The sequence below is a fragment of the Ktedonobacterales bacterium genome (genome assembly GCA_036557285.1).
Lineage (GTDB): Bacteria > Chloroflexota > Ktedonobacteria > Ktedonobacterales > DATBGS01 > DATBHW01.
Window position 1 is genome coordinate 1 of record DATBHW010000007.1, and the last position, 57,671, is coordinate 57,671.

Consider the following 57,671-nt stretch of genomic DNA (forward strand, 5'->3'; position numbering starts at 1 on the left):
TGTCGCAGATGCGGGCATGAGATGAACGCCGACGTGAACGCCGCTATCAATATTTCCAGGGCCGAAGCCAAGCGGCCTATGGTAGCGTCTGCCGGGGGCAGATAGCTGCAAGCCCGCCCTCTTGAGGGGCGGGTACTTGACAGAGGGCATTTCTTTACTTGTTTGCACTGATTGCAAGCTAATCCTGTCGGCCACCGGACATGACCAAATCGATCTGTTCCAGTTGAGCCTCGTCTTAGACGCTGCCTGGCTTGGGAGGCATCGTCTCTGGTGATTCCAGGTGGCGTGCTGGTTCCGTAGAGCGTTGCTGGGCTGGGCGCAGCCAGAGCGAAGCATGCGCGGGCTGCATCGTTTCTTGCACCACAGCCAGCAACTGCGTCTGCACGTGTTCCAGGTCCACCTCATTGCGCAGCGCCGCGCTGAACGTAGCCAGCGCCTTTTCCGCATCATATTTGCGCCGATAGAACCGGCGATCAATGATCGTCTGGATGCGCCGCCGTACCGGCTGAAAGAGCGCCGCAATTACCAGCGTCGAGATCACCAGGATGATTGGCTCATCAGTCGTCTGGTTGCTGACTGCCCCTGCCAGACCTTGCAGGCCAAGAATCAGCCCGGCATAGATCGCGCCCAGCAGGCCCGTCAAGAAGCCATACACCAGGGTCTTGTTGATGATGGCGTCAATATCCCAGAGCCGATAGCGCAGGATGGCAACACTAAAAGAACCGACCAGAATGCAAACCAGCAGAAAGCTATCAAGATAGGCCAGCAGCAGATAGAGTGAATCTGGCCGGTGCAAGTCTGAGAAAAAGACATAGGGCTGCCAGAACGCTTGATTCACAACGATGAAAAGGATCAGGCCAGACACCACCCATTTGGTCTGCTGGCGCTGCACAGGCGTGGACACGCGCCAATAGCGATACAACTGCGCGCCGCCCAAACACAGCAGCGGGGCCAGTACCAGCAGCGCGCCAAGTTCTTCAGGTCCAGGAATCGGAATCATATCACCAAGCGGGCTACCAAATACCACCACCGCCAGCATGACAATCCACAGCCAGCGCGGCACTAGACGCCCGCTGGGAAAGAGCGCCCCGACAAAGAGTAATGTGATGCTGCCGACGACGCTGAGCAGCGCGGCTGACACCTGCCAGACCCCAGGAGCCGCGCTAAAGGTGTGCAGGACCGGGGTGAAGCCCAGTGGGAGAAAGATGAGCGAGAGGGCCACCAGCAAGGCCATCCAATCGTCGGAGCGCCGCCAGAGCAAGACGAGCGCCACGCCATCCACCAACAGCACCCCCAGGCAAGAAAGCACGACACCCACCACCGCCACGTCAGTGGGCGTGATGCCCAGGCGCGCCAGCGGCGCAACTTGCTCTGGCGCAATGAGGCAGGTATCCATCGGATCCGCGCAGGGGGTGGCAAGACGAGACACGCTGCCGGGCAGCGCCAGCACAAACAGCCCGGTGGTAACGGCCAGCGCCACAAAGACCAGCGCGCGGGCCGCCACGAGCAGCCACCCGTGGAGATGGGTCTCGGTGGCAGGGGGCGTGGCGCGGCTGGCGCGGACGTTTGAGGACGTTGACTGCTGCATCGGTGGCCCTCTCTTCCTGGTACACATCATCTGCTTCTCTGCCTAGCATACCATGCCCCCGTCTCGCCAGCGTTACGAGGGGCGTTACGAAGGTCCAGAGCCGCTTCCCACCGATGGGCCAGCATCCGTGTGGGCGACCAGATGAGATCAGAGCATCCTGGCAGGTCGGGCAGCTAAGGCAACGATGATGATGGCGGTAGAGGTCAAAGCAACTCGCCTTGCCACTGCCCCCTCTTCATCCTTATTGAGGGTCTGGCTCGGATATGTTAGAATGGCGCTGCCTCGTCTCCTGTGACGAGCGCCAGCCGCGTACTGCTACGAGTGTTTGTGGGGTGAGGCAAACCTGCGCTCTTCAACGACGCCCATTTCCCCACACCAGCGCCGGAAGGAATACCACCATGCCCGTTTTTGCCCCGCCAGAGCAAGGGAGCCTGGTTCATGTGCGACAGCGCCGCTTTGTGGTGACGGATGTGCAGCAGCATCCTCTGGCGCTGGACCCGGTGCGTCGGAAGCTGCCACAACCCCAGCATCTGGTGACGCTTGCCTCGATAGAAGATGACGCGCTGGGCGAAGAGGTACAGGTGATCTGGGAACTGGAGCCAGGCGCGCGGGTGGTGGAAAAGGGCGATCTGCCCGCGCCCACCGGCTTTGATGACCCCAGGCGGCTCGATGCCTTTCTGGATGCGGTACGCTGGTACGCGGCTTCCTCGGCGGATGTGCGGGCGTTACAGTCGCCCTTTCGCAGTGGCATCGAGATCGAGGCGTATCAGCTTGACCCGGTGGTGCGGGCCATCCAGATGCCGCGCGCCAATCTGCTGATTGCCGATGATGTGGGCCTGGGCAAGACGATTGAGGCGGGCCTGGTTTGCCAGGAACTGCTGCTGCGGCATCGCGCGCGCAAGATTCTGGTCGTCTGCCCGGCATCGCTCCAGATGCAGTGGCGCGATCAGATGCGCGATAAGTTCGGCCTGGAGTTTCGCATCGTAGACGCGGAGTTGATGAAGACGCTGCGCCGCGAGCGTGGGCTGCATGTGAATCCCTGGACCCATTTTCCCCGGCTGATTACCTCGATTGATTTCCTCAAGCGCGAGCGGCCCCTGCGCCTGATGCGCGAGGCGCTGCCTGCCGAGGGCGAGCGAATCTATCCGCGCCGCTTTGACCTGCTCATTGTGGATGAAGCGCATAATATCGCGCCATCGGGGCGCGGGCGCTACGCGGTTGGCTCGCAGCGAACCGAGGTGATTCGGCTGCTGGCCCCGCATTTCGAGCATAAGCTGTTTCTCTCGGCGACGCCGCATAACGGCTATCAGGAGAGCTTTACCGCGCTGCTGGAACTGCTGGACAGCCAGCGGTTTGCGCGCGGGGTGCCACCCAGGCGCGAGCAACTGGCGACAGTGATGGTGCGCCGCCTGAAATCGGAACTGAAAGGGTGGGATGGCGGGCCGCGCTTCGCAGAGCGCAGGCTCGAAGCGATTGAAGTACCCTACAGCGAAGAGGAGCGCCAGGCGCACGTCCTGCTGCGCCGCTACAGCGAGAGCCGCCTGGCCGCGCTGCCGAATGATACGAATACACCAGAAACCTATGCCACCAGGTTTGTGCTCAAGCTGCTCAAGAAGCGGCTCTTTTCCTCTCCCCAGGCGTTTGCGCTGACTCTGGAACGACACCGCCGCTCGCTCGAAACGGCGCGCCGGGCGATGCCGGTAGCGCGTCAGACACCCATCGGCCTGCTGCGCCAGCAGTTGGAGCGGGCTGAGGAGGAATACGGCGCTGAGGAGGAACAAGAGGAGGCGGTGGATGACGCGCTGGAGGAGGCCGCCCGGCTCTTTCGCGCGCCCTCGCCGGAGGAGGAGCGCCTGCTGGCGGCGATGCAGCGTTGGGCCGAGCAAGCCAGCACGCGACCCGATAGCAAGACGGACCAGTTGATCGCCTGGCTGAAGCGCGAACTGCTGGACAGCGGACAGTGGACCAACCGCCGGGCGATTATCTTCACCGAATATAGAGAGACGCAGAAGTGGCTGGAGAGCATGCTGGCGAGCGCCGGACTGACACAGGGCCAGCGAGTGATGACGCTCTATGGCGGTATGGACGTGCAGGAGCGCGAGCGGATGAAGGCGGCCTTCCAGGCGGACCCGTCGCTGGCCCCGGTGCGCCTGCTGCTGGCGACGGATGCAGCCTCGGAAGGCATCGATCTGCAAAACCATTGCTCGCGGCTGATTCACTTTGAGATTCCCTGGAATCCCAACCGGATGGAGCAGCGCAACGGGCGCGTTGATAGGCATGGGCAGCGAGCGCCAGAGGTGCTGATCTATCATTTTGTGGGCGCGGGCTACCAGCAGCGGCAGCAGCTAGGCGAAGAGGAGGCGCTGGCGGCGCTCTCGCCTGGGGAACTGGAGGCCGATCTGGAGTTTCTGATGCGGGCGGCAAAGAAGGTCAACCAGATTCGAGAGGATTTAGGCAATGTGGGGCCGGTGATTGCCGAGCAGGTGGAAGAGGCGATGCTTGGGAGGCGCGTGCGATTGGATACCAGCAGCGAGGAGAAGAAGTCCGGGCGGGTGCGCGCGGTGCTGCAATTCGAGCAGCGGCTGCGCGAGCAGGTTGACCGGCTGCATAGGCAGTTGCTGGAAAGCAAAAGCGTGCTGCGGCTGGAGCCAGACAACATCGAAGCGGTAGTGAAGATTGCGCTTGACCTGGCCGGTCAGCCGCCGCTGCGCGAAGAGACGCTGACCAACCCGACCGGACGTTACCAGCCCCTCCAGGTCTATTATCTCCCGCGCCTGACGGGAAGCTGGGCGGCCTGCGCGCAGGGGCTGGAACATCCGCTAACCCGCGTGGTGCGGCCTATCGTCTTTGATGAATCCAAAGCACGCGGGCGGGATGACGTGGTGCTGGCGCATCTGAATCACGCGCTGGTACAGCGGGCGCTGCGGCTGCTGCGCGCCGAAGTCTGGTCATCGGCTGGCGGCCAGCGCCTGCATCGCGTAACGGCGCGCCTCGTCCCCAACAGTGCGCTGGATACGCCCGCGCTGATCGCCCACGCGCGGCTGGTGCTGCTGGGCAGCGATTATCAGCGCCTACATGAAGAACTGTTGACGGCAGGCGGCTTCATCCGCGAGGGGCGCTTTGTGCGCATGAACGTGGGCGAGGTGCAGCGCGCGCTGGAGGCCGCCTTACCCCAGGCGGCGCCGGAAGCCGTTCAGCAGCGGCTGGCCGCTACCTGGTCCCGATATGGGCATGAGCAGACGATTCTGGCGGCCCTGGAGGCGCGCAAGCTAGAGCGCGCAGCCAGCCTGCAAAGACTGCTGGAAGACCGGGCGCAGAAGGAGATCAGCGATACGACGGCGATCCTGGAGGAGCTGCGCGCTGGCATCCTGGCGGAACTGCATCAGCCTGACGTGGTGCAGCTTCCGCTTTTTAGCCTGGATGAGCGCCAGCAGTACGATGAGGACCGGCGCTTTCTGGAGCGCCGCCTGGCCGAGATTCCGGGCGAGATCGAGCGCGAAACCGAGGCCATCCGCAAGCGTTTTGCCAATCCTGAGCCGAGCCTGTTTCCGGTGGCGATTACCTATCTGGTGCCGGAGCGGCTTGCTCATGGCTAGTGCCCTGGAAGGAGCGCCTGCATGGAGGTAGCGTGGCTGGCGGCTGAAGGCCGCGCCTGAAGGCTGCGCCACCAAGCCCGCCTGCGCAGGCTCCCCCCACCCGTGTGGGCGCAGCCTCCGTCCTAGCCCGCGCAAGCGGGCTTCGTGTCCCGCAGGGACTCCAGACGCGGGTTTACCCGCCTGCCACCCCAGGAGGAAGATATATGTCTATGGCGCGTCATCATGCCGAATGGCTGTCGTTGGTCGAGGTGTCGGGGCCGTTCCTGAGTGTGCCGGTGCTGTCGGAGGTCTTCCCGGCTGGCCTGGAGAAACCAGCGGACGAGGCCGAGCAGGCGCGGCTGCTGCGGCTGGCCTATGCGGAGTGGCAGGCGAGTCTGGCCGACCCGGCCATTCACCGGGCCTGGGTGCGCTGGGTGCTGGAGCGCACGCTGGAACTGCCGCCCAATCTGCTGGCCGAAGGGCAGGCGCTGCCCCCGGACCTGAAGGCGAAGCTGGCCGATCAGGCCGAGCCGCTGCGCCCCGACCTGGCCTTGCTCAATCCCCCCGGCAGGCGGGAGGCAGGCCAGGCGCGGCTGCTGGTGCAGATCTGTCCTCCGAGGCAGCATCTGGAAAGGCCGATGGGCAGGCAGTTGTCTCCGGCAACCGGCATGATGGAACTGCTGCGCGCCACCAATGTGCGCCTGGGCCTGGTGACGAATGGCGAGCAGTGGATGCTGGTGACGGCGCTGCCCGATGAAACCGGGCATGGCTTCCTGCCCACCGGCCTGGCCTCCTGGTATGCCGAACTCTGGCTGGAGGAGCGCCTGACCCTGCAAGCCTTCCGCAGCCTGCTGGGGGCGCAGCGATTCTTCAACGCGCCGGACGACCAGACGCTGGAGGGGATGCTCAAGCGCAGCGCCCAGAACCAGGCTGCCGTGACCATTCAGCTTGGCGAGCAGGTGCGCCGCGCCGTCGAGGTGCTGATTCAGGCGATGGACCGCGTGGACCGCGAGCGCGGCCACGCGCTGCTAGGGGACGTGAGCGAGCAAGACCTGTATAACGCCGCGCTGACGGTGATGATGCGCCTGGTCTTCCTCTTCTGCGCGGAGGAGCGCGGGCTGCTGCTGCTGGATGAGCCGCTCTATCACGATCAGTACGCCGTCTCGACGCTGCGCGACCAACTGCGCCAGGCGACCCAGGAGGAGCCGGAAGAGGCGCTGGAGCGCCGCACCGATGCCTGGTGTCGGCTGCTGGCAACCTTCCGCGCCGTACATGGCGGCGTGGAGTCCGACCAGATGGCGCTGCCTGCCTATGGCGGCCACCTCTTCGACCCCGACCGCTATCCCTTCCTCGAAGGGCGCGCCCCCGGCACCCACTGGCGCGAGACGCCCGCCAACCCGCTGCCGGTGGATAACCGCACGGTGCTGCATCTGCTGGAGGCGCTGCAACTGCTGCGCGAGCGTCTGCCCGGCGGCGGGCTGAGCGAGGCGCGGCGGCTCTCCTACAAAGCCCTCGACATCGAGCAGATCGGGCATGTCTACGAGGGCCTGCTGGACCACACGGCAAAGCGCGCCGCCGGGCCGGTCCTGGGGCTGATCGGCGGGGCAGAGGTGGCGCTGGAGGAACTGGAGGCGCTGGCGGGTAAACCCGCGTCTGAAGTCCCTGCGGGACACGAAGCCCCCCTGCGCGGGCTGGAACGAACACTGCGCCCATCGGGGCCGGGGGAGCCTGCGCAGGCAGGCTTGGTGGCGCAGCCTTCAGGCGCGTCCTCAGACGCCCGCCCATCGGGGCCGGGGGAGCCTGCGCAGGCAGGCTTGGTGGCGCAGCCTTCAGGCGCGGGTTTACCCGCAGGCGCTTCTTCAGACGCCCGCCTCCTGGCCTTCCTCAGCGAGCGCACCGGCAGCAAAGCGCCCGTCCTGAAGCGCAGGCTGGAGCGCGCCCCGTCAAAGGAGGCGGCCATGCGCCTGCGCACCGCCTGCGAGAATGACGACGACCTCTATCATCGCGTGCTGACCTATATCGCACTGCTGCGCGAGGATACCTTTGGCCGCCCGGTCGTCATCCCGACGGGCAGTTGCTATGTGACGGCGGGCGAGGACCGCCGCTCCAGCGGCACGCACTACACGCCGCGCGAACTGACCGATCCGCTGGCGCGCTATGCCCTGGAGCCGCTGGTCTACGACGGGCCAGCGGAGGGCAAGCCACAGGACGAATGGCGGCTGCGCCCGGCCTGGGCGCTGCTCAGGCTCAAGGTCTGCGATCTGGCGATGGGGTCGGGCGCGTTTCTGGTGCAGGCGGCTCGCTATCTCTCCGAACGGCTGCTGGAAGCCTGGGCCGAGGAAGAGGAGCGGCTGCGCCAGGCGGGCATCCCCAAGCCGGTCCTGACCTACGAGGGCCTGCCCGCGCGCGGCGGCCAGAGCGAAGAGGTGCTGCCCGATGACCCGGAGAATCGCCGGGCCGACGCCCTGCGGCTGATCTGTGACCGCTGCCTCTATGGCGTGGACAAGAACCCGATGGCCGTCGAGATGGCGAAGCTCTCGCTCTGGCTGGTGACGCTGGCAAAGGGCAGGCCGTTCACCTTCCTGGACCACGCCCTGCGCTGGGGCGATTCGCTGCTGGGCGCGGATGAGCGCCAGTTGAAAACGTGGTCGCTGACGCCGGGGGATGAGCAGCAGTTGATGCTGCTGGCGGAGCCGGTGCGCCGGGCGCTGGAGACGGCGCTGAAGCTGCGGCGCGAGATTGCCGAACGGCTGGTGCAGGATGTGAAGGAAGCGGAAGCGAAGGAGCGCAAGCTGGCCGAGGCCGAGGAAGCCGTCGCGCTGCTCAGGCTGGGCTGCGATCTGCTGACGGCGAGCGCGCTGGCTCCCACGCCCAGAGAGCGCGCCCGCCTGCGCGAGGGCTGGCGTGACCGCTATCTGACGGCGCTGGCCTGGCTGGAAGAGGACCGGCTGCGCCCCTACTCAGCGGAGGAACGAGCGAAGGCGAACGAAGAAAGAAGAAAGCTGCGCCAGGAGGCAGACCGGCTGCTGGCGGGACGCCATCCCTTCCACTGGTGGCTGGAGTTCCCCGAAGTCTTTCACGCCGACGCCCGGCCCGCCGACGCCGACGCCCTCGACGCCGCGCTGTCCACGCTTGTACCGCCGCCATCCCCGACGGCAGGGGCGGGACTTGCAGCGCCGCCGTCCCCGACGGCAGGGGCGGGGCTTGTACCGCCGCCATCCCTGGCGGCAGGGGCGGGACTTGTAGCGCCGCCATCCCTGGCGGCAGGGGCGGGGCCGGGTGTGGCCGCCCTCCAGCCCTTTGCCCCTGGCTTCCACGCCATCCTGGGCAACCCCCCATTCATGGGCGGCCAGCGGATTACCGGCACGCTGGGCGACGAATACCGCGAGTATCTGGTGGAGGCGCTGGCAGATGGCAAGCGAGGCAGCGCCGACCTCTGCACTTACTTCTTTCTTCGTGCGGGGATCTGCTGCGCCCAGGCGGCGATATGGGCCTGCTGGCGACGAACACGATTGCCCAGGGCGATACCCGCGAGGTCGGGCTGGACCGGCTCGCCGCGCAAGGCTTCAGCATCTATCGCGCGGTGCCAAGCCGCCCCTGGCCTGGAACGGCTTCGCTGGAAGTGGCCCATCTCTGGCTGCGGCATGGCTCCTGGCAAGAGCAGTGTGTACTGGATGAGAGGGTAGTCTCTAAGATTAGCCCGTTTCTCACAGAGGTACTGACTAGAACACGAACAGTGCCAACGAGCGTGCCTCTTGTTGCCTATGGGCCGCCTTATCGCCTTGCTGCCAACGAAGATAAATCCTTCATCGGCTCCTATGTGCTGGGCATGGGCTTTGTACTGACGCCAGAAGAGGCACAGGCGCTGATTGCCAAAGACCTGCGCAATAAAGATGTTCTCTTTCCCTATCTGAATGGCGAAGACCTGAACTCACGCCCGGACCAGTCACCGAGCCGCTGGGTGATTAACTTCCATAATTGGCCGTTAGAGCGAGCCGAAACCTATCCTGATTGCATGGCTATCGTGCGTGAGAAGGTCAAGCCAGAGCGCGATAAGTTAGCATCAGGAGATGCAACCGCAAAAGATCGTGCCAGGCGTTGGTGGCAGTTTGCGAGGCCAACAATGAACCTCTATGCCACCATTGCAGGGATGCGGCGGGTGCTGGTCCTCTGCATTGTAACTCACCATGTTGGCTTCGCCTTTGTTCCAACTAATCAAGTTTTTGCCCATCGTCTTGTAGTGTTTCCAATAGAAGGTTGGTCACAATTTGCCCTGCTGCAATCTAATTTGCATGAGCCCTGGGCGCGAACTTATTCATCTCAATTAGAAACCCGGTTGAATTATTCCCCCACCGATTGCTTTGAGACATACCCCTTCCCTGAAAGCACAGCGAGCTTAGAGGAGATTGGCGAGTGGTATTACCACGAGCGGCAGGGCATCATGCAGCGGCGGCAGGAAGGGCTGACCAAAACCTATAACCGCTTCCACGACCCCCACGAGCGGGCCGAAGACATCGCCGCGCTGCGCGAACTGCACGCCGAGATGGATCGCGCCGTCGCGCTGGCCTATGGCTGGGGCGATCTGGACCTGGGGCATGGCTTCCACCAGACGAAGCAGGGCACGCGCTACACCATCAGCGAAGCAGCGCGGCAAGAGGCGCTGGCGCGGCTGCTGGCGCTCAATCACCAGCGTTACGCCGAAGAGGAGACGCTGGGTCTGCACGACAAGCGCGGCAAGGGCAAGAAGGGGTCGCGTCGAACAGAGGCCAGCGCCCCAGGCAAAGGGCAGGCAGAGGCCACCGCGCGCGCGCCCGGCCTGTTCGACGAAGAGGCATAAGCCGACCCGCAACGAAGAAAGAAGTAACCGGCCACACCACCGCATCATACTTCTTTCTTCTTGACAAAGTAGAACATATGTTCTACAGTGAAAGTGTGGACGTGCCGGAGCGCGGGGTGGGCCAGCGCGGGGTGAGCGTCGCCAGAAAGGGATGTGTGTACAGGTGGGAATCTTGGACGAAATGAAAGACTTGCTAAGAGCCAATGACCCCGAAGTGAAAGCGTATACCCTGAAGGCTCAACGGGATGTGCAGAGGATGCTGGAAGACCAGCCGCCTCTGGAAGGCGAGGATTACGGCCCCTGGGCCGCCCCGATGCGGCGGCTGCTGCAAACGTTTGAGGTAGTGGGAGCGTGGGGGGCGCAGCAGCAGCTTGCGTTGATGCTGCACGAGCGAGCGCCAGGGGCGTTGGTCATCCTGGGCGATGCTGTCACCTCCGACGGGCAGAGTTGGAGGGAGGTGCTGGCAGAGATATGGGAGGAGATGCAGGCGGAAGCGCGCCAGGCTGAAGCCGAACAACGGATGCGGGAGCGCCTGGCCCGCACGACAGGGGACAGCATGGCCGATGAGATTCTGGCGATGCTGCGCGAGCAAGCCCTCTCGCGGACAGACATCTACCGGCGCTATAGCCGGAACGTCTCGGCGGAGCGCATCAACGACGCGCTGTTCGTGCTGGAACGCCTGGGCTGGGCGCGCTGGGAAATGGTCTCCACAGGCGGGCGGAGGCGCGAAGTGTGGTCTGTCCCCGCCGATGAAGAGGGCTAGCGGCATCCCCGCTTTCTTCTTTCTTCGTTTTTTCTCTTGCAGAGAGTGATGCTGGCGTCTTCTCTCTGCCTCTCTTATAGAGAGAGAAAGGGGGGAAGAGACAGAGGAGAGGAAGCCAGTGGTACAATGAGAAGAAAGAAAGCGAGGTGAGCCAATGGCTGATCAAACGCTGACGCTGCGTGTCCCCGATCACCTCTACCAGCAGATCAAACAGCGTGCAGAGGGTACCCGTCGCCCTATCGAAGCGGAAGCACTCGATCTGCTGGCTGCCAACGCCACAGAGGGGGAAGGGGCTTCGGCAGACCTACAAGACCTCCACGAGACCATGACCCACCTGTCTGATGAGGAGTTATGAGCGGCAGCCCGCAATCCCCTGGCACGGGAGGCCGCAGATGAACTGCGTCATTTGCGTGCCAAACGCAGGCGATCAGGACTCACCCTGGCCGAATGGCAACGGCGAGACGAGTTGATGCGCCAGTATGATCGGGGCATCCTGATCCGCTCGCGCGCCATGCTGCTGCTCAAAGAGCGTGGGCACGACATTTCTGTGCTGCTTGAGCAGCCGTGAGCAAGGCGTACATCTCGAAAGCCTTGCGGCGGCGCGCAGCAGCCCAGGCACGCCATCGCTGCGGCTATTGTTTGACCCCCACCGGGTTGAGGCATCTGACCCGCTGACCGGCGAGATCGTGCCCCTATTCCATCCTCGACAGCAGCAGTGGGGCGAGCATTTTGCCTGGTCTCCAGAAGGGGACCGCATCCTTGGCCTGACACCTACCGGGCGCGCAACAGTCGCGGCGCTGCACTTGAACCGAGACAAGCTGGTGGAAGCGCGCCAGACCTGGGTGGCAGTTGGCTTGCATCCCCCCAAGGATTAACAGGGAAATCCAAGGAGGCAGGCGGGTAAACCCGCGCCTGAAGGAGCCTTTGGCTCCACGAAGCCCGCGTAGGCGGGCTAGGACGGAGGCCGCGCCCACACGGGCAGGGGGGGCCTGCACAGGCGCGGGTTTACCCGCCTGCCTTCAGCCGCCATCTGGCCCATTACACAAGCCTGGATTGACTCGCGTCACGAGCTATTCACAAACGATTGACCTCTGCGGTACAATAGGGCTGTGTATCGCTCTGCTGCCCGGACAAGCGCGTGGTCAGCGGGCAGGAAAGAGCCGCCAGCCAGCGGCAGATGAGCGCCGGATGAAAACCGATACGTTGTACTGTGACAGGGAGGGTCTGCTGCCGATGACGTATGAAGTATCGTTCTCCCGCACCTATACCAACCAGCGCCGGGGCTTTCCCAAAGACCAGCGAGCGTTTCTATCAGAGAAAGCCGATCTGCTCTGCGACGATCCCACGCCCGATGGGCATCTGAAAAGAGTGGTCAAGAAGTATCAGGGCCAGCATATCTATCGCCTGCGCGCCGGTGATTATCGCATCTTCTATACCTACGGCCACGACCAGATGAGCGGCCAGGACTGGGTGAAGCTGCTCAAAGTCGGGCAGCGCGACGATGTGTATGAGGGTGACGAGGCGCTTGACGACTCGCCCCCGTCGCCAGAAGCGTTACAGGACATTGATCTGCCGGAGCCGCCGACCTCGCTTGGGAAGCTGCTGGAGCCGCCCCCAAAGCATGCCGGGACCGCCGCAGCGGTTCCGCTGCTCATCCCGATTGATGCCGACCTGCTCACGCGCCTGGGCATTCCACAGGAGTATTTTGACAGTCTGATCGCCTGCCGCACGCAAGATGAGGTGATCCTCGCGCCAGTCCCGGATCATCTGCTCATACGGGTGCTGGACTGTGTGAGCGCGCCTCCGGTGATTGAGGTGGTGAAGCAGCCGGAGTATGTCGCGCCAAAGGGCGACGACCTGCTGCGCTACAAAGAGGGCAAACTGGTCGAGTTTCTGCTCAAGCTCAGCCCCGAACAGGAACGCTTTGTCACCTGGAGCATCACCGCCAGCGGGCCGACGCTGGTCAAAGGCGGGCCGGGCAGCGGCAAGAGTACCGTCGCGCTCTATCGCGTGCGCGAACTGCTGCGCGTCTTGCGGGCAGAGGGCCAGCCCCAGCCACGCATCCTCTTCACCACCTATACCAACGCCCTCGTCACCTTCTCGCGCCAGTTGCTCAAAAGCCTGCTGGGCGATGATGTCGCCCGCGTCGAAGTGCGCACGGCAGACAGCCTGGCCGGCGAGATCGCCGGAGCCAATAAGCAGACGCATATGGCCCGGCCAGCCGATCTGCGCCAGGTCACGCGGCAGGCCATCCGCGCCGCCAGCTTCGAGGGCAACGCCCTGCAAAAGCAGGCGCAGGTCAAGACGATCAACGCGCTCGATCTCGACTATCTCATCGAAGAGATCAGCGACGTGATCGAGGCGCGCCAGTTGACCAGTCTGGACGCCTATCTCGCCGCGCCGCGCCCTGGGCGCACGCAGCCGCTCAACGACATCCAGCGCCGCGCCGTCTGGAGCGTGCGCGAGGCGTTTCTGGCGGGGCTGCGCCAGGCAGGCATACTCACCTGGCAGCAGCTACGCTCTCGCGCGGAAGAGATCGTGCGCAGTGGGGGAGGACTGAGACGCTTCGATGCCGTCATCATTGACGAAGCGCAAGACCTCGACCCCAGCCTGCTGCGCCTGCTGATCGCGCTTTGCCGCGCCCCCAACCGGCTCTTTGTCACCGCCGACGCCAACCAGTCCATTTACCGCAGCGGCTTTCGCTGGAGCGATGTCCACGAAGATTTGCAATTCAAGGGTCGGACGGGTCTGCTGCGCGTCAACTATCGCTCCACCCGCGAGATTGGCGAGGCCGCGCACAGCTACCTCGGTGATGACCTGCTGGACAGCGAGCAAGCCGAATCGTATCAGCATAACGGCCCCCAGCCAGCGATGCGCGCTGTCGCCAACCAGCTTGAGGAGCTTGACTTGCTGGCCCGCTTCTTTCCCGCCGCCGCCCGCGAGGCGCGGCTGGGCCTGGGAGCCTGCGCCATCCTCTGCCCCACCAAAGACGCCGGGCAATCCATTGCCACCGACCTCTGCAAACGGGGATTGGAGGCCACCTTCATGAACGGGCGAGACCTTGACCTGACGCGGCGCGGCATCAAAGTCCTGACGCTCAAATCCGCCAAGGGCCTGGAGTTTCCGGTCGTCGCACTGGCGGGCTTCGTGGGCGGGCCATATCCTGCCCGGCGCAGTGCCATGACCGAGGATGATTGGGACGATCTGCTCGCCAAAGAGCGCCGGACGGTCTTCGTCTCGATGACCCGCGCCATGCGGGCGCTGCTGATCATCGCGCCAGCCATTCAGCCCTCGCCCCTGCTGCACGGCTTCGACAGTCAGCACTGGAATCTGGAGCGGGCTGGCGGTTAAAACCGCGCCTGAAGGCTGCGCCACCAAGCCTGCCTGCGCAGGCTCCCCCCGCCCGTGTGGGCGCAGCCTCCGTCCTAGCCCGCGGAGGCGGGCTTTGTGGAGCCAAAGGCTCCTTCAGGCGCGGCCTTCAGCCGCCAGCCATAGTTAAAGTAGTAAGTGAGAGGGGGGTTATGGAGACAATCATCTTGCCAGCCGTCGTGCCTGGCGATCTGAACCTGCTGCTGCTGAACCTGCGCCTGCATCGCGGCGAGGCCCGGCTGGATTGGAGCGGCGTGCAGGAAGCCCCCGCCGACGCGCTGAAGGTGCTGTTCACCGGCCTTGATCTTGTGAAAGATGCCGATGCCCTCGGCATTGAAACCGTCCCTGACCATCTGGCCGAAGCGATCAGCGCCTCGCTGGATGGCAATACGCAGCCATCAGGTCGCCCGCACCGCTCAACGACCAGGCGCACGCTCTGGGACGATACCAGCCAGCCTGATCTCTTCGAGGAAGCGGAAGCCGAGGAACCAGCAGAAGAACCACTCACCGAGGAGGAAGAGCGTACCCCGGCAGAGGACGCAGCGGCGTCAACCAGCCCTGAGCCGCCGAAGGCGCTGCTGGCCGCGCCGCCGCCGGTCAAGATGCGCGAAGAATTAGAGCAGCTCGTGCTGAATGACCTGCTTGGACCGGCAGGCGGGCCGGAAGAAGAGGTTGATGAGCGCAACATCACAGATCGCTATCTGATCGGCATGCTCGCGCCCCAGCGCCGCCGCATCGGCCCCGACACCCCGGAGGAGCCGGAGCGCGCGAGCGACCAACGGGAGCGAGAGTGGCCGAACCCGGAGAGGCCAGGCAGCCGTTCCCGAAGGCCGGAGGAGGACGCGCCGCCAGGTCGCCGCCGGGTTGTCGCGCCGGAAGAGCAGGATGATCTGGCCGTCGCGGGCGCCGACAGCGCCGAGGAGGGCAGCACCGAAAGCGAAGCGCAGAGCGCCACCTTTTATCCCTCCTCGTTCGGCCTGAGCTTCTGCGTTGATGGCGAGGCCTCGGCGCTGCGCATGCGTGCCACCTGGGGGCGCTATCGTCGCGTAGCCAGCGCCACCCTCTTCAATCCCAAAAGCGGCAACCCCAAGCTGATCTGGAAACGCGAGCCAATGGGCGGCGTCCTTGAGGATGTCCCCTTACAGGTTGGCCCGCTCGAAGCAATGCTCCCCGATGCCCGCCAGCCAGAAGTCATCGTGCGCGGACTGGTGCGCCGTCTGGGCGAGAACTGGATCGTCACCCTCTTCCTGGTCAACACCCAGCGCGAACCCCGCAAACTGCGCGATCTGGCCTGGATTTTCCAGCCGGAACTTCAGGTGGAAGCGCCCGATGGCGCGCCCATCTTCTGCCGCCAGACGGGGCTGGCGACTAAAGTCGCACCTGAAGTCCCTACGGGACACGAAGCCCGCCTTCGCGGGCTGGGCGCAGGCGCGGGGGAGTGGGGGGAGCCTGCGCAGGCAGGCCTGGTGGCGCAGCCTCAAGGCGCGACTTTAGTCGCCAGCGCCGCCCCGGACGAAGAACAGGCCATGGCGATGCTCTACCGCCAGCGAGTGGAGTTTGCGGTGGGGCATGGTGTCAGCATCCATACCGAGACGGCCCCCGGCCAGCCAGACCGCGCCGTGAGGATACGCACGCGCATTGCTCCAACCTATGAAGTCGCACAGACCACCTCGCCAAGCGCAGACGATCTGCCCGGCCTTGCCGATCTTATCCTGGATATGCGCACCCTGGCCGAGACCGCCGACGCTGACTTTGCCAGCGCGCTGATGCCGCTCGTCACGTCCTATGCTGCCTGGATTGTCGGCCAGAAGGACCGTATTGCAGACCCCTCTGCCCGGCTTGGCGAGTATCGCCAGACGGCTCAGCACGCGCTGGATGCCTGCCGCGTGACCTTGCGGCGTATCCAGGCCGGTATTGATCTGCTGGGCACGAACGCGCAGGCAGCAGCAGCCTTTCGCTTTCTCAACCACGCTATGTGGCAGCAGCGCGTTCACACGCTTGTCTCTGAGGCTGCGCGGCGCGGGCAGCCAGTTGACCTGACGGCGGTTGACGTTCCGGCCAATCGCACCTGGCGTCCCTTCCAGCTTGCCTTTATCCTGCTGAACCTGCTATCGCTGACCGATCTGCGCCACCCGGAGCGCGGCGCGGCGCCCGACGCGGTGGCCGATCTGCTCTGGTTTCCCACCGGCGGCGGCAAGACCGAGGCGTACCTGGGCCTGACTGCCTATACCCTGGCAATCCGGCGCTTGCAGGGAACGGTTGGTGGGCGCTCCGGCGAAGAGGGCGTGGCCGTTCTCATGCGCTATACCCTGCGCCTGCTGACCATCCAGCAGTTCCAGCGCGCCACTGCGCTGATCTGTGCCTGCGAGGTGATTCGCCGCGAAGCACTGGACAGAGGCGATACGCGCTGGGGCACGACGCCGTTTCGCATTGGCCTGTGGGTCGGCCAGCGCACCACCCCGAACTGGACCAGCGACAGCGCCGAAGCCGTCCGGCTCGATCACGGGCAGTTCAGGCGCGGCAGTTCCCTGGGGGGCAGTGGCTCGCCCGCCCAACTGACCAACTGCCCCTGGTGCGGCGCGAAGATCGACCCTGGCCGCCATATCAAAGTAGACCCCTACAATCAGGGCGCGGGCCGGACCTTTATCTATTGTGGTGAACCACTGGGCAACTGCCCTTTCAGCCAGCGGCTCGCGCCAGAGGAAGGGCTGCCGGTGCTGGTTGTGGATGAGGAGATCTACCGACGCCTGCCGTCTCTGCTCATCGCTACCGTTGACAAGTTCGCTCAAATGCCCTGGAATGGCGCGGTGGGCATGCTCTTCGGGCAGGTCAACGGCTATTGCCCCCGTCACGGCTTCCGCTCGCCAGAGATTGAGGACAGCGATCTGCATCCGCGCCGGAACGGCCTGCCAATGGTGCGCACCGAGCCACGCGGCCCGCTGCGCCCGCCTGACCTGATCATTCAGGACGAACTGCATCTCATCAGCGGCCCGCTGGGCACGCTGGTCGGCCTCTATGAATCGGTGATTGACCGGCTGGCCTCGTGGGAGGTAGATGGTCGAACAGTGCGCCCGAAGGTCATCGCTTCCACCGCAACCATCAGACACGCGCCCGCGCAGGTACACGCGCTTTTCTTGCGTCAGGTGCAGGTCTTCCCGCCACAGGGACTGGATGTTGAGGACAATTTCTTCTCCCTCCAGCGTCCTCCTGGCGAGCAGTATCCAGGGAGGCGGTATCTCGGCATCTGCGCGCCCGGCCACAAACTTAAGAACGTGCTAATTCGCGTCTATGTTGCCTTCCTGTCTGCCGGGCAGGTGTTGTATGAACGCTATGGGCGCGCTGCTGACCCCTGGATGACATTGGTAGGCTATTTTAATTCTATCCGTGAACTGGCCGGGGCGCGCCGCCTTATTGATGACGATGTGCGCAGCCGCCTGGGCAAAATGAATGCACGCGGCCTTGCCAAACGCCTGGCCGGGTCTATTGAAGAACTCACCTCGCGCAAGAGTTCCACCGACATCCCTAAGGTGCTGGACCGGCTTGAAGTCGTCTTTGATCCCATTGATGAAGCCGAACGCCAGGCAGCGCGCAAAGCGGGCAAAGGCTCGGAGAAGCGTCGTCCCTATGATGTCCTGCTGGCAACCAATATGGTCTCGGTTGGGGTTGATGTGAAGCGCCTGGGGTTGATGGTTGTGGCCGGTCAGCCCAAGACGACAGCAGAATACATCCAGGCCACCAGCCGCATCGGTCGCAGCCAACCGGGCCTGGTTTGCGCTGTCCTCAACTGGGCGCGCCCGCGTGATCTCTCTCACTATGAGCAGTTTGAGCATTACCACGCCACCTTCTATCAGCACGTGGAGGCGCTCTCGGTCACACCCTTCTCGGCGCGTGCCCTGGATCGCGGCCTATCGGCGCTGCTCGTGGCCTATGTGCGGCTGCTTGGGCTGGAGTTCAATGAGAACGCCCATGCTGGCCGAATTACCGGCGGCCACCCGTATCTCCAGCAGGCGATTGCCGATCTTACCGGGCGCGCCCGGCTGATTACCGGCGATTCGGAAGCTGGTGATTTCGTGCGCCGCGAGCTAGAGGAGCGTATAGACGCCTGGCTGGAGACCGCCCGGCGAGCTACGGGCGGGCGCATCCTGGGCTATCGAGATCGCTCTGACGGTAAGACGCTTGGCCTGCTGCGCGCGCCTGATCTGCGCGCCTGGCAGCCGTTCACCTGCCTGACCTCGCTGCGCGATGTCGAGCCGATGATCCGGCTGATTCTGGATGAGCGCAGCCTGGAGAGCGGGCCAGAGCGCCCGCTGGTACCCGTTGCCAGGCTGGAGCCAGAAGGAGAGCAAGAGGCGTGACCTACGGAGCAGAAGCCAAAAAGCATTATGTGGGCGATTTGCGCCCGCATCAGTTGCTCACCACTTTTGGCGTGGGAGCAGTGGTGGACCTGCCCAACCTCTCTGTTATGGTGATGGGCCTGGAAGACTGGCAGACGCAGCCTATGACCGAGATTGGCGAGGAGCGGCTGCGCCAATGGGTCCGTATCCTGCTAGGCTATCAGGTAGATCGCCTGCTCGCGCTGCCGGTGTCACAGGATAGTGGCCCCTGGAACGAGCGCGCCCTGGGAGAAAACGCGCTGGTAGGTGTGCCGGTGGCCGCGTTTCCACGCTGGATGGTCTGCCCGTTCTGCCGACTCCTGGCCCCGCTGGACTCCGATCTCTTCGAGTTGAAGGCCCATCCCTTCCACCCCGAGAATACACGCTATCTGCACCGCAACTGCCAGCGGGCGGCCCGCCCTCCGGCAGCCATTCCGGCGCGCTTTCTCGTCGCCTGCCAGAACGGCCACCTCGATGATTTTCCCTGGGACTATTTTGTCCACCAGGGACCAACTGATTGCCAGTCACTCCTGCGGCTCCGCGAGTTCGGCGTATCTGGCGAAGCAGCGGACATCCAGGTCTTCTGCGAGGTCTGCCAGCGCGGACGCCCGATGTCGGCAGCCTTTGGCGAGGAGGCCAAAGCGTCCATGCCGCTTTGCCGGGGTCGCCGTCCCCACCTGCGCGACTATGAGGAGGACGGCTGCACCGAGCAGATGAGAACGATTCTACTGGGAGCCTCCAATAGCTGGTTCCCGGTGCTGCTTTCCGCGCTCTCGGTGCCGACGGCGGTTGACCGGCTCGGCCAGTTAGTGGATATGCACTGGCATGTGCTGGAAAGGACTCACAACGTGCAGGAGGTCGCGCTCCTGCGTGATATTGGTTCCCTACCGCAGTTTGGCAGCTACAGCGCCGAAGAAATCTGGGAGGCTGTGGAACGCAAGCGGAGCGGGCAGGACACCGCCGCAGCCAGGCCGACCAACATCAAAGTGCCGGAGTGGACCATCTTTACCCATCCCGAAGAGGCTCCCAGCCTCCCACAGTTTCGGATGAAAGCCGCCCCGGTGCCGTCTCGCTACCAGGGCACCTTCTCGCGCATTGCCCTGATCGAACGGCTGCGCGAAGTGCTGGCATTAGTGGGGTTTACGCGCATCACCTCCCCCAATGATTTTGGCAGCGCAGAGGAGGTGCAGGGCGAACTGAGCTACGCGCCCCTCTCGCGCCAGCCGACGCGCTGGGCGCCCGCCTCGGAGGTGCACGGCGAGGGCATCTTCATCCAGTTTGATGAGCAAACCATTCAACACTGGCTACACGCCATCCCAGCCGTTGAGCGCCGACGGCAGGAGTTTCGGGTGGCACATCACCGCTGGTGCCAGCAGCGCCACCTTGACCCCCAGCAGATTCGCTTCCCAGATGCGCGCTATATCTTGCTGCATACCTTCGCGCACGCGCTGATGCGCCAGCTGTCGCTGGCCTGCGGCTACACAGCGGCAAGCCTACGAGAGCGCATCTACTCGCTGCCACCAGATCACGAGGATGGCCCGATGGCCGGGGTACTCATCTACACGGCTGCGCCCGATAGCGAGGGAACCCTGGGAGGTCTGGTGAGCCTGGGCCAACCTGAGCAGCTAGAAAGGCACATTGATGCCGCGCTGGAACGGATGCGCTGGTGTGCGTCGGATCCTCTCTGCGCCGAGCATTCGCCTCTCACGGAGATGGTCGTCTTGCACGCGGCGGCCTGCCACGCCTGCCTCTTCGTGCCAGAAACCTCCTGCGAGCGCGGCAACAAATATCTGGACCGTTCGCTCCTGGTGCCCACCATTGAGCATCCCGATCTCGCGTTCTTTGATACCAGCGAACCCAAAAAGAGCCGTTAAGACACATCTGCCAGGCACGAGCTGGATGCTCAATTTGCGGAATGGACGAGGAATGCTATGTAGCATTTGACGATTCGTGTCCCCTGGCATCAGAACCGTTGGAACGGCACCGTTTGCGCGGCTCCCTCCGGAAATCCCTACTGCCTGGTCCTTAAGCGTATTCACCAGGAGCGCGATGATGCCAGGGAAGATGGACTTCAGGGGCGCTCCTGGAGTGTGCTTGAATCAGGCGAGCTTCCACTCTGCAAAGCGGAATCGGCTGCCCTTATGAATGACTGGCCCTGGAGACGCACCTTTGAACACGTCTACCATCGCAACCCGAATGCTGCTGCTACGCACGGCCACCTCAAGCCTGCGACGATCATAGTGCTGCCCTATACAACCTTTGCAGTTCCATATTCATACCACTTGCCCTCCTCAGTTGAGCCATACTGATGTTTCTGATTAGGAGACCTATCAATGATTAACTGGCCTCACGATATTGGTATTGTTGCCATTTCTGTTATTCTGTCGGCCTTACTATCCGGGGGTGGATGGCTCTTAGTTCGACTTTACGAGCGGCGGAATGCTCGGCTTTCTGTCATAGCAGAGGTTGCAGTGAACTTTAATGCTCTTACTGAATTCCGGGATACTCTCAAGTCAGCTTCGGTCATCCGCTCGAGGCGGGTCAGCTCATGGTTCCGGCTCTCCATCAATCCACCGTTGCGATCCCTCCTCCCACTTATCAGCGTGCTCAGGCCAAAGCCCAGCCTGCCCTGCACCTGGATGCTCTGACCCTGGTCTCCCGTCTCCATTTGCTGGCCCTCTGTCGGTTCGCGGTACGCCTGGCGCAGCGGCGGTGTCCACCCCCTTTACCAGCTGGTCCCGGAGGGCATCCGAGGGTCTACTCGTGACGCTTCGTTGTTGCTGATCGCCTTGCTCCGAACACTCTGGCGTCTCTCCTACCAGGATATGCGCGATTGGTTGCGTAGTTGGCCGACCTTGGCGCTCGCGTGCGGATTGCCCTCGATGCCCATGGTCAGCGGCGTATCCCCTCTCCTTCCCAACAGTGGAAACGTGAGCGGGCTGCCGGAGCCCCGGTAGGCGAGGCGTTGCTTATCCTGGCAGTGCAAATTGCCATCCGCTGTCGGCTCATCGGCGCTCGTGAGCCTCTTCATCGATAGCGCCCCCATCCTGGCGTGGTGGCGACGTGATCCTGATGCCCAAGTGAGGCACGCTCCGGCGCACCACCCACGTCCGCTGTTACGGGGGTACCGGGTGCATACCCTGCTGTGCCGGGGTTCGGGCTTGCCGCTGCTCTTTCTCTTGTCTCCCGCGAGCGTGCATGATGCGCCCTTTGTCCGACCGCTGCTTGCCTGGGCAGTCTTGCTCTATCGGCTGCGTCCTCGTATCATCCGCCTGGATGCGGGGTATTGGGGTTTGCGTCTGATTGCCTGGATTCATTCGGCGTTAGGCGCGGAGGCGGTGGTCCCGTGGAATCCCAAACGGCAACGCAACCGCTCCTGCTTGCCACCCACCTGGACCGCCGAGGAACGCGGGCCTACGCACGAGCATTGAACGGTTCTTTGGGCGCGGCTTCAGCCTGTTCAGTTACTTCCGCGTGCCTCGCCCGCCCCTGTGTGGCTGGTCGGCAGTAGCAAGGCGGGTGGCTTTGACCTATACTGCCACGATTGTTGTCGCGCTTCTCTGCCTATCAGGCAGGACGGCCTGATCTCATTCGCTCGCCCACACGCGTCGGGCCAGCATCTGTCCCGAATCTGGCGCTGGGCCTTCGTAACGCTTTCCGTAACGCTGCCGTCACGTAGGCATGGTATGCTGCGACAAGAACGAGGTCTGCTCCCGGCGAAGGAGGAATCCAGCGATGACTCAGCCATCTGCTGCGCTTGCCACTCTGCACGACGCTGCCATGCCCCGTGATCCCGCTCCCCGCATACGTAGGCGCTGGTTGCTCGTTGCGCGCAGCGCCTGGCTGCTGATCGCCGCAGGCGTGCTCGCCAATTTTCTCCTCGGCCTCCCGGCCTACGCTGCCCAATTGCAGACGGTCTGCACCTCGGGCCCCTTGCGCTGCTCCGCCCTTTCCCTGCCCACGCCTGCCAACGTCCAGGCGCTGCAGCAGGTGGGCCTCTCGTTGGAGGCGTATGCTGCCGTCAACATCTCGTGGCTCGTGGCCGTCTTGCTGGTCTATCTGGCCGTCGGAGCGCTCATCTTCTGGCGCAAGTCGCAGGAGTGGTATGGCCTGTTTGTCTCGCTCCTGCTCGTCCTCTTTGGCGGCAGCTTCACCAATCCCAGGCACGCCATTGTCTCTGGCCCGGTCCCGCTCCCGTTTCAGCTCCTCCTCGAGCTCTCCTCGCTCGCCGAGTGGCTCGGCCTGCAGGTGTTTCTCTTGACCTTCCCCACCGGGCGGTTTGCGCCCCGCTGGACCTGGGGGGTGGCACTGTTGCAGGTGGCGTGGGTCGGCTTCTTCTTCTTACCAACGCCCTACGACGCCCCCCAGTGGCCTGGGCCCCTCTTCCCCGTCGGCCTCCTGCTGGCCCCGGGCAGCATCGCTGCGGTGCTGGTCTATCGCTACCGGCGGGTGTATACCCCGGTTCAGCGCCAGCAGACGAAGTGGCTGGTCTTTGGCTTTGCGACGGGTGTGGTGGTGGCGGGGCTTTCGAACCTCCTTGGGGTGGTGGTTCCTGGACTGAGCGCGCCTGATGCTCCGTACCAATTGCTGAGTAACTTCTTTCCCGGCCTACTCTACGTGTCGATCCCGCTCTCGGTGGGGGTTGCCATCCTGCGCTACCGGCTGTGGGACATCGATACGATCATCAACAAGGCGCTGGTCTATGGCTCGCTGACCGTGCTGCTGGCTGCCCTCTACGGGGGCCTGATTCTCGGGTTGGAGAGTCTGGCCGGGCAATTCACTGGCCAGGCCACAAGCAATCCGCCGGTGCTGGTCGTCTCCACCCTGGCGATTGCCGCGCTCTTCGTGCCCGTGCGGCGCCGTATCCAGGCCAGCATTGATCGGCGCTTCTATCGCCAAAAGTATGACGCCCAGCAGACGCTGGACGCTTTCTCAGCGACGCTGCGAGAGGCGCTGGATCTGGAGCACTTGCGCGAGCATCTCCTGGCGGTGGTGCAGGAGACGATGCAGCCCGCCCATGTCTCGCTCTGGCTGCGCCCGCCGACACGGCTCCCCACCGAGCAAGCCCAGCGCCTGGATCCCCGTGAGGATGGGCCCAGCAGGCCAAGCTTGGACTGAACGGGTCAGCAACTCGAAGGGCAGGAGGAGGTTCTCTACAGGAGGCGCAAGAATATCTGGCAAGCGGCGCTAACAAGTTTAGAAATGCCCTCAGGGGTTCTTATTAACCCATTTCGCTGCGGTTGTTGCGCTCATTCTTGATCGGCTTGGAGTGCCTGATAATACGCACATTCCAGCCGCAGCGGACAATGTGCGCAGGCCGGGCGCTGTGCGTGGCAGATTCGCCGCCCATGTCGAATCAGATTCACATGCAAGGGATACGCCCACTCGGCGGGCACGATGCGCTCAAAGACCACGTGCTCCTGGTCCGCCGACACCTTCGCCCCAATCAGCCCTAGCCGCTTGCTTACTCGTAGCACGTGCGTATCCACTGGAAAGGCAGCAAGCCCCAGCGAAAACAGCAGGACACAGGCCGCTGTCTTTGGCCCCACACCTGGCAGCGAGCGCAGATACTCACGCGCCTCCGAAAGCTGGTACGTCTTCAGCAGATCAAGCGAGAGCGGCCCGCCATTGAGCCGACTCGTCAGCACACGCAGCACCTCTTGAATGCGCGGCGCCTTCATATTTGCTAGCCCACCGGAGCGAATCGCCTGCGCCACCTGCGCCACAGGCGCGTCGCGCACCTGTTCCCAGGTGGGAAACGTCGTCACCAGCTGCCGATACGCCCGCTCTGAGTTCACATCCGACGTATGCTGCGAGAGGATGGTGCCCACCAGCCCGCCCAGCGCATCGCCGTCGGGGAGCCAGTCTGGCTTGCCATACGCCTGAACGAGCAGGGCATATATCCGTTCCAGCTTAGGCGGCGCGGTGATTTCAACGCTGGTGAGCGGTGTGGCTTCTATAGACATGGCAAAATTATAGCATACCAGGCTGACCACGCATCAAGAGAAGCAAAGCCTTGCAAACCAATCAGCGGCACGCGCGTAGAGCTGAGATTGCAGCGCCTTCAAGCCAGATGCTAGAATGCGGCGGCAAGAACTAAATAAAGCTACACGCAGAAACGGAAGCACGCATGCAGCAAGAGCCTCTAGGTGTCTTTCTCGATCAACTCGCGTCCAGCGCGCCCACGCCGGGCGGCGGCTCGGTGGCGGCGCTGTGCGGCGCGCTCTCCGCCGCGCTGAGCAGCATGGTCGCAAACCTCACGCTGGGACGCGAAAAATATCGTGAGGTAGAACCGGCTATCCGCGCCGCGCTGAAGCAATCCGAGCAACTACGCGCCGAATGCGCCCGGCTGATCGCTGACGACATCGCCGCCTATAGCGCGCTCTCAGCCGCCTATAAACTTCCCAAAGCCACGCCAGATGAGCAAGAGACGCGCTCCGCGCAGATTCAGGAGGCGCTCAAGGGAGCCGCCGAAGCACCCTTGAGCATCGCCGAACGGGCGCGCCAGGCGCTGGACCTCTGCCAAACACTGGCAGAAATTGGCAACCTCAACGTCATCAGCGACGTGGGCGTGGCCGCTGTCACAGCACATGCCGCGCTGGAAAGCGCCGAACTGAACGTACTCATCAACCTGAAAGCCATCAAAGACCGGGCGCTGGCCGAGGCGCTGCTGCAACGCCTGAATGCCGCCAGAGGGGGCGCGGCGCCCATGACCCAGGATATTCTGGCGACGGTGCGCGAAAAGATGGGCGTCTGACACTATCTCGACACGATCACGACACCACCCTGATACGACAAGGAGACACGATGCCTGCGCAGATTCTGGATGGACGGGCGCTGGGGGCCATCATCAAAGATGAACTTAAGGCGAAAGCCAGAAAGCGCGCCGAGGAGTTGGGCTGGCCGCCAGGACTGGCGATTGTGCGCGTCGGCGAGGAGGCCGCCTCTGCCGTCTATATCAAGCAGCTTTTGCGCGTGGCCGCCGAGATCGGCGTTGACGCTCAGCTGATTTCATTGGAAAGCGATAACACCATTGACGAGACGCTGAGCACAGAGCTCAGCCGACTCAACGAAGACGCCCATATTCAGGGCATCATCATTCAGATGCCGCTCCCGCCGCACCTTTCGCAGCAGAGCGCCGCCAACGCCATCGCTTCCACCAAAGATGTTGACGGCATCAGTCCGCGCAGCGCGGGAAATCTATTTCTTGGCTTGCCTTCCTTTGTCCCTTCCACCAGCGCCGCCATCATGGAGGCGCTGGACCGCGCAGGCATCAACCCGGCGGGCAAGCGCGCTGTCGTCGTCGGGCGCAGCAACGTCGTTGGCAAGCCGCTCTCATTTCTCCTGCTCCAGCGCAACGCCACCGTCACCATCTGTGGCCGCCAGACCCGCAGCCTGGGCGCCATAACACGCCTGGCCGACATCCTGGTCGCGGCGGCTGGTCAGGCCAGATTGATTACCGCCGAGATGGTCAAGCCAGGCGCAGCCGTCATAGACGTGGGCATTAACGTCAAGCCGGAGGGCGGCATCACCGGCGACGTAGATTTTGAGGGCGTCAAAGCGGTAGCCGGAGCGATTACGCCCGTCCCCGGCGGCATCGGCCTGCTCACGAATCTCATGGTCATGAAACAGGTCATCGAAGGCGAGCGATAGCATCGAGGCAAGTGCTCTTATGGCTGGCTTGCGGTAGCCAGCCCCTGCTGAAAGCGCGCCCACGCGGCTTCGACCTGGGCGCGAGTCGCCTCCAACGTGCCGCTGTTGTCAATCACCTCATCAACCAGCGCCAGCTTCGGCGCAGTGGGCGGCTGCGAGCGGAGTCTTGCGCGCGCCTCTTCCTCGCTGAAGCCGCTGCGCTCCATCAGCCGCCGCAACTGCTGCTCTTCTTCACAGATCACCAGCCAGCGGCTCTTGCAGAGCGCGCCAGTGCCGCCCTCCAGCAGCTTCACCGCGTCCAGAATCAAGATCGCATCTGGCGGCTCTGCCTGGATTTCGGCGGCGATAGCCGCGCCCACTGCCGGATGCACAATCGCCTCTAGGCGACGCAGCGCCTCAGCATCGTTAAAGACGATATTCCCCAGCCTGCGCCGATCAATCGCGCCCTCCGGCGTCAGAATCTCCGAGCCAAAAGCAGCAACCACACCTGCATAGATGGGCTTGCCCGGCTCGTAGAGTTGATGGACCACCAGATCGGCGTCAATATAGCGCGCCGCCCCAAGCTCCAGCAGCATCTGCCCCACCGTCGTCTTGCCGCTGGCGATATTGCCCGTTATTCCCAGCAGGATAGCCATCTGCTCATCTCCCTTTTATTGACAAGCCCGCAGCGGCCAGCGACGTACCCTGGGGGCGGGGAATCCGCGTCGGCGGATTTGGTGGCCTTGGGCCTTTAGAACCCCTCACACACCCTCCGCACGAGCAGGGACGGGGTTGTAGCGCCGTCCTTCCAGGCGGCAGGGGTGGGGCCAACCGTCGGTTGTGTGAGGCATTCTTAGGTGCGGTTTTAACCGCCAGCTTGCTGCCAGAACGCCTCCAGACGCTGGTTGAACGGCGCGCCCGCCCGATAGATAGTATGATACCAGCCCTTCAGCACAAAACGCTCTGCGCCCAGCCGCGCAGTAATAATATCGGCAACCGCATCCAGCGCGGGGTTCCAATTGCCGCTCACCACCAGCTTAGGGAAGGTGGTTGCCGCCAGGGCATCCAGCGGGATAGAGATGGTCCAGGGCGGCGCTTCGGCCATATGCGCCTCAACGGCTTTGCGCTCGATAGGCGATAGCTCGACACGTTCTGGGATCGGTTGGCCCATCAGCCTTCTGAAGTCTTTCCAGAACTCTTCAGGCGTCTTGCCCAGCGGTGGCGGCTCGAAGTGGCTCAGCCCGTCCACCTGGGCATCCGCCGCCGGATTGCCAAATGCCACGCTCAGCGCGGGCGGCTCGATCACCGTCAATGAACGCACCAGTTCTGGCCTGCGCGCCGCAGCCATCATCGTCACAATCCCTCCATAGGAAAACCCCACCAGATGCGCGCCCGCTCCCAGCAGGCTCAACATATCCTGCACATCCCCCTCCACGTCGGTCTGGGTAACGACAGGCCGATCTCCATAGCCCCGGCGCGTCAGGATCAGCAGCCGATAGCGTTCGGCCAGCGGGCGCTGCCTGGCCCACATCTCGCTAATCGGCGCGGGCGCGCCGCTGCCATGAATCAGCAGCACAGGCTCGCCCTCACCCCACACCTCAACTGGAACAGTATCCATGTTTACCTCGTCACGTTCTGGCCTACACCTGATAAAACGCGAAAAAGTCCTGAAGCTCACCTTGCGTGACCAGTACCTGATAGGGGAAACAATCCGCAATGCCCTCAAGAGCGCGCAGGCGCTGAACCCGCTGCAAGAAATCGGCTGCCATCTCCTCATTCACCTGCCAGGTATGCCGGAGAAACTGGCCCCACAAAGCGCGAAATTGCAAATGAGGGCTGTCAACCCTGGCCGATTGCCCAAAGGTCGGTGGGAAGAGACGCCGATACGCATCCCAATTGTAGAGCCACGATCCCCCAGATACCCATCTTGCCTGGGGATGAGCGTCTCGAATATACTGAAACATCGCGCGCATTTCGGCCACGCGGACAGATCGCCGCTCGTGGCTCAACGCGCCGCAGGACGAGGTATCCTGATTAGAAAAGTGGAGACGAATTGCCAGGCGCTCAGGATAGTAATCATAAGCGAAGCACCCCCAATGAGGAAAATCCGTGAACTTCGGGATGTTTGGATAGCGTGTGAGATAGGTCTGATAGGCCCACGCGGTATCCTGGCGCGTCCCCTGCAATCCCTGGATATACGATTGCCATGCTGGCTGCGCGGCGTCAAACTGGCCTTCTATCCCCAGGATTTTATAGATCGCCGTATTATGCAGAACAGCTTCAGCAAGCGACAGCCGGGCAACTTCAGCCACTTTCCGAGCAAACAGCAGTTGCACCTCAAGATAGCGCTCAGGATAGACTTGAACCTGTGCTTGCATATCTGGTTCCTTTGCTGCCTTGCAGCAGCACGTTGACGGGCTTCTACTCGCTCAAGCCTGCCCACTCCTCATAAAGAGCAGCCAATCTGGCTTTCTCACGCTCGTAATCTTCGGCAAGCGTCGTGATGCGCTCAACGTCGGCTTCCAGGCTGGCCGCCGAGAGCTGCTCCTCCAGCGCAGCGACACGCTGCTCAGTCGCGCTGATCTCCGCTTCGACATCGCCGATCTGGCGCGTGGCCTTGCCCTTACTTGAGACCGTCTGGCCTTTTCTCCCATTTGCCTGCGACGGGGCCGCTGCGGCTTGCGATTCCTGCCGCCGCGCCTGAATCGCCGCGCGCGCCGCCGCAGCGGCCTTGCGCGTCCGATAATCGGTATAATTGCCCGGATGGTTGATGAGCGCCCCGTCCTGCACCATCCAGACGCGCGTCGCCAGCGCATCCACAAAATAGCGGTCATGCGAAACGAAGAGCAGCGTTCCATCATACCCGGCCAGCACTTCTTCGAGGAACTGGCGCGAGGGTAGGTCCAGGTGGTTCGTCGGCTCGTCCAGCACCAGGAAATTCGCACCGAGCAGCGTCAGCTTTGCCAGCGCCAGGCGGCTGCGTTCGCCGCCGCTGAGCGCGCTGATCGGCTTATAGACATCATCTCCGCTGAAGAGAAAGCGCCCCAGAAACGTGCGGGCGCTCTCCTCGCTGAAGGGCGTTGCCTGGCGAATCTCATCCAGCACCGTACTCTGGGGATTCAGGTCGTCATGTGTCTGCGCGTAATAGCCCACCAGCACATTATGCCCCAGCGCCACGCGCCCCTCCAGCGGAGCAAGCTGCCCGATAATCGTTCGCAAAAGGGTCGTCTTGCCGCTGCCGTTCGGGCCGAGCATGCCGATGCGCTCGCCGCGCTGCACTTCCATATCGGGAACCATCAACAGACGCAAGGCGCCATCGGCTGCATTCGTCTCTGGATACCCAACCACCAGCTTCTGCGTCGAAAGCGCCATCTGCCCGCTTTCAATCTGCTTGCCCAGCCGGAAGCGCATTTCCTGAAAATCTTGCGGGCGCTCCAGCCGCTCCATCCGGTTCAACAGCGTCTGGCGGCCACGCGCCTCTTTGCTGCGCTGCCCAGCTTTATAGCGCCGGATAAACTCCTCGGTGCGGGCGATATACTCCTGCTGCTCCTCGTATTCTTTGCGCCGCCGTTCCAGCCGCTCGGCGCGCTGCTGCAAGTAGCGCGTGTAGTTGCCCTTATATTCCTCGACACGCCCAAATGCCAGTTCCAGCACGCGCGACACGACCTTATCAAGAAAATAGCGATCATGGGCCACGACGATGATCGCGCCCTTCCAGCCGCTCAGATACTCTTCCAGCCATTCCAGCGCAGCCAGATCAAGATGGTTTGTCGGCTCGTCCAGCAAGAGCAGGTCCGGCTCCTGCAACAACAGCTTGCCCAGCGCCGCGCGCGTCTGCTGGCCGCCGCTCAGGCTCGTCGCGGGAAGCGCCTGCTGCTCTTTGGTAAAGCCCAGGCCATCCAGCACCTGGTCAACGCGCGCCCCAATCGTATACCCGCCCGCGTGCTCAAACCGCTCTTGCAACTCAGCATAGCGGTCCAGCAGACGCTCGTACTCCTCAGCATTCTCAAACGATTCCGGCGTCTCCATGCGCGCCGCCAGCGTATGCAGCTCCTGCTCCCAGGCATGCGCGTTCGCAAAGACCTGAAGCATCTCTTCGCGCAGTGTGCGCGTTGGCACAAAGCCTGCCGTCTGCGTCAGATAGCCCACGCGCAGCGCGCTCGCGCCGGAAAGCGCGCCGCCATCCGCCTCCTGGCGGCCAGCCAGAATATCCAGCAGGGTTGATTTGCCCGCGCCGTTCGGACCAACCAGCCCAATCCGGTCATTGGCGTCCACGCGAAAGCTGACGTCGGAGAAAACCATCTCCGCGCCAAACGATTTTGTCAGATTTTCAACGGTTAGCAAAGACATAGCGCCTGAATTGTACGCGATACTGCCGGGGTGGCGCAAGCATAGCTTAGATGTCTTTCCACAGCTTCGCCTGGCTGAAGTGAGACAAATGCCCAACGTTCGTTGTGGCGATGATAACCTCATCCTCTGGGCGGCTGATGATGGCCGCCTGAGTGCAGAGAATCATATCCCCATCGAGGGCTTTGTTATCGGCAGTTGGCCGACCATGACGCCGAGCCTCTGCCCACAACTCAGCAGCTTTGAGCATCGTTGAGGTCGTCAGCGGGAGGTAATCCAGATCATTCTTGAGTTCGTTCAGACGCTCAATGCTCTTTACGCTGCCAATACGCAGCAGTTCACGGCGCAACTCATAGTCTGCAATTTCAGGAACAATCACCCTGACCTGCTCTTGTACTAACCGACGCAGCCAGGCAACAATCTCAGGCGCTGGCTTGGGATGAGCAAGCATGCCAAGCGGACCAGCATCCAGCAAAATGATTCTACTCATCTGTAAACAGGCTCCGCGAGGAGAGCCGATCCTCTTCCAGGGCAGCTTTCACTTTGGGCCAGGTTTCCTCATCATAGCCAGATTCGTCTGCCAACCACTCATCCAGATGGCGAAATAGCCGCTCGGTTCGCTCCGCAGGTATAGGTTGTTGGAGCGCGACCTCATGAACGACTGATTCCAGAAGCGCGATACGCTTTTGTAGCTCCTCTATTTTCGCTTCCAACTCCCGCGCTTCTGAAGAATGAAGCGCTGATTGCTTTGTCTCATCATTGGTTTTTGCCATATTTTCCCTCCCAGCGCCGCGTTGAACTGCTGCGGTTTAACTCTTTGTCATCTGTAGCATATCACACGGACAGGGGCAATCCCCGGCTGAACTGGAGCAGCGCGCTCGCTAGTGTTGATAGCCGCGAACAGGCCTGATATGCTGGCAATCGGGATCAGGAGCGAGTAGAATGTAAGTGAGTGATGGCGAGATCGAAAGAAAGCGAGTGCAGCCATGAGCGCGACACAAACCAATGCGGCAGCGATTCAACGCGCCTGGGGAGAATCACCAGGAGAGAACTAAAGGTTATGGATATTTCTCTATCCACCCTCCTGGCAGAACTGGTGGCTGATTTAGAGCGGCGCGCTCCCTACGCGGCGGCGCTCTACACCAGCGCCAGCGGTACGCGAATCGGCATCGATCACCGCGAGCAAAGCGCCAACCCTCAAGACCCCAGCCAGGGCGTCGTCTTCACTCTCTTCACCGGCGACCATTTGGAAGAATGGGCCACCAGCGACCTGGACCCGGACCACCTGGCTCAAGGTCTGCGCGCCTGGGCCAGCAGCATCCCTATCACCAGCCGCGAGCAAGCGCCAGCAGGCATCTTGCCCCTGGAGCAGCGCGGCCAGACTGGCGCCAATAACCTGCAAACCTTCGCCACGCCCTGCCAGATTTCGCCTGCCAGCCTCTCGCTGCCAGAAAAACTGGAACGGCTCCGCCTCCTTCAGAGCCAGGCGCAAGGCTTTCATCAGCGGGTTGTGAACGCCGAAATCACCTATAACGATCACGAAGAGCGCAAGCTGTTTCTTGGCGGCGGACGCCAGATGCAGCAGGAGATCACTCGCACGCGGCTCGACCTGACCGTCGTGGTCTCCGACGGCCAGACCATGCAATATAACTGGCTGACCCACGCCGGAACGGGCGGCCTTGAACTGGCAGACTTCAGCGAAGCCGAACTGAGCGAAGTCTGCGAGACGGCGCTGCGGCTCCTCGAAGCCGACAAAATCGAGCCAGGGCTGTACGATGTGGTCACGGACCCCACCGTCTCCGGCACGATTGCCCATGAATGCTTCGGACACGGCGTCGAGCTAGACCTCTTCCCCAAAGGCCGCGCCAGAAGCGCCACCTACTTCGATCAGCGCGTCGCGGCGCCAGCAGTGGATATGTTCGATGATCCCACCATCCCAGGCGCCTACGCCTCCTATTTCTTCGACGACGAGGGCCAGCCTGCCGCGCCAACTCAGATTTTGCGCGATGGCGTCCTGGTGGCTCCACTCACCGATCTGGTGTCGGCAACGCTCACCGGGCGCAGCCGCAGCGCCAACGGACGCCGCACAAACTACGCGCGCAAGAGCTACGCGCGCATGTCCAATACCTTTTTCGGGCGCGGAACCGTCCCGCCAGCAGACTTGCTCGCCAGCCTGGAGCATGGCATCTATCTGCGCCAGGCGAGCAGCGGTATGGAAGACCCGCTGGGCTGGGGCATTCAAGTCACCGCTCACTATGGTGAGGAGATCATCAACGGCCAGCGCACCGGACGCCTCTTCGCGCCCATCGGCATCACCGGCTACGTCCCCGATCTGCTGCAAAGCATCTCTGCCATTGGCAATGATTTCGCGCTCGATGGTGGTTGGTGCGGCAAGGGGCATAACGATTGGGTACCCGTCTCCTCCGGCGGCCCGCATCTGCGCATGAAAGCGAGGCTGGGATAATGCGCCCGACAGACCCTCTGGAAACAGTAACCCAGGCATTAGAGCATCAGGCTGGCGTGGCTGACTGGCAGGCCCAACAGACCACCCGGCGCAGCGCCCAGCTCTTCCTGATCGGCGCTCAGACCGAAACGCAGCGTCTGGTCAGCACCGAACAGGTAGAGATGCGCGTCTATAACGATCACCCGCCGCGCGACTCCCAGCCAGGCTCATTTACAGATAAGGGCGGCGATTTCAATCGCCGACAGGCGCGAGGCGCAACCAGCCGCATCCTGCTCCCTGAAGAGATTACCGATCAGACCCGGTTGCAGCGCGCTCTGGAAGAGAGCGTCGTGATCGCGGGCCTCACCGACAACCTGCCCTACAGCCTGCCAGGCATGCCCGCTGCTGGCTACCCGGCAGTTGAAACGGCAGATCGCGCGCTGGCCGATTCTGACGACGCGCGGCTGGCCGCCCTGGCGGAACTGCGCGAGCGCCTGCTGGCCGCCGTCGCCGACGAGCCGGGCATCCGGCTCAGCAGCGTCGAACTCTTCGCCACCGCCAGCGCGATCACCCTGCGCAACAGCCAGGGCATCCGGGCAAGCCGCAGCGAAACCGAGGTCTTGTGTGATCTGGTCCTGATCGCCAGCGACGGAACACAGACCGCCGAATATCACGCCATGCCCCAACGGCGGCGGCTGGCCGACCTTACCCTTGAAGAAGTCGTTCATCGTTCGGCGCGCTATGCACGCGACAGCCTGCGCGTCGGCCTGGCGCCCACGCACGAGGGGCCAGTCGTCATCAGCGGCGAGGCGCTGGTGGACCTCTTCTCGCCGCTTATCTTCCACAGTTCCGCGCGGGCGGCTTATCAATCCATGAGCCGCTTCGCCCTGGGCGCATCCATTTCCGGCGACGACAGGATACAAGGAGACCGCCTGACCTTCATAAGCAACGCGCTGCTGCCCTATGGACAGGCCAGCGCCCCCTTCAGCGAAGAGGGTCTTCCGGGTGAGCGAGTGGTCCTGATACAAGACCACTACCTGCGCGCCTGGTGGGCCACCAGGCGCTATGCAGACTATATGCATATTCGCCCAACCGGCAGCTTTGCCAACATCGAGATCCCCCCTGGCTCCCACACGGTACAGTACTTGCTAGAGGGCGAGGGTCCATTGTACCATCTGGTGGCTTTTTCGTGGCTGAACCCGGATGCGCTGACCGGCGATTTTGTCGCCGAGATCAAGCTCGGCTACCGGCTGGAACGCGGACAGGCCACACCGATCAAAGGCGGCTCGTTGAGCGGCAACCTGCTTGAAGCGCTCGCCCGGACATCTGTTTCACGTGAAACACAATTCACTGGCGGTTACACCGGCCCCCTGGCCCTGCGCTTCGAGCGGCTGACCATATCGGGTGGCTAAGATGCTAGCTGAGACGCTCCAAGAACGCCTGCGGCTGGCGGCGAACCATTCCTGCCCCATCTGTTGGCTGCACATTGGAGGTATGTTATAATGCAACGCGCGATACCGCCCTGGCCTTTTTCAACATCTTGGGATGGGAAGGAAGCATGACAAAAGAACAATCGCTTGATAACCTCTGGCTGGCGCAGATGCTCTTCGATCTGGGGGCCGTGAAGTTTGGGGACTTTACTATTAGCGAGGCAACCGTCAGTTCACCCGTCTTCATCAATCCCAAGATGCTCATTGGGAATCCCAGCGCGCTGCGCGTAGCGAGCAAACTGATTCAACAAGAAATCAGCCTGGCGCAATCCATGCGCCGCCCCAAGGTGCATCCCTTTGAACTCGTCGCCGGGGTTCCAGTTGGTGGCCTGCTCTTAGGCTCCGCCTACTCGCTGGAAACCAATATCCCGCTCATCTACCCGCGTCTGCGTCCAGAAGGCACTGGCAAGCGCGGCATCGAAGGCCGCTACTGGCCGGGCGCGCGAGTCCTGATCATTGACGATCTGATTACCAGGGGCGGCAGTATTCTGGATACGGCCCATTTCCTCGAACACCATGATCTGGTCGTCAAAGATGTCATCGTGCTGATTGACCGGGGGCAGGGCGCCGCCGAACGCCTCCACCAGCATGGCTATAACCTGATTAGCATCCTCAAGCTGGATGTTATGCTCACGTATTACGTGAACAAAGGTCTCATCTCAGAACAGGACTTCCGCCGCTGCATGGATTACATCCAGGCCAATCAAGCGGCCAGAAATCATCACATCGAGCGAGAAGCCAGCTCAGACTAACCAGCGCCAGGATGGGGAAAGAACCTGCTCCCCATCCTGGCGCTCGCGTCAGAGCGGCCTGGCGCATGCCTCTTAGCGTTTGGGCGCTGACTCCAGGGAGGCCGATTTGAGGGCATCCAACGGATGCGTCCCGTTGCTGACATGTGTCAAAAAGCCCGCAATATCGGTCAGCACAATCGTCGAGTTTTTCTCGGCGGCAATCTCGGTCAGCGTTTGCAGATAGCGCAGTTGCAGCGCCGCAGGCGCGCTGGAGATTACCTCGGCAGCCTGGGCCAGCGTATTAGCCGCCATCGCCTCGCCCTGGGCATGGATGACCTTCGCCCGCTTCTCGCGCTCGGCCTCGGCCTGTTTCGCCATCGCCCGCTGCATCGAAGTCGGCAGTTCCACATCCTTGATCTCCACCACCGTCACCTTCACACCCCATTTCTCGGTCTGCTCATCAATGATCGCCTGAAGCTTGCGGTTAATCACCTCGCGCTCGGCCAGAATCTCATCCAATTCCGACTGCCCCAGCACATTGCGCAAGGTCGTCTGGGCAATCTGAGCCGTCGCGCGGAAGTAGTCCATCACCTGCACCACTGCCTGGGCCGGGTCCACCACATAGAAATATACCACCGCCGTCACTTTGATAGTCACGTTATCGCGGGTGATGACTTCCTGCGGCGGCACTTCCAGCGTAATGATGCGCAGGTCCACGCGGCGTATCCGGCTGATAAACGGCCAGATCCAGAACAGCCCCGGACCTTTCGCCCCCTGGAGGCGGCCCAGGCGGAAAATGACGCCACGCTCGTACTGCTGCACCACACGCAGTCCTGCCCTGACAAAGATGAGGACAATCAAAACCAGGACACACAAAAGGACAATGAGGGTCACAGTTCCCGAATCCATTGAACGTTTCTCCTTCTCCTAAATAATCGGGGATAGGATACTAGAAAGACTTGCAAACTCCTGGCCTGCTACTGTTCAGGTTCATTGACAGACGCTCAGCCTGGCCCGTCTCTCATACAGGTGGAGCGCCCTCAGCTACCTGCGGAATCTGGGTATGAGTTTCGACAGGGGCAACGTAAAGCGTCAGCCCCTTGATCTCCACCACGCGCACTTTCTGACCAACCTCGATGGGCACATCCGGCGCGGCCAGGTTTTTAGCCGCCCAATCCTCTCCAAGCAGGTTTACCCGACCAGAGGGAGCCAGGGGGACCGTCACCGTAGCAACCTTGCCGATAAACCCCTCTGTGCCGGTAGTCACGGGCAGACGGCGGGAGCGGATGACACCCACCACCACCACCCCGGCAATCGCGGCCACCACCACCATCATCACCGCCAGCACCACCGGACTGAGCGCGGGCGCGCCAATATCGCCGCTGTTATCAAAGAAGAGCAGCGACCCCAGCACCAGCGCAATCAGCGCCCCAACCGTCAGCACTCCATGCGAAGGCAGGCGTACATCCAGAATCAAGAGGATAAAGCCGACCACCACCAGCAGCAAACCAGCAAAATTCACCGAGAGCGAACCGGCGGTGAGCAGGAACAGCACCAGGGCAATAGCCCCCACCGTACCAGGGACAATCGCCCCCGGATGCGAAATCTCCAGATAAATCCCGACGCCCGCCAGAATCAGCAGGATAAAAGCGACGTTGGGGTCCAGCAGGAAGCCCAGCACAGTATCAACAAAGCCAGCCTGGAGAATCTGCTGCTCGACGCCCGCCGTATGCAGCGTCACCGTCTGTCCCGAACCCAGCGTCGTCTGCCAGCCATCTATGCCATTGGGGGCCGTGTTGTTCAGCAGGACGGAAAGCGTATTCGCCTTGAGGTCAACCAGCCCTTGCTCCACAGCTTGCTCAACCGGATAAGAGGCGGCATCGGTAATCGCCTTCTCAGCCAGCGGGCGGCATCCTTCGGGATTCTGGCGGCGGTTGCAGAGATCATCAACCTGCGCCTTCAGATCATTCTTGATCTTACTGTTGAGCGGCTCTGGAATTGGGCCGCCGTTAATATCCACCGGACTGGAAGCGCCAATGCGCGTATTGGGGGCCATTGCCGCGATATTGGCGGCCAGCGTAACAAACAGGCCAGCCGAAGCCGCGCGGGCGCCCTGCGGCGAAACATAGACCACAACAGGCACAGTAGCAGCCAGTTCTTTCTGCACCATCGCCTTCATCGAATCCAGGTCGCCGCCCGGCGTATCAAGCTGAATAATCAGCGCCTCCGCGCCGTCGCGCTGCGCGGTGTCCACAGCGTTATCGAGGAGGCGCAGCGAACCAGGGCTGATCTCATCAGCCAGCGTCAGCACATCCACGTGCGCGCCAGCGGCGGCGGCGCGCCGCGTCTGCACAGCCATCCCGGCCAGCGCAAGCAGAGCAGCACAGCACAAAACAACAAACAATCGCGGCCAGAAACGGCCTGGAACCACTGGCGCCTGACGCATACATCTCCTCCGCTGCTTCGCAGGTTTACGCGGGTTGCGCCTGCTTCTTTTTGCTAGTTGCTATATCTTCTATAACAGTTTGCAATCCAAAAGTCAAGGGGGCCAGGCCCGTTTTTCCACCTTCTTGCTGGCACTGGCCGCTTCATCCCGGTATTGTCCTTGACAGCATCGCACAAACTGGGGAACCTGTCCAACATAGCAGCGTGTTCGACACAGGAAGAGACCTGTCTCTCACGTTACAAACGCCAGTAGACGCCAGCCTTGCGCTGCATCAGCTGGTTGCCAATCAACTCACGGCGCAGCGTCGCCGTATCAGGATGATGGCGCTGAATGATCTCGTTGACCTCTGCCTCTGTATAGGAGCGGTCAGGCGCAAACTGCGCGGCCAACCATCTGAGAATGACAAGGCGTTTCTTCAGGCTGGACGGAATCTCCTTGAGGCGCGCTCCCTCAAAGAAATCGCGCAGCACCTTACGCTCCCAGGCGTCTCCATCCTTCATCTCAACCAGCGTAGCGACTTTCTCAGGCGTCAGCAGTTCCTTGTTTAAGGCGCGCAGGCCCGCAGCGTTCAGCCGGTACATATGTGTGTTTCCCTCGGCCTTCATCTCCACCAGGCTCAGTTCCTTCAGTTTCATCAGGTGATGCGAAACCGTTGGCGCTTTGAGATGCAGCAGTTCAGCCAATTCCTCGACACTGCACACCCGATTCGCCAGAATGCCCAGCATCCTCAACCGGTGCTCATCGGCCAGCGCCTTAAAAAATTGCAGCAGCGTTTGCAGTTGTTCTTCAGGCATAACGCCCACCTCCTTTGACGCATATCTAATTAGATTTATATCTAATTAGATATGCGATGTCAAGTCCAGGGGCTGATACAATAGGCTTGTAAGAGCAGAGGCCAGGGCGATATACTCAAGCGAGCCAATCATCGAACTCTGGCCTGGAGGAGCAAGCCGTTTCTATTGCAAGATCAGCCCTTCAGACTCCATTACATGTAAAAGGATACAAAGCAGTATGGGAACCTATCACATTGCTGTGCTGGGTGGTGACGGCATTGGGCCGGAAGTGACCGCCGAGGCAGTGCGCGTGCTGCGCGCCGTGGGGCAGCGTTTCGGCCACACCTTTGAGCTAACCGAGGCGCTCTGTGGGGCGCGAGCAGTTGAGCAGGAGGGCGCGGCTATCTCTGAGCAGACTATGGCCCTGTGCCAGCGCAGCGACGCCATCCTCTTTGGCGCGGTGGGCGGCACAAAGCCCGGCGACCCCAGTTCGCCCAAACAGCCGGAAAACGCGCTCTTTCGCCTGCGCAAAGAATGCGATCTCTACGCCAATCTGCGCCCCGTCACGATGCGCCCAGGGCTGTTGGACGCCTCGACCATCAAGCCCGACGTGCTGGAAGGCGTAGACCTCATCGTGGTGCGCGAACTCACCGGCGGCCTCTACTTTGGCAAGCCGAGCGAAATCCGCGAAGGCCCAGCGGGCGCCGAAGCCATAGACACGCTCTTCTATACAGAGCAAGAGATCGAGCGCGCCGTTCGCATGGCTTTTCATCTGGCGCGCGACCGGCGCAAAGCGGTTACATCGGTGGATAAAGCCAACGTCCTCAGCGCCTCGCGGCTCTGGCGGCGCGTGGCAGATCGCGTAGCTGCCGACTATCCCGACATCACCCTCAATCACCTGCTGGTGGATGCCTGCGCCATGAACCTTATCAGCCAGCCGAAAAACTTTGATGTCCTCGTCATGGAAAACATGTTTGGCGACATCCTCACCGATGAAGCCTCGATGCTGGTTGGCTCGCTGGGCATGCTCCCATCCGCCAGCCTGGGCACGCGCCAGACAGCCCACGGCGTCTTTGGCCTGTACGAACCCATTCATGGGACCGCGCCGCAGATCACCGGGCAGGGCATTGCCAACCCGCTGGGCGCCATCCTGAGCATGGCGCTGCTGCTGCGCTACTCCTGTGGGCTGCCCCAAGAAGCCAGCGCCGTTGAGGAGGCTGTTGACGCTGCGCTGGGTTCAGGCTATCACACGGCTGACCTGCGCGGCGATCCGGCAAAAACTGTTGGTTCGCGGCGCATGGGCGAACTCATCGCCGAAAAGATCGTCGGATAAAAAAACCGGCTGGCGGTTCTATCCGCCAGCCGCTAACCCATTTTTGCTTTGGGAGATGGCCCCATCGCTTTCAGCCTGGCTCGCAGTTCCGCCAGGCGCTCATTCGCCGCTTCCTCGGCATCTTTTTTCCCTTCTGCGGGCGAGCGGGCTTGCTCCAGTCGGCGCAGTTCCTCCAGCAGCAGCCGACGATGCACATCCCAACGAATGATCGCGCGTTCTCTCCCCATCATTACCGCGTACCCTGCTAGTTTGTTGCTTGCGCGCCGCGCACCAGCGTGCCAAGGGTGTTAATCAATTCCTCATCCTGGTAGGGCTTGACCAGATAGGCATCAGCGCCAAGCTGCATCGCGCGCTGATGATGTTTGCCAGCCGCGCGCGACGTAAGCACAATCAGCGGCAGATGCTTATATTGGTCCTGGCTGCGCAGGGTGGCAATCAGTTCGTAGCCATCCATACGCGGCATCTCAATATCCAGCAGCACCGCAGCAGGTCTGCGCTTCCCAGCGACATCCAATGCCTCGATGCCATCACGCGCCGTCTGCACATCCCAGCCCGCCGTCTTCAGCATATTACTGACGACACGCCGCACGCTGGGGCTGTCATCCACCACCAGCACATACTGATCTTCCATCCGCACCGGTGGAGGCATGGTTTGCCCGCGCCCCACCGTCGGCAGCGATGAAGTCCAGGTAGGAGCCAGCAGCCGTGTTGGCGCCGTGATCGCCGAGATCGAGGTAGCTGTCGAAACCCCAGGAACCGCAGCCAGGGAAGCGCCTGTCGTTTGCGCTCGCTGCTCCAGCAGTTTCAGCACATCCAGAATGAGGACCACCTGCCCATTGCCCAGCACCGTTGCGCCAGCCACACCGCGCACTTCACGCAGATGCAGCCCCAGGTTCTTCGCCACAATCTCTTGCTTGCCCAGCACGCTGTCTACCACCAGGGCGTAGTGCTGGCGGCCAGCCGCCACCAGCAAGACCGAAGAGCGGTCCTCGATCCTCTGTGCTTGCAGCCCCAGCAAAGAAGCCAGCGGCGCCAGCGCATAGGCTTCGCCGCGCACCGTGATGGCCGGAACTCCCAGAACGTTTGTGCGCTCGGCATAATCCAGACGCCCAATTTGTTCCACCAGCGACATAGGAATAGCGTAGGTTTGATCGGCGACACGGGCCAGCACCGCGCGCTGAATCTGGACGCTGATGGGGAACTTCAAGGTAAAGGCGCTGCCATTGCCAGGCGTTGATTCCACCTCCACCGAGCCACGCAGGCGCGCCGCCACATCAGCCACTACGTCCAGCCCGACTCCGCGTCCGCTCTCCTCGGTAATCGAATCAGCGGTGCTAAAGCCAGGCCGGAAGATCAGATTCAGAACCGCCTGCTCGGAGAGCGGCGCGCGCGCGTCCAACAGCCCGCGCGAGATAGCCGTATTGCGCACCTTCTCGGCATCAATACCCGTCCCATCATCACGCACGGTGACGACGATCTGGTTGCCCTCATGGCTGGCGCTCAGGGTAATTTGTCCGGCGCGCGGTTTGCCGCTCGCCTCGCGCGCTTCAGGCAACTCAATCGCATGCGTCACCGCATTGCGCACCACATGCAGCAGCGCCCCGGCCATCTCCTCATAAATCGTGCGATCAACCTCAGTTTCCTCCCCCTCCACCGCCAGATCGATCTCTTTCCCCAAACGCAGCGCAACCGCGCTCGCGGCGCGATGCAGGCGTGGAATCATCGTTGAGATAGGGACCAGCCGCACCTTGAGCAGTTGATCCTGGAAGGACGAACTCAGGCGCGTCTCCTTGAGAAACAGGCTTTCACACTCTCGAATGATCGCCTCCATCTCCATACTCAGCGTTGCCATATCCGAGACGCCCTCGCTCAAGCCACGAGTCAGCCGGTGAAACTCGCTGTAGCGGTCCAGTTCCAGTTCGTCGAAATCAGCCAGATGCGTCGCAACCTTGCCCGCATTCCCACCAAGCGCGCCCGAAGGCAATCCTATTCCACGCCCACGCGAGGAAGCGCCCTGCTCCAGCGGCCCGCTGGCGCTCCCGGCAATACTGGTGCTCTCCAGAATAGCCGACTGGCCGATGCGCCCGCTCGGCAAGGTAACGGCCTCAAAACGGCTCTCAAGATTTGTCCCCACTTCTTGCAGACGAGCACTGCTGAGACCAACATCTGAAACCATGCGCATCATCCGGCTCAGCCGCTCCTCCAAAACACTGCGGTTGACCAGCAGTTCGCCAAACAGATCAACCAACTCATCCAGTTTCTTCAGGCGGATACGCACACTCAGGTCACTTTTATCCGCTGCTTCCCCGTGTGTCGCCAGGGCCACCAACAGGCCAGCCTGGTGTTCGCCCTGGTCCGTGGAGGGCGCCTGCCCAGCGACAGCCTCAGACTCCAGGTCAGCCAGCGTCGTCTCAGTTCCTGCGGGAGCCGAAACAGGACCGACATCCGCCACGCTCTCCTGCCCCAGCAGCGAGTGATAGCGCGGGCGCAGCGACTCAACCACAGCGGCATCGCCCCCCTGTTTGCTCGTTCGCCCCGTCACCAGCAGTTCCAGCGCCTCGGATGTATCCAGAATCAGGCTAAGCGCATCGGTATTGATTTCGATGCTCCCCTCCATCATCCGATCCAGCAAATCCTCAAAGACATGGGCCAGATCAGCGATATGGACAAAGCCCATCATCGCCGCTGCCCCCTTCAGCGTATGTGTCGCCCGCCGGATGCCTTGAAGCGTTTCCCGATCCTCAGGAGACCGTTGCAGCGCCGTGACGCCGGTATCAATATTCTGGAGATGTTCTTCGGCTTCAGCCCGGAAGACTTCCAGCGTCTCCTCCGATTGCTCAGTGGCGCGCACCGTCCTTTTCTGCTCTAGAACCACCGGCTGAGGGATATTCGCCAGCAGCGACGGAGAGAAAACATACGCGGCAGGGCGTTCAGACGGCGGCGCCACCGTATTGCGTTGGATTTCCGCCAGGAACTGCTGGCGCACCTGCACCTCAAGCTCTGCGCGGATGCGGTTAGTCTCCTCCTGGCGCACCTGCTCCACAATCTCCGCGCGCATCCTCGACTCGACCTCCGCGCGCAACTGCGCGCGTAATTCCCCGGTCAGAGAAGCAGAGAGTTCTGGCTTGGCCGACGCTGGCGGAGACCAGCTAAAGCGCGCCACCGTCGCGCTGAAACCGCCTTCCTCGTTTGGCGCGGCCATCGCCAGGATTGATGAAATAAGTGGGCCGCACGCGCGCATAGATTCGGCCAACCGCGCGCTGGCTGCGCCCAGTTCGTTATCGGTGGCGGCCAGGCCGCTGGATGCGTCTTTCAGCAAGCCCAGCACCTTCTTGAGCCGGGTGGTTACTACCCACAGGACCGAGAGCGGCAGATAGCGGCGCACATGGTCCGGGCTTTGGCGCAGGTTCAACCCCATCGCCCTGCCAGCCCAATCCTCCACCCGATCAATCGCGTCCTTCGATCCATCAAGGAACCCGCGCAATTCCGCGCGCTCACCTTCTATCGAAGCCGCCACCGCACGCAGGGCTGCCAATGTCTCTTTAAGGGCGCCAACCTCCTGGCGCACCCGCTCTTCCTGTTCTACCAACTGCTGCCAGGTTGTCTTGCCCGCGCTCGTATCAGCGACTTGCGGGGAAGGGGAAGCCGGGAAGGCTCTCGGAAGCGGGCCAGTTATTGGCTCCTGGCCGGGCGCATCGAGCGGCTGGCTGATCGAAGCCATTCGCTCGCGCCCGATGAGCGCCGCCCAGGTTGATTCGCCGGACGCGGCGGCGTCGGGGAAAGCCGGGAATGAAGCGCCTGCCTCTGTGGCGGCGTGCGGCTGTTCGGGCCACTCGCCGTCGGTTGGCGCTTGAAACGCCGCCAGCATCTCCGCAAGCGAGGGCTGCTGCTCAGCCCCTGGCGTGGCAGGCGCAGGCTCATAACGAAATGAAGCCGATGCCGCCTCTTCAGAAGCAGCACTGGCGGCAGGCTCAGCAGGCATCCCTCGCGCCAAAGGCCGGGTAATATGCTCGCGGAAGTCTACATCCCCGGCGCCCCCGGCGGGCGCTTCAGCAGAGGACAGCGCCGCCGCTCCTCCAGTCGAGGCCGCGCCAGCGGAGTTGCCCAGCAGCGCCAGCCAATCCGCCGGTCCTGACGACTCAGCGGGCTGTTCTGTAGGCTGCTCATCAGGGGACAGCCATGCTTCCGCAGCGCCCCCTCCCTGGCCGTAGTGTCTGGAGCCAGCAGGCTGAGTCGGTGCAGCGGGCGGCTCGAATTCGACATCCTGCGAACCATTCGCTTCCCCTGCCCGCGCCGCACGCATCTGACGAAACGAGGCATGATCGGCGGCATCCTCAGCCACAAAACGTCCTTCCTCACCTGTGCCACCCTTAATAGACTCCAGCAGCAGGCGCGCGCGTTCCAGCGAGCGGCGCAGCAACTCAATCGCCGATCCATCAAGCCGGAACACTTCATCGAGCGCGTCCCCTAACACATCCTCCATCGCGTGCGCGACCTGAGAAAGCCCAGGAAAATCCATCATCGAGGCAGACCCGCTGATGGTATGCGTGCGCCGATAGGCTTCTTCCAGGGCTTCGCTATCTTCGGGCGCCTGCTCTAGCCGATTCAGGTTCGCCTCAATTTCGGGTAGATAGCTGCCCACCTCGTCGAGAAAACTATCAAGAATCGCAAATTTATCGAACGAACTGGACATGCTTCATACACCACCATTCTGGCTAGAAGTCTCAAGGCCAAGAACCCAGCCCCTGCTGCTTTCTCTCCCCCAAGAACCGCGAGCTTGAGACCTGAACGCTCTTATTCGTATGGCTGGTTCGTAAAGGGCCGATTAAACGGCTGGTCAGGGTAGCCTTGCCCCTGGCTATTATAGCCCTGTTGTCCATTGTACCCTTGATTCGGATAGTCCGGCTGCCCATTATACCCTTGATTGGGGAAGCCCGGCTGCCCATTCGACAACGGGTTTCCATAATCTTGCTGGCCGTTGTAGTGCGGCAGCCCCTGGTTCGGGCCGGGCATGGGCGGCTGCCCTGCCGCATGGGCGGGCAAGGCTGGCAGATTCGGGAAGGCAGGATCATCACCAAACCAGGAGTTCGGATCAAGCTGATCCAGACTGGGCATATTCAGCAGAGGGGGCAGGCCGCCGCTCGGCGAAGCGAGCGCATCAGAGGGCTGTTGTTCTGGCAAACGGAACGTCGCCACCGAGGCCCGCAACTGATCGGCCAGTTCAGACAGGTAACTGACACTGGCGGCGGAATCCTGCGAAGCAGAAGTCGTCTGGCGCGTAATCTCCAGAATCTGATTCATGGCGATAGCCACCGCCTCCGAGGTCTGCGCGCGCTCATTGGCCGAGCGCGCAATCGCCTCAATCATCTGTGCCTGGCGATCCACCGCCGCATAGATCATCTTCAGCGCGTGGCCGGCTTCATCGGCCAGCCTGGAACCAGAGACCACTTCCTGGGTACTTTCTTCCATAGCCACGACGGCATCATACGTATCGCCCTGAATACTCTTGACCAGCGTGGCGATCTTCTTCGTAGCCTCACCAGAGCGTTCAGCCAGCATACGAATCTCGTCGGCCACCACGCTAAACCCGCGCCCCTGGTCGCCGGCCATCGCCGATTGAATAGCCGCGTTCAGGGCCAGCAGGTTCGTCTGATCGGCAATGTCCTCGATCAAACGCACGATCTCGCCAATCTCTTGGGAACGCTCGCCCAGACGCTTGATCTTCTTAGAGGTCTCCTGCACGTTATCACGGATATGCTGCATGCCATCAATCGTCTGCACCACCGCTTGTTCGCCGCCGCGCGCGTTGCGCAGCGCCTCCTGAGCCGTCTCGGCGCTCAACTGCGCGTTACGCGCCGTCGCCTGGATAAAGGTCGCCAGCGCCTCCACCGCCTCAGTCGTCTGGGCAATCTGCACCTCTTGCTGCTCCGACGCCTGGGCCAGTTCAGCGGAGCGGTCCAGGATGCGGCGGGTCGCCGTCGTCACCTGCATCGTGGTTGACTGCACGCGGCCCACGACTTTCCCCAACTCTTCAATCATATAGTTAAACGAGTCAGCCAGCACACCCAGCGTATCGGGGGTCACTTCCGCCTGCACGCGCAAATCGCCATCGCCCACCGCGCTGACTTCCTGAAGCAGCTTTTCAATCTGCGCTTGCAGGTTGGCAGCCTCGCGGCCCTCGCCAGCACTCGGCGACGTTTCTAAGAGCGAATTGATACTGGCCGCCAGCATAGCGAAGGCATCATCGCCAACTACCTCGGCTCGTATCGCGCGGTCGCCTTCCGCCCCACTCTTGCAGATCTCCACCAGTCCAATGCAGCGCTCATGAATCTGACGCTGGATGCGATAGCCCAGATACATGACAACCAGCATCGAGATAATCGCGCAGGTAAACGTAGCAATCCAGGTCGCCAGTTGGTCATCGGCGTTGAGGGTGAGCCGCTGCACTTCCCAGACTCCCAGGATCAGCACCATAACAGCCGGGATAATAGCAGCAGCCAGCAACGTCCAGCGCATGCGTAAGGCAAGCGACAAGCCCTTACCAGAATCAGGATTCATAATAAATACTTCCTCCTAATAGTTGAGGATCATCCCATAGCGCCGTCGCGCCAAACGATCAGACTGAAGGGCATAGAAACAAGCGACCTTTATGGCATCCTTCCCCTTATAGCACAGACGCCCCGACGCCCCTTGCAGGGCTGGCGCCATGCTCAAGCCAACACACGCTGAGTTCGGCGCTGCGGCGGCCCTTCATCTGGCTTGCCAGGCGGCAGGTTCCCCCGCTGCGGCGAGCCGCTCGCGCCTAATTTCCACTTTGATACCGGTGCATTTTTTCTGATAAGAGCAGCCGCTCCATATCAATTAACAGAACCGAACGAACGCCAACGCTTGCAATTCCACTGACATAGGGAGAAGCCCAGCCAGGAATGGCCTGCGTGATATGCTGCGATTGTATCATGTTTGGAAGAATGCCACGCATCTCACTCACCCCATCAACCACCAGCCCGATCACGAGTTCACGCACACGCCCGACTACGAGCCGCGTGCGCGCAGATGGCGGCAGGCGGTCCATGCCCAAAAAACTGCGCAAATCAACCACCGAGACGATATGCCCGCGCGAATGGATGACTCCATCGATCCAGTATGCCACATTCGGCACCGGAGTAACATCAGGGAGGCGCTCGACGGCCTGCACATTCTCGGCCTTGAACGCGCACTCAAAACTGTCCAGGGAGAATACCAGATACTGTTCGCCCAGATCCTCAGCGTTCTCGTCAGCGCCAGGCGCTGTGTTAATGGTCCCGTGGAGTGCCAGTTGCCCCCCGGCATAGCTGGCAGCAAGCATCGAGGCAGAGAGCGAACCGCTCGCCCCGAGGGGGTAATGCTCCAGGTCCAGTCCCCCCGCTTTGCGGGCAAGTTGCTCGAAGGGGATGCTCGCCCCGCCGCTCTGGCTGCCTGGGTCCATTCCACCGGGCGAGCGGTTGAACCCGAACCCTTCGGCGCCGTTGCTCAGGCCCTCTGGCTCGTCGAACGGCCTCGCTGATTCTCCACCAGACCGGTCCTGCCTATCGCTCACAATGATCTCCTCTGCTGCGGTTTCTCCTACCCCTATACGCGCCTCGCTCCAGCAAGCCATCCGTGGCGCTGGAGAGGTTCGGACGCATTCCCTGCGACGGATATTACACTAATCTGCGCACACTGGCAACCAGTTCATCCCGATTAAAGGGTTTGGTCAGATACAAGTCTGCCCCCTGCTGCAAACCCCAGCGTTTATCCAGCGGGGTGTTCTTGCTGCTCATCAGAATAATCGGGATATTGCGGCCCTGTTCCATGTGTTTGATCTGGCGGCACAGTTGAAAGCCATTGCGCCGCGGCAAAATCACATCGAGCACAACACATTGCGGATGTTCTGTCAAGACCTTTTCCATAGCTTCATCGCCGTCAACTGCCGTAATTACCTCGAAGCCGCTCTCACGCAGCGGCGTAGCAATCAATGTCAGGTCAGTCCAGCTATCGTCAACAACGAGAACTTTCGCGCCGGGCATCAAGTGTCTCCTCCTGGGGAATGAGGCTCCGCCTCGCTCCCGTCCATGTGGCATTCGGACCGTATCAGCGTCTATAGTGAAAAGCGCGAGATATGCCGACAGGCCCAGGCCACACTCAGTGGCAGGGCCTTGGCAGCCTCCACAGCACTGCTTCTATTACAGACAACTATCCAGGGCCAGAGGCGGTAACGTCAGCAGCCATACTGGCCCAGCGATCACAAGCGATTAGCCGCGCCGCCGCAAACGGGTTGGGCTGCGGCCAGCATCACGCCTGCGCTCACGCGCGGGTACATTCGCTAAATGCTTTTTCACCGACTGCACCAGTTCCACCGAATCGAATGGTTTGGTTAAATATTCCGATGAACCGGCAAGTCGCCCTCTGACTTTATCGAATAGCCCATCTTTCCCACTCAACATGATAATGGGAATGTGGCGAAACTCCAGTTTATCCCGAATAATGCGGCAAATATTATAACCGTCCATGCGGGGCAGCATAATATCAAGCAGGATGAGATCCGGGTCTTCGTCGGCAACCGCCGCCAGGGCGCTTAACCCATCGCTGGCGGTGATAACGCGCATATGTTCGCGTTGCAGCGTCAACTGCACAATCTTCCGCACCGTTGGGCTATCATCTACCACCAGCACCACTGGATCATTCATCAACTCAGCCTCCTTCGCTCCCGCATCGGAACCATGCGCGGGTCAGAGTCCATGTATCGCATGCCTGCCTGTGTCATGCCTGGATTTGATTGGCGCCCATCATAGGAGCGTTCAGACGACCCGCCGCGCCGCGCCGCTGCGCGCTCCTGGAGAAAAGCCTCTCCTCCATTCCCCTGAAGTGCACGTGCCTGCTCTTCGATCTCCTGCAAGAACACATCCCACAACTCACGAAACCGGCGCTCGGAACGGGAACTCCCCACTTCATCTTCCAAGATTTTCGTACACATCTGAAGCATCAGCCAGTGGAAGGCGCTCATCACATCCCAATAAAAGCTCTGGAGTTGCTCACCCTTGACCAGCTTATGCAGCGCCAGAATCTCCTGGTAATCAAGCTGGCCCTCTTGAAACACGACGACCGTATCAACAATCGGCCACCAGACACACGCCTGCTGGAGCAGTGGCCCAAAGGTCTCCTCCAGGTAGCCTGTTACCTGGGCCGGAGGCACTGCGCCGCGCCCGCGCAGATGGCGAGCATAGGCTCCATGATGAGTCAAGAGGCCGTTGACGCAGGTTGCCAGCGTCTTCACCAACGCCAGCAGGCGCTGTTCAGTCGATCCTTGATACAGTTTCGATAGCTCATGCTGGCTGGCGGTCAAAACATCCACCAGATTCCGCTCTAGCTCTGTCTCCAGCGTCTGATCAACCACTTCGATCAGTCGCAGCGACAGCAAATGCCCCATACACTGCGCCACCCGCGCCTCGCTTGCCAGCAGCGCATAAGCAATCGCCTGCAACGGCAACTGCCCATTTGCCAGACACAGCACATTGACCGCATCTGGTTCCAGCCCCAGGCGCATAATATCGCCGGTAAAGTGCGACATCCAGCGCGCCACCGTCGTGCGATTGAGTCCGATAGACGCGGCCTCATCCCACTCATCGGCCTGCCGCAAACTTTCCAATAAGACATGATCAACATTCAGCGCAAGCTGAGCGCCTTGCAACACATTGCGATGAAATTCAAAACGGCCCTGCTGCCAGCGCACCGCGCGGGAGAGGGCCTGAATCACACCATACTCCTGCCATTGGAACATCTCCGCCTCGCTGATGACCTGGTAATCCACCAGCAGCCCCAGTATATCGGGCGAGTTCGGGCCTATCGCGCGGTGCAGTTCGGCAGCGCGCCTCCCATCAATCTGACGCAGCGAACGCATCACTGCCAGCAGGTTGGGGCGCTGCACAAAGTTATCTTGCAGCCCGGCAATCTGCCCCTTATTGAGATAGAGCGAGAGAGTATCCTGGCCGGACGTTACCATCAGCGTTCCGGTCTTACCACTAAGCGCGAGCATCTTCAGCGTTGCCTGTAAGCCAAGCGTCTCAAGGTCGCCGTCCAGTATTCTCCCTGGCTGTTGCATATCACTCTTGCTCCTCTTAACCGTCTGAGGCTGCCAGAAGCGGAAGAAAACCCTCCATCGCTTCGAGGCTGCCAGACCTGGCGAAAGAGGCCAGCCACCCGTCGGTCTCTTCGCGCCTGTTACCGTGCTACCCCACTTCAAGCGGGCCGCGCGATCCTTCAGCACGCCTCATTCCCAGTACCCGCTCTACCGCCGCGAGCAAATCGGCTGATCGTAATGGTTTTTTCAAGACAGCGAGCGATGGCTGGCTCAACTCCTCAGCCCGCACCTCCACTTCCGCCAGCGCGCTCAACACCACCACCGGTAAACGGGTCAGCCTGGGCCTGGCCCGCAAACAGCGCAGCACCTGATAGCCATTCATCTTGGGCATCATCATATCCATCACCAGGCAATCAGGCTCCCAGGTAAGACATTGCTCCAGCACCTCAATCCCATCGTGCGCCGCGCGGGCAATATAGCGCCCGCTCTTCGACAGCACCGTACAGGCCCATTCCGTCATGCGGCTGTCGTCATCCGCTGCCAGCACCCGTACCTGCCGATCAGGAGCCACAGGTTCTTGCGGTTGAGTTACCCCCTCAGCGAGAACCCTCTCCAGCGTCATAAGATACCCCCGTAACACGCCCATGTCAAACGGCTTGGGGACGAACAAGACCGCCTCCAGCGCCTCAAGCGTCTTGCGCCGCAGGGGTTGGCTGCTCAGCGCAATAGTCAGGCGGGCCACAGGCCGGGCAAGCGATTCTGGCTCATCGAGGCTGCCGCCCACCGCCAGCAGTTCTTGCTCCATTCCATCCAGATCAATAATCAAGAAATCCGCAGCGCCAGCCTGGCTGGCTGCCCTCTGCTGATTGCCCCCCCAGACAGCAGCCCCATACCCCCACTGGCAGAGGTTCCGCACCAGCACTTCACTCAACCGACCATCTGTTCCCATCACCACAATGCGCAGTGGCTGTTGCTTCCTTGTCATCTTTCGCCTCAGCTTCCCTGATCAGGAAATCCCCATAGACTTCCGCTCAGTGTGACCGAAAAATATAGCCAACACCTGGCTCAGTAAGAATATAGCGAGGATGAGTCGGGTCTTGCTCCACCTTGCGCCGCAGTTGGCGGATAAACACACGCAAGTAATCCTTCTCATCTCCATACTCTGGTCCCCAGATCGTTTTCAGCAGCGCGCGATGCGTCAGCACACGATCAGCCGCCGCCATCAGTTGATACAGCAGATCAAACTCCTTGGGTGTCAGGCGCACCCGCCGGGCGCCTGCCATCACGGTACGGCTCCCCAGACGCATCACCACATACCCATCTTCGCTCGTCAGCGTCTGCTCACCTTCTATCTCATCTGCCTGGCGTCCAGCACTGCGCCGCAGGCAAGCCCGTATCCGCGCCAGCAGTTCATCGGACCCAAAAGGCTTGGTTAAATAATCATCGGCCCCCAGATCAAGCGCGTGTACCTTAAAGGGTTCTTCGCCGTGGGCGCTGACCACGATAATTGGCGCTGATGAGCATTGACGCAGTTCACGACAGACCGCCAGGCCATCCATCCCCGGCATGGATAAATCCAACAAGACCAGATCAGGCGTTTTCTGCCGCGCCAGATCAAGCCCTTGCAGACCACTCGCCGCAACCAGCGCCTCATAACCGCTGGCGGTCAGAATCCGCCGTAACGAGCGCAGCACTCGTTCCTCGTCATCCACCACCAGAATCCGCTTTGCTTTCGGCTGCGCGTTCACTGATTGCTCAGCGCCAGTTTCTTCCTCGACCACAGTAGCCCTCACTGCGTCAGATACAGACCATGAAATGACGACATCAACCTCAGCGCCGCCAGGGTAGACACTGGACGGTCTGTGGCCGCTTCGCGCTCAAACAGCACCTTCTACCTCCTCGCTCTCTTCGCCGACGCCGAATACTTTCTCCTGAACCGCCTCTTGCTCCAGCGAGGTTTCTGGTCCAGGCGCCCCTCCGAATGGGCCGCTGTCGTGGGCAACTCTGCCGGTCATCGGCGCTGATTGTTCAACCGGAAGGGCAAAGACAAACCGCGACCCTTTTCCGGCGCGCGCTTCGACCCAGATACGCCCCTGATGTGCCAGGATAATCCCGCGACAGATCGCCAGACCCAGGCCGGACCCTCCAGCCAGCGTAGGCGCGTGGCGCTCCATGAACCCATCATTCAGAGCCTCCGAGCGCCCGCGCCGCTGCTTGACACGATAGAACTTCTCAAAGACGCGCTCGCGCTCCTCCGCTGGAATACCACATCCCTGATCCTGCACACTCACCTGCACTTCCCCCTCCGCCAGACTCGCCGTAACCCGAATCTCCGTCCCCGCCGGAGAGTATTTGGCCGCATTCTCGATCAGGTTGCTCAGCACCCGATCAAGCTGCATAAAATCACCCTGGATCAGCGGCAGCGACACCGCCACATCATACACGATCCGATGCTGGCTTGTCACTTTCTGCAAGCGATCCAACACCGTATGAATAATCTCCGCCAGATCACACCACTCCGTCTGGAGTTGCAGCGCGCCACCCTGGATGCGCGACATCTCCAGCAGCGCGCTGACCAGCGTAGTCAGGCGATCAGTCTCCTCATTTATATCTTGCAGCGTCTCGCGCCGCAGCGCCTCGTCCCACTGCAACCCTTCTTGCAGCAGCCCCGTGACCGCCGCCTTAATCACCATCAAGGGCGTGCGCAGGTCATGCGAAACCGATGAAAGCAGCCCGTTTTCCAGCGCCTCATCCTGCATCAAAGGCATCATATTACGCAAAAAGAGCGCATACCCTAGCAGCGTTCCTGCCTCATTATACAAAGGATAAGGAGCCAGCGCGTAGCACTGCTTGCGTTCGTGAAACGTATCGCTCCCGGCAGAAGAGGTGAAGCGCAGCCAGTGCCTGGAAGCAGCCAGCGCAGCAATATCCACCGGGTCGCCCAGGGTCGGCCTGTTCTCATGCATCAGGCAATTGCCCCGCAGCAGATGAGAAAGCCAGGCGCTGACTGGCAGGTCATTCAGTTCTGTGACGCTTCTGCCAAGCGTGGCCGCCAGGTCGTTCAGAAAGACACAGCGGTCATGCGTATCGGCTACCACCAGCCCTTCGGCGCCCGCCGAGGCCAGCCGCTCCAGATAGACGATCTGCTGCGCGAGATCAGGAGAAGGCTCGGCAGCCAGTCTGGGCGCTGATCGTGGTAGCACGTCCATCCCTTTCAAGCCGGAAACAACAGACCCCCATGAGCTATGCCTCCAGCGCCATAGCTCCTTAGAACTGTCTTAGAAGGACCACGCATAGTATAGCATGCAGCGCAAGCGGCGCAGCCATCAGGCTGTCAAGGTATCAGCAGTTTATAACGTGGGTTCTGTATCGGGAGCCAGCGTCACAGGCCACTGAACATCAGGGCGATGGGCGCTCAGCGAGGCGCGAATCAAACGCAGCACATCCGCGCGGTCCTCGGCAGAATGCGCCAGATCAACCTCGTCTGTCTCCAGGCGAATCAGCGGGCAGCGATCAAACGCTGCCGCCCATTCCTCGTAGCGTTGGTTCAGGCGCTCCACATAGCTTGTCTCAATCCCAGCCTCGAACGAGCGCCCACGAATAGCGATCCGCTTCTTGAGGGTCTCCGTCGAAGCCGCCAGATAGAGGACCAGATCGGGCGGCGGCAGCCCCCGGCACAACTCTTCATAGAGATCGCTGTAGAGCCGATAATCCTCATTGGCAATCTGCCCGCGCTCATACAGGTTGCGCGCCCAGATTTCCGCGTCTTCATAGATTGTGCGATCTTGCACCGCCGTCGCCGCGCTCGACGCCAGCCGCCGATGCTGCTCGGAGCGTTTCACTAGAAAGAAGAGCTGCGAATGAAAGCCCCAGGCGCGCATATCCGCGTAAAAGCGCGCCAGATAGGGATTCTCCTCGGCCAGCTCATAATGCGGCTCAAAATCAGTAGCGCGCGTCACCAGTTCTACCAGCGTTGTTTTGCCAACCCCCAGATTTCCCGCCACCGCCAGGAACGCCCCGCGCTCCACCGCAGCCGAGAGGGAACGCGCCCCATTGAGCGCCGGATACCGCGCAGAAGTCATTCATATACTCCTTAATACAAGAGTGGCATCAACCGTAAACTCTGTAAACTCTGTAAACTCTTGGACCTGGAATCTCTTCACAAAAACTGAGAGAGTTTACAGAGACTACAGCACATAACCCAAACCTCGCGAACCTCAGACCGATTGAACAGACGAACAACCATCATCTTTAGTAGCACAGAAGCGTTGCTCCCTGGACAGGAGCATTCTTTACAGGAAAAGGAGATAGGAAAAACAGCGTTGCTCTCCCTATCTCCTCTGAACATCTCTCACCCCTGGACGCCAGCGTTCACCACAGCAGCGGCTCAGCTAACACTCGCTGTACCCACAAGAATAGCACTTCTTGCAGCCCTCTTCGTAGACCAGCGTATTGCAGCCACACTGCGGGCAGAGATTGCCCGTCACCCGGTACGACGCCGAAGCGCCTTGCGGCAGAAGCAGGCTGCCGCCGGTCCCATTGGCGACCCCATTAGCCTCGCTCTCCGACGCTGCGTACTCCTGGGCCGACTCCAGAATGCGCTCTGATGTCCCTGGATCAGCCGTCTGCGGCCCAGCCGCCAGCGCGTGCCCACCAGGCTGCTCCTCCAGATGGAGTTCCAGCGCGCGGGCGACTGCATCAGGCAGCGAACGAGTCTGGTCCCGGCCAAAGCCCACCGCGCGGCTGCCGCCAATGCCGCGCAACTGATCGACAATCTCGCGGGCACGTTCGGCGGGCGAAAGCGGGCTGGCGATGCGCAGTTGCAGCGAGATCAGCCGCCCCAGCGCCTCGGCCCAGGCCGCCACATCGCTCCCCGCATTACCCACATTGATAAAGACCTCCAGCAAACCATCTATATCGCTATTGAGGGTTATATTGACATTGCCCTCCGGCGCGCGCACCCGCCGCGTGTAGCCCTGCACTACCGCAGGCCGCCGCTTGATATGCCCCGTCACTCCGCCACCATCGCCATAGATGCGCGCAGGCGTCTCACGCTGCGCCGCCTCCAGCGTCTCAATCTCCGGCTCGCTTTCAGCCGTCGCGCGTGGAGCCGTCGTCTCGCCTGCCGCCGTCTTCACCTGTCGCGTCTTGTCACCCTCCTTGACGCCCACATTCAGCACCTGCTCGCCCTTGGAGCCATCGCGGAAGATCGTAATACCCAGGCAGCCCAGGTTCCACGCCAGCAGATACGCCTGCTCCACATCCTCCAGCGCAGCACTGTTGGGTAAGTTAATCGTGTTGTGGGAGACAAGGCCGTTCACAACATACTCATGCGCATCCTCAACCTCAATGTCGTAGAGCGACTTGACCCCCACATCCTCTACCGCCGTCACCCTGAAGACTGGCGTATCGCTTGACCACCCTATCCGCTCAGCCGTGCGATTGTCGCAGTTTTGCGGTTGACGCTGCCTGATCGAGTTAAACGCTGAGTAGAATGGATGGCTGGTTGGTAATTTGGTTCGGTTGACTACCTCATGATCCAGCAGCACCTGATAGGTAGCGTAATGCGTCGGGCCATTCTTATGCGGCTCTATGCACTGCACCAACTCCTGCAACTCATTGCTGACTATCACTTTATGGGCCACATTGCCCGAATAGGCCACTCGCACTTGCTCCTGTCGTACCTGTGGCAAACCAAAGCTCCGACAGAGCTCGGCCACCCCATACGCCAGGCTCCTCGACATACCACCGTAGATATACAGGCCATGCTTTGGCCGATAGTAACCGTCAAGCGAGACGCCGCGCAAGAAGGCCAGCTTTTCCTCAGCGTTTCCACTGAGTATCTGCGCAGGAACATGCTTACCATACGCCCCCTTACCAATCAACCCCTCTATCCAGCGGCACAAGACACGGGAGTTGAGCGTGAGATACTGCACATTACTATTGCGCGCCTCTATGGTGTGGCGCGGCGTCAATCCAAAGAGATCACCTGCCAGCGCCGTGAACTCGGCTATCACCTCTTCATCGGCGCTGGTCAGCCCCACTGCTCCCGTCTCGACGGTCGTATGCCCGTCAGATGCCAGCATACCCAGGAACTGCGCCAGTTGCGGGGTCATGCGTTCAGGAAAGGTCACTGGCTTCGCGTTGGTCCGATAGATGCCTCCAGGTGGCAGCACAACCCCTCCTGGGGCATGCGATGCGGCAAACCGGCCTATGATCAGATCACCCACGCGCAGTTCAGCCAGGCGCTTCCAGCCATCAGGCGTAGAAACGCGATGGCTTTCTGTCGAGCCAGTCAACTCCACGCCATTATCCAGACGAATGCGCGTGGCTGGCTTCTCACCCGCATAATAGTGAGAAAGCACGCGATGCCCGCCAACGGTAATCCCATCCTCAGCAATGTTGACGAAGGTATCTGGCTCCTCTACATCCGAGAAGTCTTCAACTGCCATGAGACCCCTTGACGTTGGGATGAGCGTCCCTGCCGCCAGGCATTTGCTGATAGAGTTGTTTACCCCTCTCTGGAAAGCCGCCTGCATCCTGATATGCCAGTCTGGCGCAATCTCGTGCGCCGTCACAAAGCGTTGCAGCGCCGGATGTGTCGCCAGCGGATGCCCGTGCATCGTCCCATGCGCCTTGACATACGCCAGAATGCCCTCTTTATCCGGCAGATCGCTCTCCTCCACCGCTCGCTCGAAGAACGGGTTGACAAAATCCAGCACGCGATACGAGCCATCCGGCTGCTTCACCCGATGCTGGAAGGCCAGCGCGAAGATCGGCTCGATGCCAGAGGAGCAATCCGCCAGAATGCTGATCGAGCCGGTGGGCGCAACCGTTGTGCGCGTCGAGTTGCGCAGTTCCGGCCCATCCTTATAGATGCTGCGTGGGAAGTTCGGGAACGCGCCGCGCTCTTCGGCCAGCTTCTGCGACTCTTCGGTAGAGACCCGCTCGATAAAGCGCATCACCTCATCACCCAGTTTGATCGCTTCCTCGCTATCGTAGCGGATGTTCAACTCGAAGAGCATCTCCGCCCAGCCCATCACCCCCAGCCCGATGCGCCGGTTGGCATACACCTTTTCGCGCACCTGCGGCAGCGGGAACGGGTTAATCTCGATCACATCATCCAGAAAGCGCGTGCAAAGGCGGGTCGTCTCATCCAGCGCCGCGTAATCCACCTTGCCATCTTTGACAAACAGCCCCAGATTGATCGATCCAAGGTTGCAGGCATCGTATGGACCAAGCCACTGCTCACCACATGGATTTGTACTCTCCAATAACTCGATTTCTGGTGTCGGGTTCGCTGTCGAGCGATTCGCGCGATCAAGAAACACCAGGCCAGGGTCGCCGGTGGCCCAGGCGGCAGAGACAATGCGATCCATCACCTCGCGGGCGCGCAGCCTGCCGACTACCTGCTTCGTATGCGGCGCGATCAGATCATATTCATCGTTTGCCTCCAGCGCCCGCATAAACTCATCGGTGATCGCCACAGAGATATTGAAGTTGGTAATGCTGCCGTCGCGCTTGCAATCAATGAACTGAAGGATGTCGGGGTGGTCACAGCGCAAGATACCCATGTTTGCGCCGCGTCGAGTTCCGCCCTGGCGCACAGCTTCGGTTGCTTGATCGAAGATGCGCATAAAGCTCACCGGGCCGGAAGCCACGCCATGCGTCGTGGAAACCTTGCTCCCCTGCGGGCGCAAGCGCGAGAAAGAAAACCCTGTATTGTGAATAGCTGTTAAGCCGTTTGTGCCAGCCAGATAAGTGCTGTGGCCCGCAACCGTGAAATCATAGAATGGTTTGCTCTCACTCGGAGCCTCAATCGCCTCGACAGTCGTTGCGCCGCGCGCCAGATGCTCCAGCGCCTCAAGGCGAGCC

Annotated in this window: 42 protein-coding genes (1 of these 42 running past the window's edge); 18 read left to right on the forward strand and 24 right to left on the reverse strand. The window is 61.6% G+C overall.

Translation table 11 applies throughout. From position 1 onward, the window contains the following. Positions 1 to 235: 235 nt before the first annotated feature. The gene (locus tag VH599_02775; GenBank protein HEY7347217.1) at positions 236 to 1,588 is read right to left on the reverse strand and encodes a hypothetical protein; all 1,353 of its coding nucleotides are present in this window, start codon (positions 1,586 to 1,588) and stop codon (positions 236 to 238) included. A gap of 398 nt (positions 1,589 to 1,986) precedes the next feature. On the opposite strand from VH599_02775, the gene drmD reads away from it, so the two are divergent. The 10 genes from drmD (at position 1,987) to VH599_02825 (ending at position 20,379) form a co-directional block, all read left to right on the forward strand. After that, a complete protein-coding gene (gene drmD, locus VH599_02780) occupies positions 1,987 to 5,184 on the forward strand; it encodes a DISARM system SNF2-like helicase DrmD (GenBank protein HEY7347218.1) in 3,198 nt (1,065 codons plus the stop codon). Positions 5,185 to 5,387: 203 nt separating this feature from the next. After that, positions 5,388 to 8,849: a hypothetical protein gene (locus VH599_02785; protein HEY7347219.1), complete on the forward strand. Its 3,462-nt coding sequence runs from the start codon at positions 5,388 to 5,390 to the stop codon at positions 8,847 to 8,849. Positions 8,850 to 8,911: 62 nt separating this feature from the next. Continuing rightward, a complete protein-coding gene (locus VH599_02790) occupies positions 8,912 to 10,000 on the forward strand; it encodes a type IIL restriction-modification enzyme MmeI (protein HEY7347220.1) in 1,089 nt (362 codons plus the stop codon). A gap of 172 nt (positions 10,001 to 10,172) precedes the next feature. Next, complete coding sequence (locus tag VH599_02795) at positions 10,173 to 10,763, forward strand: hypothetical protein (GenBank protein ID HEY7347221.1); 591 nt, start codon at positions 10,173 to 10,175, stop codon at positions 10,761 to 10,763. A 154-nt stretch (positions 10,764 to 10,917) separates the two neighbouring features. Next, positions 10,918 to 11,118: a hypothetical protein gene (locus tag VH599_02800; protein HEY7347222.1), complete on the forward strand. Its 201-nt coding sequence runs from the start codon at positions 10,918 to 10,920 to the stop codon at positions 11,116 to 11,118. 51 nt (positions 11,119 to 11,169) lie between these two features. Further along, positions 11,170 to 11,331, forward strand: coding sequence for a hypothetical protein (locus VH599_02805; protein ID HEY7347223.1), 162 nt, complete (start codon positions 11,170 to 11,172; stop codon positions 11,329 to 11,331). Then, a complete protein-coding gene (locus VH599_02810) occupies positions 11,294 to 11,638 on the forward strand; it encodes a hypothetical protein (GenBank protein HEY7347224.1) in 345 nt (114 codons plus the stop codon). Before VH599_02805 ends, VH599_02810 begins: the two co-directional genes overlap by 38 nt. A 358-nt stretch (positions 11,639 to 11,996) precedes the next feature. Further along, positions 11,997 to 14,114, forward strand: coding sequence for a UvrD-helicase domain-containing protein (locus VH599_02815; GenBank protein ID HEY7347225.1), 2,118 nt, complete (start codon positions 11,997 to 11,999; stop codon positions 14,112 to 14,114). 170 nt (positions 14,115 to 14,284) lie between these two features. Then, a complete protein-coding gene (gene drmA, locus VH599_02820; protein HEY7347226.1) occupies positions 14,285 to 18,487 on the forward strand; it encodes a DISARM system helicase DrmA in 4,203 nt (1,400 codons plus the stop codon). Next, positions 18,484 to 20,379: a DUF1998 domain-containing protein gene (locus VH599_02825; protein HEY7347227.1), complete on the forward strand. Its 1,896-nt coding sequence runs from the start codon at positions 18,484 to 18,486 to the stop codon at positions 20,377 to 20,379. Before drmA ends, VH599_02825 begins: the two co-directional genes overlap by 4 nt. A gap of 941 nt (positions 20,380 to 21,320) precedes the next feature. On the opposite strand, the gene VH599_02830 is transcribed toward VH599_02825, so the two are convergent. Next, positions 21,321 to 21,536: a hypothetical protein gene (locus tag VH599_02830; protein ID HEY7347228.1), complete on the reverse strand. Its 216-nt coding sequence runs from the start codon at positions 21,534 to 21,536 to the stop codon at positions 21,321 to 21,323. 49 nt (positions 21,537 to 21,585) lie between these two features. Here VH599_02830 and VH599_02835 point away from each other — a divergent pair, with 49 nt between their 5' ends. Both VH599_02835 and VH599_02840 read left to right on the forward strand, forming a co-directional pair. Continuing rightward, on the forward strand, positions 21,586 to 21,936 hold the full coding sequence (locus VH599_02835; GenBank protein ID HEY7347229.1) for a transposase: 351 nt from the start codon (positions 21,586 to 21,588) through the stop codon (positions 21,934 to 21,936). Positions 21,937 to 22,240: 304 nt separating this feature from the next. Then, on the forward strand, positions 22,241 to 23,623 hold the full coding sequence (locus tag VH599_02840) for a hypothetical protein (GenBank protein ID HEY7347230.1): 1,383 nt from the start codon (positions 22,241 to 22,243) through the stop codon (positions 23,621 to 23,623). Positions 23,624 to 23,754: 131 nt separating this feature from the next. Here VH599_02840 and nth read toward each other — a convergent pair whose 3' ends face one another. Next, a complete protein-coding gene (gene nth, locus VH599_02845) occupies positions 23,755 to 24,471 on the reverse strand; it encodes an endonuclease III (protein ID HEY7347231.1) in 717 nt (238 codons plus the stop codon). Positions 24,472 to 24,635: 164 nt separating this feature from the next. On the opposite strand from nth, the gene VH599_02850 reads away from it, so the two are divergent. Continuing rightward, positions 24,636 to 25,262 (forward strand): cyclodeaminase/cyclohydrolase family protein, encoded by a 627-nt coding sequence (locus VH599_02850; GenBank protein HEY7347232.1) that lies wholly within the window; start codon positions 24,636 to 24,638, stop codon positions 25,260 to 25,262. 50 nt (positions 25,263 to 25,312) lie between these two features. After that, complete coding sequence (locus VH599_02855) at positions 25,313 to 26,158, forward strand: bifunctional 5,10-methylenetetrahydrofolate dehydrogenase/5,10-methenyltetrahydrofolate cyclohydrolase (GenBank protein ID HEY7347233.1); 846 nt, start codon at positions 25,313 to 25,315, stop codon at positions 26,156 to 26,158. 17 nt (positions 26,159 to 26,175) lie between these two features. Here VH599_02855 and coaE read toward each other — a convergent pair whose 3' ends face one another. From coaE to VH599_02885, 6 genes are all read right to left on the reverse strand, one after another. Next, positions 26,176 to 26,793, reverse strand: a complete 618-nt coding sequence (gene coaE / locus VH599_02860) for a dephospho-CoA kinase (GenBank protein ID HEY7347234.1) — start codon at positions 26,791 to 26,793, stop codon at positions 26,176 to 26,178. Positions 26,794 to 27,002: 209 nt separating this feature from the next. Next, positions 27,003 to 27,755 (reverse strand): alpha/beta hydrolase, encoded by a 753-nt coding sequence (locus VH599_02865; protein HEY7347235.1) that lies wholly within the window; start codon positions 27,753 to 27,755, stop codon positions 27,003 to 27,005. 22 nt (positions 27,756 to 27,777) lie between these two features. Then, positions 27,778 to 28,515, reverse strand: a complete 738-nt coding sequence (locus VH599_02870) for a hypothetical protein (protein ID HEY7347236.1) — start codon at positions 28,513 to 28,515, stop codon at positions 27,778 to 27,780. Between the two features lie 43 nt (positions 28,516 to 28,558). Then, positions 28,559 to 30,487, reverse strand: coding sequence for an ABC-F family ATP-binding cassette domain-containing protein (locus tag VH599_02875; GenBank protein HEY7347237.1), 1,929 nt, complete (start codon positions 30,485 to 30,487; stop codon positions 28,559 to 28,561). Between the two features lie 46 nt (positions 30,488 to 30,533). After that, a complete protein-coding gene (locus tag VH599_02880) occupies positions 30,534 to 30,974 on the reverse strand; it encodes a PIN domain-containing protein (protein HEY7347238.1) in 441 nt (146 codons plus the stop codon). Then, entirely contained in the window at positions 30,967 to 31,257 is a 291-nt protein-coding gene (locus tag VH599_02885; GenBank protein ID HEY7347239.1) for a hypothetical protein, read from the reverse strand. Before VH599_02885 ends, VH599_02880 begins: the two co-directional genes overlap by 8 nt. A 287-nt stretch (positions 31,258 to 31,544) precedes the next feature. Between VH599_02885 and VH599_02890 the strand changes: the two genes are divergently transcribed. From VH599_02890 to VH599_02900, 3 genes are all read left to right on the forward strand, one after another. Continuing rightward, complete coding sequence (locus tag VH599_02890; protein ID HEY7347240.1) at positions 31,545 to 32,948, forward strand: TldD/PmbA family protein; 1,404 nt, start codon at positions 31,545 to 31,547, stop codon at positions 32,946 to 32,948. After that, positions 32,891 to 34,339: a metallopeptidase TldD-related protein gene (locus VH599_02895; GenBank protein ID HEY7347241.1), complete on the forward strand. Its 1,449-nt coding sequence runs from the start codon at positions 32,891 to 32,893 to the stop codon at positions 34,337 to 34,339. The genes VH599_02890 and VH599_02895 overlap by 58 nt, the downstream gene beginning before the upstream one ends. Positions 34,340 to 34,485: 146 nt before the next feature. Beyond that, positions 34,486 to 35,169 (forward strand): phosphoribosyltransferase, encoded by a 684-nt coding sequence (locus VH599_02900; protein HEY7347242.1) that lies wholly within the window; start codon positions 34,486 to 34,488, stop codon positions 35,167 to 35,169. A gap of 72 nt (positions 35,170 to 35,241) precedes the next feature. On the opposite strand, the gene VH599_02905 is transcribed toward VH599_02900, so the two are convergent. From VH599_02905 to VH599_02915, 3 genes are all read right to left on the reverse strand, one after another. After that, positions 35,242 to 36,057 carry a slipin family protein gene (locus VH599_02905; GenBank protein ID HEY7347243.1) on the reverse strand — a complete coding sequence of 272 codons (816 nt, stop codon included), beginning with the start codon at positions 36,055 to 36,057 and terminating at the stop codon, positions 35,242 to 35,244. 112 nt (positions 36,058 to 36,169) lie between these two features. Beyond that, positions 36,170 to 37,594, reverse strand: coding sequence for a nodulation protein NfeD (locus tag VH599_02910; protein HEY7347244.1), 1,425 nt, complete (start codon positions 37,592 to 37,594; stop codon positions 36,170 to 36,172). Positions 37,595 to 37,830: 236 nt separating this feature from the next. Beyond that, entirely contained in the window at positions 37,831 to 38,388 is a 558-nt protein-coding gene (locus VH599_02915; protein ID HEY7347245.1) for a metalloregulator ArsR/SmtB family transcription factor, read from the reverse strand. A gap of 217 nt (positions 38,389 to 38,605) precedes the next feature. Here VH599_02915 and leuB point away from each other — a divergent pair, with 217 nt between their 5' ends. Further along, a complete protein-coding gene (leuB, locus tag VH599_02920; protein ID HEY7347246.1) occupies positions 38,606 to 39,700 on the forward strand; it encodes a 3-isopropylmalate dehydrogenase in 1,095 nt (364 codons plus the stop codon). Positions 39,701 to 39,732: 32 nt separating this feature from the next. Here leuB and VH599_02925 read toward each other — a convergent pair whose 3' ends face one another. From VH599_02925 to VH599_02980, 12 genes are all read right to left on the reverse strand, one after another. Next, positions 39,733 to 39,930, reverse strand: a complete 198-nt coding sequence (locus VH599_02925) for a hypothetical protein (GenBank protein HEY7347247.1) — start codon at positions 39,928 to 39,930, stop codon at positions 39,733 to 39,735. Between the two features lie 14 nt (positions 39,931 to 39,944). Beyond that, positions 39,945 to 44,393 carry an Hpt domain-containing protein gene (locus tag VH599_02930; GenBank protein HEY7347248.1) on the reverse strand — a complete coding sequence of 1,483 codons (4,449 nt, stop codon included), beginning with the start codon at positions 44,391 to 44,393 and terminating at the stop codon, positions 39,945 to 39,947. A gap of 101 nt (positions 44,394 to 44,494) precedes the next feature. Further along, complete coding sequence (locus tag VH599_02935) at positions 44,495 to 46,258, reverse strand: methyl-accepting chemotaxis protein (protein HEY7347249.1); 1,764 nt, start codon at positions 46,256 to 46,258, stop codon at positions 44,495 to 44,497. A 244-nt stretch (positions 46,259 to 46,502) separates the two neighbouring features. Beyond that, a complete protein-coding gene (locus VH599_02940) occupies positions 46,503 to 47,276 on the reverse strand; it encodes a chemotaxis protein CheW (protein ID HEY7347250.1) in 774 nt (257 codons plus the stop codon). A gap of 103 nt (positions 47,277 to 47,379) precedes the next feature. Next, on the reverse strand, positions 47,380 to 47,745 hold the full coding sequence (locus VH599_02945; protein ID HEY7347251.1) for a response regulator: 366 nt from the start codon (positions 47,743 to 47,745) through the stop codon (positions 47,380 to 47,382). Positions 47,746 to 47,970: 225 nt separating this feature from the next. Beyond that, entirely contained in the window at positions 47,971 to 48,405 is a 435-nt protein-coding gene (locus tag VH599_02950) for a response regulator (protein ID HEY7347252.1), read from the reverse strand. Continuing rightward, positions 48,405 to 49,817: a DUF4388 domain-containing protein gene (locus VH599_02955; protein HEY7347253.1), complete on the reverse strand. Its 1,413-nt coding sequence runs from the start codon at positions 49,815 to 49,817 to the stop codon at positions 48,405 to 48,407. Before VH599_02955 ends, VH599_02950 begins: the two co-directional genes overlap by 1 nt. Positions 49,818 to 49,944: 127 nt before the next feature. Next, a complete protein-coding gene (locus VH599_02960; GenBank protein HEY7347254.1) occupies positions 49,945 to 50,781 on the reverse strand; it encodes a response regulator in 837 nt (278 codons plus the stop codon). A gap of 46 nt (positions 50,782 to 50,827) precedes the next feature. Then, entirely contained in the window at positions 50,828 to 51,577 is a 750-nt protein-coding gene (locus VH599_02965; protein HEY7347255.1) for a response regulator transcription factor, read from the reverse strand. A gap of 96 nt (positions 51,578 to 51,673) precedes the next feature. After that, on the reverse strand, positions 51,674 to 52,999 hold the full coding sequence (locus tag VH599_02970; protein HEY7347256.1) for an ATP-binding protein: 1,326 nt from the start codon (positions 52,997 to 52,999) through the stop codon (positions 51,674 to 51,676). Positions 53,000 to 53,146: 147 nt separating this feature from the next. After that, positions 53,147 to 53,878, reverse strand: a complete 732-nt coding sequence (locus VH599_02975; protein ID HEY7347257.1) for a deoxynucleoside kinase — start codon at positions 53,876 to 53,878, stop codon at positions 53,147 to 53,149. Between the two features lie 309 nt (positions 53,879 to 54,187). Then, a protein-coding gene (locus VH599_02980) for an adenosylcobalamin-dependent ribonucleoside-diphosphate reductase (protein HEY7347258.1) crosses the window boundary here: on the reverse strand, positions 54,188 to 57,671 show its 3' portion. The gene runs 1,697 nt beyond the window's last position; the window shows 3,484 of its 5,181 coding nt (coding positions 1,698-5,181); the start codon falls outside the window, past its right edge; its stop codon occupies positions 54,188 to 54,190.

Coding starts and splice junctions, on each gene's coding strand:
- VH599_02775 (HEY7347217.1), bottom strand. CDS start 1,588: ATGCAGCAGTCAACGTCCTCAAACGTCCGCGCCAGCCGCGCCACGCCC.
- drmD (HEY7347218.1), top strand. CDS start 1,987: ATGCCCGTTTTTGCCCCGCCAGAGCAAGGGAGCCTGGTTCATGTGCGA.
- VH599_02785 (HEY7347219.1), top strand. CDS start 5,388: ATGTCTATGGCGCGTCATCATGCCGAATGGCTGTCGTTGGTCGAGGTG.
- VH599_02800 (HEY7347222.1), top strand. CDS start 10,918: ATGGCTGATCAAACGCTGACGCTGCGTGTCCCCGATCACCTCTACCAG.
- VH599_02815 (HEY7347225.1), top strand. CDS start 11,997: ATGACGTATGAAGTATCGTTCTCCCGCACCTATACCAACCAGCGCCGG.
- drmA (HEY7347226.1), top strand. CDS start 14,285: ATGGAGACAATCATCTTGCCAGCCGTCGTGCCTGGCGATCTGAACCTG.
- VH599_02830 (HEY7347228.1), bottom strand. CDS start 21,536: ATGAAGAGGCTCACGAGCGCCGATGAGCCGACAGCGGATGGCAATTTG.
- VH599_02840 (HEY7347230.1), top strand. CDS start 22,241: ATGACTCAGCCATCTGCTGCGCTTGCCACTCTGCACGACGCTGCCATG.
- nth (HEY7347231.1), bottom strand. CDS start 24,471: ATGTCTATAGAAGCCACACCGCTCACCAGCGTTGAAATCACCGCGCCG.
- VH599_02850 (HEY7347232.1), top strand. CDS start 24,636: ATGCAGCAAGAGCCTCTAGGTGTCTTTCTCGATCAACTCGCGTCCAGC.
- VH599_02855 (HEY7347233.1), top strand. CDS start 25,313: ATGCCTGCGCAGATTCTGGATGGACGGGCGCTGGGGGCCATCATCAAA.
- coaE (HEY7347234.1), bottom strand. CDS start 26,793: ATGGCTATCCTGCTGGGAATAACGGGCAATATCGCCAGCGGCAAGACG.
- VH599_02865 (HEY7347235.1), bottom strand. CDS start 27,755: ATGGATACTGTTCCAGTTGAGGTGTGGGGTGAGGGCGAGCCTGTGCTG.
- VH599_02870 (HEY7347236.1), bottom strand. CDS start 28,515: ATGCAAGCACAGGTTCAAGTCTATCCTGAGCGCTATCTTGAGGTGCAA.
- VH599_02875 (HEY7347237.1), bottom strand. CDS start 30,487: ATGTCTTTGCTAACCGTTGAAAATCTGACAAAATCGTTTGGCGCGGAG.
- VH599_02880 (HEY7347238.1), bottom strand. CDS start 30,974: ATGAGTAGAATCATTTTGCTGGATGCTGGTCCGCTTGGCATGCTTGCT.
- VH599_02885 (HEY7347239.1), bottom strand. CDS start 31,257: ATGGCAAAAACCAATGATGAGACAAAGCAATCAGCGCTTCATTCTTCA.
- VH599_02890 (HEY7347240.1), top strand. CDS start 31,545: ATGGATATTTCTCTATCCACCCTCCTGGCAGAACTGGTGGCTGATTTA.
- VH599_02900 (HEY7347242.1), top strand. CDS start 34,486: ATGACAAAAGAACAATCGCTTGATAACCTCTGGCTGGCGCAGATGCTC.
- VH599_02905 (HEY7347243.1), bottom strand. CDS start 36,057: ATGGATTCGGGAACTGTGACCCTCATTGTCCTTTTGTGTGTCCTGGTT.
- VH599_02910 (HEY7347244.1), bottom strand. CDS start 37,594: ATGCGTCAGGCGCCAGTGGTTCCAGGCCGTTTCTGGCCGCGATTGTTT.
- VH599_02915 (HEY7347245.1), bottom strand. CDS start 38,388: ATGCCTGAAGAACAACTGCAAACGCTGCTGCAATTTTTTAAGGCGCTG.
- leuB (HEY7347246.1), top strand. CDS start 38,606: ATGGGAACCTATCACATTGCTGTGCTGGGTGGTGACGGCATTGGGCCG.
- VH599_02925 (HEY7347247.1), bottom strand. CDS start 39,930: ATGATGGGGAGAGAACGCGCGATCATTCGTTGGGATGTGCATCGTCGG.
- VH599_02930 (HEY7347248.1), bottom strand. CDS start 44,393: ATGTCCAGTTCGTTCGATAAATTTGCGATTCTTGATAGTTTTCTCGAC.
- VH599_02935 (HEY7347249.1), bottom strand. CDS start 46,258: ATGAATCCTGATTCTGGTAAGGGCTTGTCGCTTGCCTTACGCATGCGC.
- VH599_02945 (HEY7347251.1), bottom strand. CDS start 47,745: ATGCCCGGCGCGAAAGTTCTCGTTGTTGACGATAGCTGGACTGACCTG.
- VH599_02950 (HEY7347252.1), bottom strand. CDS start 48,405: ATGAATGATCCAGTGGTGCTGGTGGTAGATGATAGCCCAACGGTGCGG.
- VH599_02955 (HEY7347253.1), bottom strand. CDS start 49,817: ATGCAACAGCCAGGGAGAATACTGGACGGCGACCTTGAGACGCTTGGC.
- VH599_02960 (HEY7347254.1), bottom strand. CDS start 50,781: ATGACAAGGAAGCAACAGCCACTGCGCATTGTGGTGATGGGAACAGAT.
- VH599_02975 (HEY7347257.1), bottom strand. CDS start 53,878: ATGACTTCTGCGCGGTATCCGGCGCTCAATGGGGCGCGTTCCCTCTCG.